At 33.6% G+C, this 57671-nt stretch carries 55 protein-coding genes and 1 riboswitch (2 of these 56 cut by a window edge); of the genes, 10 read left to right on the top strand and 45 right to left on the bottom strand.

What is annotated here, in order from left to right; genetic code table 11:
* The 6 genes from TTHE_RS07965 to amrA form a co-directional block, all read right to left on the bottom strand.
* A protein-coding gene (locus tag TTHE_RS07965; RefSeq protein ID WP_013298078.1) for an ABC transporter ATP-binding protein crosses the window boundary here: on the bottom strand, window positions 1-116 show its start. Its footprint begins 910 nt before the window's first position; 116 of the gene's 1026 nt are visible here — the first part of the coding sequence; its start codon is at window positions 114-116; its stop codon lies off the left edge, out of view.
* A gap of 5 nt (window positions 117-121) precedes the next feature.
* On the bottom strand, window positions 122-958 hold the full coding sequence (locus tag TTHE_RS07970) for an ABC transporter permease (RefSeq protein WP_013298079.1): 837 nt from the start codon (window positions 956-958) through the stop codon (window positions 122-124).
* A gap of 6 nt (window positions 959-964) precedes the next feature.
* The gene (locus TTHE_RS07975; protein WP_013298080.1) at window positions 965-1969 is read right to left on the bottom strand and encodes an ABC transporter permease; all 1005 of its coding nucleotides are present in this window, start codon (window positions 1967-1969) and stop codon (window positions 965-967) included.
* A 20-nt stretch (window positions 1970-1989) separates the two neighbouring features.
* Window positions 1990-3798 (bottom strand): ABC transporter substrate-binding protein, encoded by a 1809-nt coding sequence (locus TTHE_RS07980; protein WP_013298081.1) that lies wholly within the window; start codon window positions 3796-3798, stop codon window positions 1990-1992.
* 926 nt (window positions 3799-4724) lie between these two features.
* Complete coding sequence (gene amrS / locus TTHE_RS07985; protein WP_013298082.1) at window positions 4725-5705, bottom strand: AmmeMemoRadiSam system radical SAM enzyme; 981 nt, start codon at window positions 5703-5705, stop codon at window positions 4725-4727.
* Window positions 5702-7108 (bottom strand): AmmeMemoRadiSam system protein A, encoded by a 1407-nt coding sequence (gene amrA, locus TTHE_RS07990; protein WP_013298083.1) that lies wholly within the window; start codon window positions 7106-7108, stop codon window positions 5702-5704. Before amrA ends, amrS begins: the two co-directional genes overlap by 4 nt.
* 158 nt (window positions 7109-7266) lie before the next feature.
* On the opposite strand from amrA, the gene TTHE_RS07995 reads away from it, so the two are divergent.
* Entirely contained in the window at window positions 7267-7689 is a 423-nt protein-coding gene (locus tag TTHE_RS07995; RefSeq protein WP_013298084.1) for a MerR family transcriptional regulator, read from the top strand.
* Window positions 7686-9140: an MFS transporter gene (locus tag TTHE_RS08000; RefSeq protein WP_013298085.1), complete on the top strand. Its 1455-nt coding sequence runs from the start codon at window positions 7686-7688 to the stop codon at window positions 9138-9140. Before TTHE_RS07995 ends, TTHE_RS08000 begins: the two co-directional genes overlap by 4 nt.
* A gap of 31 nt (window positions 9141-9171) precedes the next feature.
* Here the strand turns inward: TTHE_RS08000 and TTHE_RS08005 are convergent, their stop codons facing one another.
* Complete coding sequence (locus TTHE_RS08005) at window positions 9172-12939, bottom strand: phosphoribosylformylglycinamidine synthase (RefSeq protein ID WP_013298086.1); 3768 nt, start codon at window positions 12937-12939, stop codon at window positions 9172-9174.
* 345 nt (window positions 12940-13284) lie between these two features.
* On the opposite strand from TTHE_RS08005, the gene TTHE_RS08010 reads away from it, so the two are divergent.
* Window positions 13285-14772 carry an aminotransferase class I/II-fold pyridoxal phosphate-dependent enzyme gene (locus TTHE_RS08010; protein ID WP_013298087.1) on the top strand — a complete coding sequence of 496 codons (1488 nt, stop codon included), beginning with the start codon at window positions 13285-13287 and terminating at the stop codon, window positions 14770-14772.
* 39 nt (window positions 14773-14811) lie between these two features.
* Here TTHE_RS08010 and TTHE_RS08015 read toward each other — a convergent pair whose 3' ends face one another.
* The 8 genes from TTHE_RS08015 to TTHE_RS08050 form a co-directional block, all read right to left on the bottom strand.
* Window positions 14812-15054 carry an SHOCT domain-containing protein gene (locus tag TTHE_RS08015; protein WP_013298088.1) on the bottom strand — a complete coding sequence of 81 codons (243 nt, stop codon included), beginning with the start codon at window positions 15052-15054 and terminating at the stop codon, window positions 14812-14814.
* Window positions 15055-15102: 48 nt separating this feature from the next.
* A complete protein-coding gene (locus tag TTHE_RS08020; RefSeq protein ID WP_231292628.1) occupies window positions 15103-16461 on the bottom strand; it encodes a HAMP domain-containing sensor histidine kinase in 1359 nt (452 codons plus the stop codon).
* Window positions 16454-17143, bottom strand: coding sequence for a response regulator transcription factor (locus TTHE_RS08025; protein WP_013298090.1), 690 nt, complete (start codon window positions 17141-17143; stop codon window positions 16454-16456). The genes TTHE_RS08020 and TTHE_RS08025 overlap by 8 nt, the downstream gene beginning before the upstream one ends.
* A gap of 93 nt (window positions 17144-17236) precedes the next feature.
* On the bottom strand, window positions 17237-17569 hold the full coding sequence (gene trxA, locus TTHE_RS08030) for a thioredoxin (RefSeq protein WP_013298091.1): 333 nt from the start codon (window positions 17567-17569) through the stop codon (window positions 17237-17239).
* Window positions 17570-17653: 84 nt separating this feature from the next.
* Window positions 17654-18271, bottom strand: coding sequence for a TlpA family protein disulfide reductase (locus TTHE_RS08035; protein ID WP_013298092.1), 618 nt, complete (start codon window positions 18269-18271; stop codon window positions 17654-17656).
* 6 nt (window positions 18272-18277) lie between these two features.
* A complete protein-coding gene (locus tag TTHE_RS08040) occupies window positions 18278-18940 on the bottom strand; it encodes a cytochrome c biogenesis CcdA family protein (RefSeq protein WP_013298093.1) in 663 nt (220 codons plus the stop codon).
* A gap of 93 nt (window positions 18941-19033) precedes the next feature.
* Window positions 19034-19804, bottom strand: coding sequence for a glucosamine-6-phosphate deaminase (nagB, locus tag TTHE_RS08045; protein ID WP_013298094.1), 771 nt, complete (start codon window positions 19802-19804; stop codon window positions 19034-19036).
* Window positions 19805-19822: 18 nt separating this feature from the next.
* Window positions 19823-20971 carry an ROK family transcriptional regulator gene (locus tag TTHE_RS08050; RefSeq protein WP_013298095.1) on the bottom strand — a complete coding sequence of 383 codons (1149 nt, stop codon included), beginning with the start codon at window positions 20969-20971 and terminating at the stop codon, window positions 19823-19825.
* Between the two features lie 230 nt (window positions 20972-21201).
* Here TTHE_RS08050 and TTHE_RS08055 point away from each other — a divergent pair, with 230 nt between their 5' ends.
* The 4 genes from TTHE_RS08055 to TTHE_RS08075 all read left to right on the top strand — a co-directional run bounded on the left by TTHE_RS08055 (window position 21202) and on the right by TTHE_RS08075 (window position 23720).
* Window positions 21202-21582: a hypothetical protein gene (locus tag TTHE_RS08055; protein ID WP_013298096.1), complete on the top strand. Its 381-nt coding sequence runs from the start codon at window positions 21202-21204 to the stop codon at window positions 21580-21582.
* 257 nt (window positions 21583-21839) lie between these two features.
* Window positions 21840-22265, top strand: a complete 426-nt coding sequence (locus TTHE_RS08060; RefSeq protein WP_143598642.1) for a hypothetical protein — start codon at window positions 21840-21842, stop codon at window positions 22263-22265.
* A 332-nt stretch (window positions 22266-22597) separates the two neighbouring features.
* Window positions 22598-22930, top strand: coding sequence for a hypothetical protein (locus TTHE_RS08070; RefSeq protein ID WP_013298099.1), 333 nt, complete (start codon window positions 22598-22600; stop codon window positions 22928-22930).
* Between the two features lie 226 nt (window positions 22931-23156).
* A complete protein-coding gene (locus TTHE_RS08075; protein ID WP_013298100.1) occupies window positions 23157-23720 on the top strand; it encodes a TMEM165/GDT1 family protein in 564 nt (187 codons plus the stop codon).
* Between the two features lie 64 nt (window positions 23721-23784).
* Here the strand turns inward: TTHE_RS08075 and TTHE_RS08080 are convergent, their stop codons facing one another.
* The 18 genes from TTHE_RS08080 to TTHE_RS08160 all read right to left on the bottom strand — a co-directional run bounded on the left by TTHE_RS08080 (window position 23785) and on the right by TTHE_RS08160 (window position 42047).
* Window positions 23785-24603: a cell wall hydrolase gene (locus tag TTHE_RS08080; protein WP_013298101.1), complete on the bottom strand. Its 819-nt coding sequence runs from the start codon at window positions 24601-24603 to the stop codon at window positions 23785-23787.
* Window positions 24603-24730, bottom strand: a riboswitch (cyclic di-AMP (ydaO/yuaA leader). Its footprint overlaps the gene before it by 1 nt.
* 57 nt (window positions 24731-24787) lie before the next feature.
* Window positions 24788-24934 carry a hypothetical protein gene (locus TTHE_RS14390; protein WP_013298102.1) on the bottom strand — a complete coding sequence of 49 codons (147 nt, stop codon included), beginning with the start codon at window positions 24932-24934 and terminating at the stop codon, window positions 24788-24790.
* Window positions 24935-25032: 98 nt separating this feature from the next.
* Window positions 25033-26406: a sensor histidine kinase gene (locus TTHE_RS08085; protein WP_013298103.1), complete on the bottom strand. Its 1374-nt coding sequence runs from the start codon at window positions 26404-26406 to the stop codon at window positions 25033-25035.
* Window positions 26396-27082, bottom strand: coding sequence for a response regulator transcription factor (locus TTHE_RS08090; RefSeq protein ID WP_013298104.1), 687 nt, complete (start codon window positions 27080-27082; stop codon window positions 26396-26398). The genes TTHE_RS08085 and TTHE_RS08090 overlap by 11 nt, the downstream gene beginning before the upstream one ends.
* Before the next feature lie 18 nt (window positions 27083-27100).
* Window positions 27101-28372: a 3-phosphoshikimate 1-carboxyvinyltransferase gene (gene aroA / locus TTHE_RS08095; protein ID WP_013298105.1), complete on the bottom strand. Its 1272-nt coding sequence runs from the start codon at window positions 28370-28372 to the stop codon at window positions 27101-27103.
* Between the two features lie 28 nt (window positions 28373-28400).
* Window positions 28401-29246, bottom strand: a complete 846-nt coding sequence (locus TTHE_RS08100; protein ID WP_013298106.1) for a prephenate dehydrogenase — start codon at window positions 29244-29246, stop codon at window positions 28401-28403.
* Window positions 29243-30259, bottom strand: a complete 1017-nt coding sequence (gene aroF, locus TTHE_RS08105) for a 3-deoxy-7-phosphoheptulonate synthase (protein ID WP_013298107.1) — start codon at window positions 30257-30259, stop codon at window positions 29243-29245. Before aroF ends, TTHE_RS08100 begins: the two co-directional genes overlap by 4 nt.
* A gap of 24 nt (window positions 30260-30283) precedes the next feature.
* On the bottom strand, window positions 30284-31108 hold the full coding sequence (gene pheA, locus TTHE_RS08110) for a prephenate dehydratase (protein WP_013298108.1): 825 nt from the start codon (window positions 31106-31108) through the stop codon (window positions 30284-30286).
* A gap of 52 nt (window positions 31109-31160) precedes the next feature.
* A complete protein-coding gene (locus TTHE_RS08115) occupies window positions 31161-32852 on the bottom strand; it encodes an AMP-binding protein (RefSeq protein ID WP_013298109.1) in 1692 nt (563 codons plus the stop codon).
* Between the two features lie 110 nt (window positions 32853-32962).
* Window positions 32963-34033, bottom strand: coding sequence for a 3-dehydroquinate synthase (aroB, locus tag TTHE_RS08120; protein WP_013298110.1), 1071 nt, complete (start codon window positions 34031-34033; stop codon window positions 32963-32965).
* A 166-nt stretch (window positions 34034-34199) separates the two neighbouring features.
* Window positions 34200-35078, bottom strand: a complete 879-nt coding sequence (gene sdaAA, locus TTHE_RS08125) for an L-serine ammonia-lyase, iron-sulfur-dependent, subunit alpha (RefSeq protein WP_013298111.1) — start codon at window positions 35076-35078, stop codon at window positions 34200-34202.
* 10 nt (window positions 35079-35088) lie between these two features.
* Window positions 35089-35769, bottom strand: a complete 681-nt coding sequence (sdaAB, locus tag TTHE_RS08130; RefSeq protein WP_041587453.1) for an L-serine ammonia-lyase, iron-sulfur-dependent subunit beta — start codon at window positions 35767-35769, stop codon at window positions 35089-35091.
* A gap of 5 nt (window positions 35770-35774) precedes the next feature.
* Window positions 35775-37574, bottom strand: a complete 1800-nt coding sequence (gene pepF, locus TTHE_RS08135) for an oligoendopeptidase F (RefSeq protein WP_013298113.1) — start codon at window positions 37572-37574, stop codon at window positions 35775-35777.
* Window positions 37575-37588: 14 nt separating this feature from the next.
* Entirely contained in the window at window positions 37589-37816 is a 228-nt protein-coding gene (locus TTHE_RS08140; protein ID WP_013298114.1) for a hypothetical protein, read from the bottom strand.
* Window positions 37813-38442, bottom strand: coding sequence for a cyclase family protein (locus TTHE_RS08145; RefSeq protein WP_013298115.1), 630 nt, complete (start codon window positions 38440-38442; stop codon window positions 37813-37815). Before TTHE_RS08145 ends, TTHE_RS08140 begins: the two co-directional genes overlap by 4 nt.
* On the bottom strand, window positions 38429-39925 hold the full coding sequence (gene zwf, locus TTHE_RS08150; RefSeq protein WP_423250152.1) for a glucose-6-phosphate dehydrogenase: 1497 nt from the start codon (window positions 39923-39925) through the stop codon (window positions 38429-38431). The genes TTHE_RS08145 and zwf overlap by 14 nt, the downstream gene beginning before the upstream one ends.
* 293 nt (window positions 39926-40218) lie before the next feature.
* On the bottom strand, window positions 40219-40530 hold the full coding sequence (locus tag TTHE_RS08155; protein WP_013298117.1) for a hypothetical protein: 312 nt from the start codon (window positions 40528-40530) through the stop codon (window positions 40219-40221).
* 338 nt (window positions 40531-40868) lie between these two features.
* Window positions 40869-42047 (bottom strand): FprA family A-type flavoprotein, encoded by a 1179-nt coding sequence (locus TTHE_RS08160; RefSeq protein ID WP_013298118.1) that lies wholly within the window; start codon window positions 42045-42047, stop codon window positions 40869-40871.
* Window positions 42048-42182: 135 nt separating this feature from the next.
* Between TTHE_RS08160 and TTHE_RS08165 the strand changes: the two genes are divergently transcribed.
* A complete protein-coding gene (locus tag TTHE_RS08165; RefSeq protein WP_013298119.1) occupies window positions 42183-43535 on the top strand; it encodes a hypothetical protein in 1353 nt (450 codons plus the stop codon).
* A 25-nt stretch (window positions 43536-43560) separates the two neighbouring features.
* Here the strand turns inward: TTHE_RS08165 and sspI are convergent, their stop codons facing one another.
* Window positions 43561-43761, bottom strand: coding sequence for a small acid-soluble spore protein SspI (gene sspI, locus TTHE_RS08170; RefSeq protein WP_013298120.1), 201 nt, complete (start codon window positions 43759-43761; stop codon window positions 43561-43563).
* Between the two features lie 83 nt (window positions 43762-43844).
* Window positions 43845-44117: a pro-sigmaK processing inhibitor BofA family protein gene (locus tag TTHE_RS08175; protein WP_013298121.1), complete on the bottom strand. Its 273-nt coding sequence runs from the start codon at window positions 44115-44117 to the stop codon at window positions 43845-43847.
* A 142-nt stretch (window positions 44118-44259) separates the two neighbouring features.
* Here TTHE_RS08175 and TTHE_RS08180 point away from each other — a divergent pair, with 142 nt between their 5' ends.
* Entirely contained in the window at window positions 44260-45066 is an 807-nt protein-coding gene (locus TTHE_RS08180) for an undecaprenyl-diphosphate phosphatase (RefSeq protein WP_013298122.1), read from the top strand.
* 50 nt (window positions 45067-45116) lie between these two features.
* On the opposite strand, the gene TTHE_RS08185 is transcribed toward TTHE_RS08180, so the two are convergent.
* From TTHE_RS08185 to TTHE_RS08200, 4 genes are all read right to left on the bottom strand, one after another.
* Window positions 45117-45638 carry an O-acetyl-ADP-ribose deacetylase gene (locus TTHE_RS08185; protein WP_013298123.1) on the bottom strand — a complete coding sequence of 174 codons (522 nt, stop codon included), beginning with the start codon at window positions 45636-45638 and terminating at the stop codon, window positions 45117-45119.
* 67 nt (window positions 45639-45705) lie between these two features.
* Window positions 45706-46356 (bottom strand): hypothetical protein, encoded by a 651-nt coding sequence (locus tag TTHE_RS08190; protein ID WP_013298124.1) that lies wholly within the window; start codon window positions 46354-46356, stop codon window positions 45706-45708.
* A gap of 24 nt (window positions 46357-46380) precedes the next feature.
* Complete coding sequence (locus tag TTHE_RS08195) at window positions 46381-47115, bottom strand: glycerophosphodiester phosphodiesterase (RefSeq protein ID WP_013298125.1); 735 nt, start codon at window positions 47113-47115, stop codon at window positions 46381-46383.
* A gap of 13 nt (window positions 47116-47128) precedes the next feature.
* The gene (locus TTHE_RS08200; protein ID WP_013298126.1) at window positions 47129-48808 is read right to left on the bottom strand and encodes a B12-binding domain-containing radical SAM protein; all 1680 of its coding nucleotides are present in this window, start codon (window positions 48806-48808) and stop codon (window positions 47129-47131) included.
* A gap of 135 nt (window positions 48809-48943) precedes the next feature.
* On the opposite strand from TTHE_RS08200, the gene TTHE_RS08205 reads away from it, so the two are divergent.
* A complete protein-coding gene (locus tag TTHE_RS08205; protein ID WP_013298127.1) occupies window positions 48944-50170 on the top strand; it encodes a M48 family metallopeptidase in 1227 nt (408 codons plus the stop codon).
* Between the two features lie 46 nt (window positions 50171-50216).
* On the opposite strand, the gene TTHE_RS08210 is transcribed toward TTHE_RS08205, so the two are convergent.
* The 6 genes from TTHE_RS08210 to TTHE_RS08235 form a co-directional block, all read right to left on the bottom strand.
* Window positions 50217-51107 (bottom strand): DUF1002 domain-containing protein, encoded by an 891-nt coding sequence (locus TTHE_RS08210; protein WP_013298128.1) that lies wholly within the window; start codon window positions 51105-51107, stop codon window positions 50217-50219.
* Window positions 51108-51189: 82 nt separating this feature from the next.
* On the bottom strand, window positions 51190-52566 hold the full coding sequence (locus TTHE_RS08215; RefSeq protein ID WP_013298129.1) for a glycosyl hydrolase family 18 protein: 1377 nt from the start codon (window positions 52564-52566) through the stop codon (window positions 51190-51192).
* Window positions 52567-52861: 295 nt separating this feature from the next.
* Complete coding sequence (locus TTHE_RS08220; protein WP_013298130.1) at window positions 52862-53521, bottom strand: redox-sensing transcriptional repressor Rex; 660 nt, start codon at window positions 53519-53521, stop codon at window positions 52862-52864.
* 539 nt (window positions 53522-54060) lie between these two features.
* Window positions 54061-55557 (bottom strand): acetyl-CoA hydrolase/transferase family protein, encoded by a 1497-nt coding sequence (locus TTHE_RS08225; RefSeq protein WP_013298131.1) that lies wholly within the window; start codon window positions 55555-55557, stop codon window positions 54061-54063.
* A 98-nt stretch (window positions 55558-55655) separates the two neighbouring features.
* The gene (locus tag TTHE_RS08230) at window positions 55656-56834 is read right to left on the bottom strand and encodes an acetyl-CoA C-acetyltransferase (protein WP_013298132.1); all 1179 of its coding nucleotides are present in this window, start codon (window positions 56832-56834) and stop codon (window positions 55656-55658) included.
* 21 nt (window positions 56835-56855) lie between these two features.
* On the bottom strand, window positions 56856-57671 hold the 3' portion of the coding sequence (locus TTHE_RS08235) for a 3-hydroxybutyryl-CoA dehydrogenase (RefSeq protein WP_013298133.1). 30 nt of this gene lie beyond the right edge of the window; the window shows 816 of its 846 coding nt (coding positions 31-846); its start codon lies beyond the right edge, outside the window — the gene reads right to left on this strand; it ends in the stop codon at window positions 56856-56858.

Below are 57671 nucleotides of genomic sequence, written 5' to 3' on the forward strand. Positions count from 1 at the left end.
AAGCACTTGCCATCTTCTAAATCAAATGATACATCATCAACTGCAGTAATATTTTCATTAAATCTTGTCTTATAGACGCTTTTTAAATTTTTAACTTCTAATAATTTTTCAGCCATAATTATTAACTCCTTATTTGTGGATTAAAAATTTGATCAAGTCCTGTGTTCATCAAATTTAGCGAAAAAGTAATCAACGCAATCATTAGAACAGGCGGTAGAAAAGCCCACCAAGCACCACTCATTTGTGCTTCATACATTGTAGCCCAGTTTAACATTAGCCCCAGTGTTACCGTGTTCTGCGGTCCAAGTCCTAGCATCGATATGGTGGCTTCAGAAAGAATTCCGGATGCCACTTGAAGAATAAATGCCATGCCAACGTATGACGCTATATATGGCAATATTTCAGTTGCAACAATCTTTGGTATACTATAGCCTGAAACTTTTGCAAGGTTTACATGATCCCGATTTCTTAATGATATCGTTTGTGCTCTCACAGCTCTTGCAGTCCAAGGCCAGCTAGTAAATCCAATTACTAGTGCAGTAGTTAAATACGATCTGGAACTAATACTGACAGATATTAATACTAATATAATAAAGGATGGTATGACGAGAAATATATTTGTAATTGATGACAGTATATCATCAACTAAACCACCTATATATCCACCAAAAAGCCCTAAAATGAGCCCTACTCCTGTGGCGATTCCGCCAGCTAAAATCCCAATAATAAGCGACGTCTTCCCCCCTGCAATTAATTCTACAAATTCATTTCTCCCGAAATTATCAGCTCCTAATGGTAAATTAGGACCCGGCTTTTGAAACATTGTATAATTCATTTTTAAAGGATCTTCCTTATTCACAATTGGAAAAATAATCACACTCAATAACAATAAAGCAAAAATTATAAATCCTAGCCTAAACTTACTTGACTTGAAAATAATACTGAAATTATTTTTCATATCTCATCACTCCTGTTGGGCAACTTTAATTCTAGGATCTATCAAACCATAAATAATATCTATCACGAAATTAGCTATCAAAACACCTGTAGTGATTAAAAGAGTACATCCTGATATAAGAGGAAAATCCTGTGCAGCAATGGCGTTAAAAAGCACTGAGCCTAAACCAGGATAGCTAAAGACGATCTCTGTAATAAGTGCACCTCCAACCATTGTACCTAGCGAAAGTGCTAATCCGGTTATTTGCGGAAGAACAGCATTCCTAAACACGTATCTTACAATTTTTGAATCCTCAAGGCCCAATAATCGGCAATATTTGACATAATCAGCATTTAATTCGTAAATAGACATCTCCCGCATACCTAGAGACTGTCCACCAATTCCCACCAGAACTATTGACCAAAAAGGCAGTTGATAATGTTGTACTACTGAAAGAAAAAAGGAAATTGTAGGACTCGGTATCATGTCGAAAGCATACCCGCCGCTGGCTGGAGCAATCTTTAATACGACAGCAAATAGCCACACTAATACAATAGCAAATCCAAAAGACGGTATGCAGCTTATAAATAGAAAAACTGGAAATAAGACCTTGTCAAAGCCCTTCTTTATGTAAGCTGCTAAAACACCCAAAACATTGCCAAGAATCCAGCTTACAATAATTGCAGGCAGTTGAAGTCCTATTGTCCACATGATTGAACTTGCCAATATGTCTGTTACTTTTCGTGGATACTGTCCAAAAGAAGTACCCATATCTCCATGAAAAAGATTAGAAACATATATGAAAAATTGTTCCCAAATAGGCTTGTTTAATCCAAATTCTTTCTCAAATGTCTCATAAACTCGCTTAATTGAATTTGTATCTGCCATTCCGCTGGTGATTTTTGAAACAATTGTTGATACCGGGTTACCCGGTATCAACCTTGGTAAAAGAAAATTCAAAAACAGAGCTACTACAAAAGTTAGGATGTACCACACCATTTTACTTGTCATATATCTTCTATAGCTTTTCACTTTAAACTCTCCTCTATTTTTTATTTAGAAGAATGAATCTTATATAAAGCTGCTATTCCATAGCCGTCCATACATATATTTGGAGGAATATTCGTTCCGTCGCCATCAACAGGGAAACCGCTCCAAACAGAAGTATTAACAGTGTAGAAGTCAGCAGGCCTGTACATCAAGCCAATCATTGGAACCTCTTTTAAATAAATCTCATTAAGCTTTGTCCAGGCGTCTTTTAACTGTGTTTCATCAGTGATGTTAGGTATCTGATTCAACAAAGTATCTACTTCAGAGTTTTTATAGCGGCCATAGTTGAAATAAGCTGTCTGGCCTATAGGAGCATACCCATTTGAGCTCATTCCCTGATATGCACGTGCCCAAGGAGAAGATATTCCTATACCTTGATATGAGTACATGCCCATATCAAAATTACCTGTCTGCATATCATTGTTCCAAACAGACTGTTGTGGGAAATATGTTTGAACGTTTATACCTATTTCTTTGCAAGACGAGGCTACAATTTCAAGTGCTGCGTTCCAGTCAGACCATCCAGTTGGACACTCAACTTTAAACGACAATTTCTGCCCGTTTAACACCCTTATTCCGTCTGGTCCTTTCTTAGCACCAATGGAATCAAGCAATGCATTGGCACCATCAATATCATGAGATTTCCATTGAAGCGGTGCTAATTGACTTTGGTCTACAAGTTTTTGCTCTGAATCAAGAGGCAGCATCAATGATGGAGACATTTTCCCAGAATATCCGCTCATGGCATTTTTTGCGATCTTATCGTAATCTATAGCCATTGCTATTGCACGACGTACGTTTGCATTGTCAAGCCCTGGCTTTGTAACATTTATAACCAGCCAAGGTATCACACCAGGCATATAGTATGGAGGTTTTGATAGATAAGTCTTTATATTTGATCCAAATGTCTGAATATTTGGTGTAAATTGCTGCGAAACATCCACTTGATTCTGCCTTAAAGCAGTATCACCAGCAGCATTGTCTTTAAATATATTGTGAACTATATATTTTGGTGCCGGCAATTTGCCCCACATTGAAGGTGCCTTGCCCCAATAGTTGTCGTCTCTTATCAAGACAACTTTCGCATTATCATAATAGAAAACTTTGTATGGACCTGATGCCACAGGATTTGCATTTACTTCACTTGAAATTTTGCTAAAATCATTATTGTCTTTTTCTTCTATCTTTATCCAAACGTGTTTTGGCAAAATGTATACTGATTCAAGTGCTTCTTCAACCATTAAAGGATTCTTATTGTCGCTCTTTAATTTAAATTCTACAGTAGTATCGTCCTTTGCAGTAACACTGTCAAGGTAATTCCAGTTGCTGGACCATGAAACAGGGTATTTTTTACCTAACTCAAAAGTATACACAACATCATCTGCCGTAACTTTTTCACCATCGTTCCACTTTGCATCGGGATTTAATGTCACTGTACATACAGTACTATCAGATGAAAATGCGTATGATTTGCCTAAAAGTGGATACATCTTTCCATCAAGTTGATTGTACATAAACAATGTTTCAAATGTAAGTTCTCTGGCTATACTTGTAGCTGACAATGGAAGTGAAGTCTGGCTCGGGCTTAAAGGATTAAACGTTGTTGGAGGTCCCCATTGTAATCCGCTTATATACAGTGTCTCACTTCTAGGCGTAGCCTCACCAGGTTTTACAGTATTTTCTGTTGTCGTTGTCGTCTTTGTCCCATTGCTGGATGACTTATTTGCATTCGAATTACTGCCACAGCCGACGATAAGCAGTGATACCATTAAAAACACAAGTATAATGCTTACTAGCTTTTTAAACTTCATAAAAAACCCCTCTCCCTTTTTTATTTTAACTTGTACACGTCATCTCCTCATCCAAGAAAACTTTTAGTCAGGTATACAAGTCAAAGAATTTTAAGTCATACAATATAAGCACCTCCCCTTTGATAACATTTTTAAGAATTGATTTGTATGCTATTTTAATTTTGGGATATACTTTATGTAATCTCCCAAAAGTTGATTCAATAAAAAGCGATATAACGTCATTATCTTTTATTTGTTTTTGCATAAGTTTAAAATTAATCCTTTTCATGTCCTAATAAATAAAACTTATATACCTTAATACAAACTATTCACTTTCATTGAAAAAGTTCGTACACCATTGCATTTTTATCTGTTATTTCTTACTAATATTAACTAATTTTCTATATATTTCAAAGCTTTGGTTAATTTAATTAATTCTCAAAAAAGCAACACCGTATGCACCATTTAAATTCTGTAAATTAAAAGTCAAAACACTAGCGATCTAAAACAATAGAAGTAAATAAAATAACTAAAAAACAATCTTTAAGGAAAAATTTATAATTAAGATATGTTGTTAAAACATTTGCTAGTTGTGTTTTGATATGTATTTTATAAATTTTGTACTTGATTTGCTATGTTATATTCTACATTTAATTAACCTTAATAAATTATAAAACAAACACTAACATCATTTGTGTTTCAAAAATTAACCTGTGCTTTAACCATAATTAGTAACCTTTACAACTATTACATACTTATTATATTTTAAACAAAATGCAATGTCAATATTTATGCATAATTTTTTTATTTAAATTTTGTTAACTAATTTAGTTTAATTTGTAAATTAAAAATAAGTTACAATAAGTTATATTATGCAACTAATAACTTATTATAACTTATTTTAAGCATCTCAATTGCTGAAATCTTTTAAAATAATACAATCAGCTTTATGTATATCCATAAAATTTTTTCCCACATTTACCGCATTTATTATTTTCTATTCCTACAACATGTACATAGCCACTTCTCTTAATCAAAAGATATCCACAATCAGGGCAATAAGTATTGTTGTCGAATCCGGATACATTTCCTAAATATACATAATTTAGATACTTTTTTGCAATGACATAAATATCTTCAAGCACTTTTATTGGTGTTTCTGGATTTTTCATTTTATATCGAGGAAAATACTTAGAAAAATGTATAGGGATATCTTTGTTTATGTTCGATACCCATTTGCAGAGTTCTTCAATTTCACTATAATCGTCATTTTCTCCTGTCACCACCAATGTGGTTATTTCTACATGACAGTTTAACACAGCTTCTTCAACAACTTTCAAAACGCTTTCCAGATTTCCATGACATATTTTTTTATAATATTCATTAGAAAAAGCTTTTACGTCTATATTTACTGCATCAATATATTGCAAGAGCTCTTTTAAAGGATCGATATTTATATATCCATTTGTTACTAGTACATTCTTAAGACTTTCCTTATGTGAAATTTTTGCAGAATCTAACACATATTCATACCAGATCGATGGTTCATTATAGGTATATGCAATTCCTACATTTCCTTGCTGTTTTTTTGCGATTTCTACCAATTTACTTGGCGATAGGTATTCCCCTTCCAACCTTTGTTGAGATATCTCCCAATTTTGACAAAACAGACATCTAAGGTTACAGCCATATGTACCTGCAGATAGTATATGACTGCCGGGCATGAAATGATATAGAGGTTTCTTTTCTATCGGATCCACAGCAAGAGATGTGATTTTGCCATAATTTTCAGTATATAACTTGCCACCTTCATTTTTTCTAGCACGGCAAAAGCCATATTTCCCATCACTTATTATACAATTTTGCGGACATAATAAGCAGTGTACACTGTCGTTGTCTATCTTTTCATAATAGAGTGCTTCTTTCATTTATGCCTCACAACCTCAAATCTTTCAATAGTATACTTTTCATCTGGTGCAATGCCAGCTTTTCTAAGTGCAATAGATATCTGCTGATCTACTGTATCGACACCATCAAGGTCTGGCAATAAAAGCCCGCTTTTATAACCGCTTCTCACGATTACGCCGTACTTTTTTGCATCCAGATCATCTTTTGATTTTACAGGCTCAGGTTTTGTCAAAACATCAACTGAATACACTATGTCGTCTAGTTCATCTATCTCAACAGGATAAAACCTTGGATCTTCTGTACCAGCGCTTACTGCATTTCTTATGATTTCCTCTGCTATATTATTCTTTAAAGGGTATACAGTACCTATGCAACCCCTTAATTCACCATCTTTATGAAGCGATACAAATACACCTGCTTTCTTTTCTTTCATTTCATCTGGCAGATTATCCGGTACATCCATTATACTGTTGTTTTTCAAATAATACTCAAGGCTTTCTCTTGCTAGCTTTACATAAACATCCTCTGATTTCCTTATATTATCTATCCTTTCCCTTTTCAGCCTATACAGTTCATCTAATAAGCCTATACCTGTATAACTTTCGGGAATGAATTCAGCTACGCCGTATCCAACACCAAAAGGACCTTCATGTGATAAAATATTTGCCTTGACTTTGTAACCGTCCAGCACGCCCAACATGACGCAAACAGATCTAAATCCACATTCCGCAGCATCTTCTATCAATGTTTTATCCATATTGATTATTTCTTTTACTTTCATGTCTCTTAGCAAATTTAATAGTGTTTCATCAAAAACCTTTCCATTCGGTGTATACCCATTAGGGCTATTTGGCGTTAATTTGTGTGATAAATCACCACTTGCAATAAATACGACATTTCTATCGCTTTCTCTGATGGACTTCCCTATTTGAACGCCAAAATTATATAAATCTTCAAATGACAAAAATCCATATGACATTCTTATAAGTTCAAAATTTTCGCAATGTTTTTTTACAAAATACAATGGAACGATGCATCCGTGGTCAAGTTTTTTTGAAAGCTTAAATTTACTTATCATTTTGTCATCTATCTTTGCTATAGGTATTTTTTCAATTTCTGTATTTTTAACTATGACATTGGCTAATGATAAATCAGTCTTAAACTCCATCTTTACGTTGTAAGCACCAAATTGCCCTAAATCGCCTTCTACTGTTTCTCTCAAATCAATTGAAACAGCATCACTGAAGACATATGCATGTGGCGAGATAATAATTATTGTATCTGGTTTTTGGTCTTTTATATTTCTTGCCGCTATACCAAAGGAATCTATCGTCTTTTGAATTTTGTGTTCTTCTCCTTTCCCCACTTCATGAACAATTATAGGTGGGTGCGGCATTAAATACGCTGACATTAATTTACCCATAATCCTACCTCCATATTGGTTATAATTACCTTTCAGTATATATTATACCGCAAATAATATATTTTAAAGTTTTTTCTTATGAAAATTATCAAATTATTTTACATTAACCTTGACGTTAATGTTAACTAGTAGTAAAATTATTTGCTGGAGGTTTTATGATGGAAAAAAAATATTACAAAATCGAAGATGTTTCAATAAAAACAGGGTTGACAAAAAGAGCGATACGATATTATGAAGACTTAAAGCTTATTGCACCCAAAAGAACCGATTCTGGTTATAGGTTATATACCGATGAAGATATTGATAAAATCCAAAAGATCATTTCATTAAAAGAATCCCTTGGTTTCAGTCTCGCTGAAATAAAAGCAGCACTTGAGCTTGATAAAAATGTCAAAAATATATTATCTGGTGAACCTGCTGATATAACAACAATTGATAACTACATCGGTATGATAAAAGAGCAAATTAAATTGATTGATGAAAAAAGTAATAAACTATTAACGGCAAAACAAAAATTTGAAGAACTTTTGCTAAAATTAAACAAGTTAAAAGACCAATTTAAGGAGGCAGACACAATATGAAAAATATCAGTTACAAATGGATAGCTTTATCTTGCACTACACTTGGAGCTCTTTTCTCCGTCTTAAACGGCAGTATGCTTTTAATATCTTTGCCTGACATTATGAAGGGATTAAATACAAGTATGGGTATAATTATGTGGATTGTAATGGGCTATATGCTTTCATTGACAATATTAGTGCCAGCAATCGGCAGAATAGCCGATATGTTTGGCAGAAAAAAATTGTACGTGTCAGGATTTGCAATATTTACACTAGGTTCACTGTTGTGCGGACTCTCAAATACAGGATTGCAACTTTTGATATATCGAATAGTACAATCTGTAGGTGGCTCATTAATGGTAGCCAATAGCACTGCAATCGTCGCAGATGCTTTCCCAAAAAACGAGCTAGGCAAAGCTCTTGGCATTAACAGCATGGTTGTCAGCATAGCATCCGTAATCGGACCTATCTTAGGAGGGTTTTTAGCAAGTCTAGGTTGGAGGTATATATTCTATATTAATGTACCATTTGGAATTATAGGTACTCTATGGGCATTGATACAGTTAAAAGAGCTTGATAAAATACCACAGGATCAAAAATTTGATCTGAAAGGCACTTTGCTATTTACCGTTGGTTTACTGCTGTTTCTAATTGCTTTGTCTTTCGGAGGCTTTGTAGGCTGGAATAATAAATCAATTATAATGCTATTCATAATATCTATAATCATGATGTTTGCCTTTATTTATGTTGAAAATAACGTAGATCAACCTATGCTGGATTTGAGATTATTTAAGACTAGGATACTAGCATTTGCATATGGCAGTACACTGCTTAATGGTATTGCGAGAGGTGCAGTAACTTTTCTGCTTATATTTTATCTACAAGGCATAAAGGCTATGGACCCATTGAAAGCTGGAATATTTTTAGCACCGTTTGCATTGTCAATGATGTTCGTTTCTCCTATAAGTGGATTTTTGTCTGATAAATACGGTGCAAGAGGTTTAAGTTCTCTCGGTCTTCTTATATCAGCTTTTGGCTTGCTTGGATTTGTAAGGATATCACCAAAAACTTCTCTTACCGAGCTAATTATTTGGATGCTAATTATGGGATTCGGATCAGGCATGTTCTTCTCACCTAACACTAGTGAAATAATGGGCTCTGTTCCGTCAGATAGAAGAGGTATTGCTGCTGGCACAAGAACAATGATGAATAATGCTGGACAGGTAATAAGTATAGCTTTATCAATGGCAATAGTATCATCAAGCATAACTCCACAAGCTATGCAGGCTCTTTTTGTCGGAACACAAGTTGGCTCAAAAGGCATCGCCATAGCTCAGTTTATATCAGGACTAAGAGAAGCATTTTTAATATCTATGATATTTAGCTTAATAGCATCATTTATATCATACTTAAGAGGTCCAAAACCAAATTGGAGTGAAAAAACGCATAAAATTAAAACAGAAGAAACGTAAAAAAGGTTACATAATGTAACCTTTTTATGTCTCATTTATAATATTCAACGCCTGCTTCAAATATCTTTTGATCCTTATTTCCTTCAATATTTTTAGCTACATTTGTGCCAATCCTTTCAGAATGGCCCATTTTCCCCAGTATCCTGCCATCAGGACTAGTAATACCTTCAATAGCCCAGTAAGAACCATTGGGATTGTACGGCATTTCCATTGTTGGATTTCCGTTTATATCAACGTATTGTGTCGCAATCTGTCCATTTCGCTTTAATGTATTTAAAACATCCTCATTTGCGATAAACCTTCCTTCACCATGTGATACCGCAACCAAATGAATATCACCACATTTAACATTATTAAACCATGGTGAAAGAACTGACATAATTTTCGTCCTGACATAACAGGATACGTGCCTTCCAATTGTATTAAATGTCAGTGTCGGATCATTTTCATTAATATCACGTATTTCTCCATAAGGAAGCAACCCGAGCTTTATCAGTGCCTGAAAGCCGTTGCATATTCCTAACATTAAACCGTCACGGTTTTTCAAAAAATCCATAACTGCATCTTTTATCTTAGGATTTCTGAAGACAGTAGCTATAAACTTTCCAGAACCATCAGGCTCATCTCCGGCACTAAACCCACCGGGAAGCATAATAATCTGCGAATTTTTTATGGCTATTGTAAGTTCATCAATAGATTCTTTAATATCGTCTGCTGTTAGATTCTTAAATACATATGTTTCAACAGACGCCCCTGCTTTTTCAAAAGCTTTTTTGCTATCATATTCACAATTTGTACCCGGAAAAACCGGTATGAGAACTCTTGGCTTCGCAAATTTTGCAGACGGTTTGTATAAAATTTTTTTATCATATTTTATCTCCAATAAATTTTTTCTGCTGTCTTTTATAACGGAAGGAAATATATTTTTAAGTGGTCTTTCCCAATGTTCCATTGCCTCATTTAAGCTGATTTCAAAATCATCAATGTATATCACTGGATCAACCACAGTCTCTCCCAAAATTTTATACTCGATACCTTTTAAATATTTACTTACATCAAAATCACCATCAACTTCTATTACAATTGAACCGTAATCAGATGTAAACAGTTCTTCCGCGTTTGTTTTTTCTTGAAATTTAAATCCAATTTTATTGCCAAAAGCCATTTTAGTTATACACTCTGCAAGCCCACCGTATTTAATAGAAGATGATGCATAGACTAGACTTTTATCAATTAATTCTTTAATTTTTTCAAAATTTTTCTTTAACGAATCAAAATCCGGCAAATCGTACTCATCTCTCTTTGCTTTGATGAGTATTATTTTATCACCGCTCTTTTTAAATTCTGAAGATATTACTTTGTTGGCATCGGCTACGGCCACAGCAAATGCAACAAGCGTTGGAGGAACATTCATATCCATAAATGTTCCTGACATGCTATCTTTTCCACCTATAGCAGGTATATTTAAGGCTTTCTGAGCATACAAGGCACCCAATAGCGAGCTAAATGGTTTGCCCCATTTTCTAGAATCCTTGCCCAACTTTTCAAAATATTCCTGTAGTGTAAGTCTAATTTTTTTATAATCGCCGCCCATTGCAACTATTTTAGAAACTGCCTCAATAATCGCATATACTGCACCATGAAATGGGCTCCATCTTGATAATTTAGGATTATACCCAAATGTCATCATTGTGGATGTGCTGGTATCACCTTCTAAGACAGGTATTTTAGCCACCATGCCTTCTTCAGGTGTCATCTGATATGCACCGCCAAACGGCATTAAAACTGTAGATGAACCAATTGTTGAATCAAACCTTTCTGCAAGTCCTTTTTGACTGCAAACATTCAAATCCTCAAGATTTTGAAGCCATAATTCTTTTATATTTTTCCCTGGCAATCTCTTGTATATATTATCAAAATAACTTTCATCGTCTATCCTATTTACTAATACGTCTGTTACTTGTGTAACTCCGTTTGTATTTAGAAAATCTCTGCTAATGTCGACGATCGTTTTTCCTTTCCATATCATCTTGATTCTCCTGTTACTTGTTACAGTAGCAACTTTTGTAGCCTCTAAATTTTCTGTCCTTGCAAGTTCAATAAATCTGTCAGCATCTTTAGGATCGACTAGTACTGCCATTCTTTCTTGTGATTCTGAAATGGCAAGTTCTGTCCCGTCTAAGCCCTCGTACTTTTTAGGAATTGCATCAAGGTCTATTTTAAGCCCATCGCTTAACTCGCCTATTGCAACAGAAACACCGCCAGCTCCAAAATCATTGCATTTCTTTATCATCTTTATGACTTGCGGATTCCTAAAAAGCCTCTGTATTTTTCTCTCAGTGATAGGATTGCCTTTTTGGACTTCTGCACCGCATGTAAATATAGATTCTCTCGTATGCTCTTTTGATGACCCTGTAGCTCCTCCGCAACCGTCTCTGCCAGTTTTTCCACCTAAAAGAATCACCACATCTCCACAAGAAGGTTTATCTCTATAAACATGCTTTTGAGGCACAGCACCTATTACAGCACCGATTTCCATCCTTTTTGCAACATATCCTTCATCATATATTTCAGTAACTTGGCCTGTGGAAAGTCCTATTTGATTTCCGTATGAACTGTATCCATGTGCTGCTTCTACAGTAATTTTTCTCTGTGGCAGTTTTCCTTTTAAAGTTTCTTCAATTGGCGTTCTAGGATCTCCCGAACCTGTCACTCGCATCGCCTGATATACATAAGCCCTTCCCGAAAGTGGGTCTCTTATTGCGCCTCCAAGACAAGTTGCAGCACCTCCATACGGCTCTATTTCTGTAGGATGATTGTGTGTCTCGTTTTTAAACATTATAAGCCATTTTTCTTTTTTACCATTTACATCTGCATCAACGACAATACTACATGCATTGTTTTCATCAGATTCGTCCAAATCATTTAGAAGTCCTTTTTTCTTTAGCTCTTTCATGCCGATCGTCGCAATATCCATAAGGCACAACGATTTTTTGTTTTCACCGTACACAAAATCTCTTGATTTTTTGTATTCTTCGTACGCTTTTAAGATAGGCTTATTGTATTTTCCATCAGAAATTTTGACATCATTGATTTTCGTATGAAATGTAGTATGGCGACAGTGATCAGACCAATAGGTATCAATAACTCTTATCTCCGTTATCGTTGGGTTTCTCTTCTCTACATCTTTAAAATATGAATGGCAGAATTTAAAGTCTTCTAAGCTCATGGCAAGTCCGAGCTTATCATAGGTATTTTTCAACTTTACGTCATCAAATTCAATGAAACCTTCCAGTATCTCAACTTCTTCTGGATATTCAATCTCTATGTCGAGATTTTCTGGTTTCAAAAGTGAAGCTTCCCGTGAATCAACTGTATTTATACAGTAATTCTTTATTTTTATAAACTCCTCTTCCGTTATATCACCACTTAATACTATCACCTTTGCAGTCGATACAGTTGGTTTCAAACCATTTGTAAGTATTTGGATGCATTGCTCAGCAGAGTCAGCTCTCTGATCGTACTGACCAGGCAAATATTCAACAGCAAATACCTTGTCATTTTTGTCAAAAACAATATCTTCAATATAGATGTCATCAAGATTGGGCTCTGAAAAGACAGTCTTTATTGACTTTAAAAAAACTTCTTCAGACAAGCCAGAAACATCATATCTGTTTATTACTCTTACATTTTTAAGGCCCTTAATATTGAGGTTATTCTTAAGATCATAAAATAGTGTCTGTGCTTCAATGTTAAATGATGGCTTCTTTTCAACAAAAATTCTCCTCACTATACTCATGTCAGACAATCTCCCCCGATTCATTAAAATTACGAACTTTGTATTATTATAATATATAATAACCCCTAAATCAACAGCATTTTTAATATCAAAAAACGAACTTTTTATTTGATATTCTAAAATTTGTTTCTATATCAAGCGATATATCCTATTTCACCGCTATTGCATATTATATTATCGAAATCGAAAAAAATAAATTTTGTATTGAAATCCAAAAAAATATATCTTATAATAAATTGAAAACATAATAAAGTATATTTCGCTCTGCATAGGCCCGAACCAATTGCAACGAGGTTCAGGCTTTTATTCTGGGAGCCAAACTTATGAAAGAGGGTGTTTATCAAGTTGGAAAAGTTAAATCATTTTGAGACTCCATTATTTGATGCATTAATGGAGTACGTCAACAACAACACCATACCGTTTCATGTCCCAGGTCATAAAAAAGGGAATGGAATGGCTAAAAAGTTTTTTGATTTTGTAGGTAAAAATGTTTTATCAATGGATGTTACTGTGTTTGAACAAGTTGACAGCCTTCACAAGCCTACCGGTCCCATAAAGAAAGCTCAGGAATTAGCTGCCGATGCATTTGGCGCTGATGCCACATTTTTCTGTATCCATGGGACATCGGGAGCTATTCAGGCTATGATCTTAAGCGTTATGGGAGAAAATGAAAAAATTATAGTTCCAAGAAATATTCATAAATCTGTTACATCAGGTATAATTTTAAGTGGTGCTATTCCAGTTTATATGCAACCTGAAGTTGATAAAAATGTAGGCGTTGCTCTTAATGTGACTCCTGAAACTGTAGAGGAAGCATTAAGAAACAATCCTGATGCAAAGGCTGTTTTAATTATAAATCCGACTTACTACGGTGTATCAGCTGACATTGTAAAAATCGCTGAAATAGTTCATGATTACGGAGCTATATTGATGGTAGATGAGGCACATGGCCCTCACCTCAAATTTAATGAAAAATTGCCTATATCCGCCATGGAAGCAGGTGCTGATATTTGTGCCCAAAGTACACATAAGATTATAGGCTCCATGACTCAAAGCTCAATGCTGCACGTTAAGTCTAAAAGAATTGATATAAATAGAGTTAAACAGGTTATGAGCCTATTACAGACTACAAGTCCCTCATATATTTTGTTAGCATCACTTGATGTTGCAAGAATGCAAATGGTAACAGAAGGAAAGCAATTGCTGGATAAGACAATTGAGCTTGCTGAATATGCTCGTAAAGAGATAAACAACATCAATGGTTTATATTGCTTTGGAAATGAAATTGTAGGGCGTGATGGAGCATATGATTTCGATCCTACAAAGATTACTATTACAGCCAAAGGACTTGGAATAACAGGTCACGAGCTAGAAAATATATTGGCAAAAAAATATTATATTCAGCCTGAATTAGCTGATATGTACAATGCATTGTGTGTATTCTCCATAGGAGATACAAAAGAAAATGTTGACTATCTCATTAGAGCATTAAGAGAAATTAGCGAAACACTATACAAAGATAATGTAGAAATGTCAAAGGCTTTAGACATTCCTGAGATACCTGAGATGGTATTATCCCCAAGATATGCTTTTGAATGCTCTAACGTGGCTTTGCCTCTGGAAGAAAGCATAGGGCAAATTAGCTCTGAATTTTTAATGGCATATCCTCCCGGTATTCCGATATTGTGCCCTGGTGAGAGAATAACAAGGGAAATCATAGAATATGTAATTGAAATGAAAAATGCAAAATTAAGCATCCAAGGAACAGAAGATCCAAATGTAGAATATATAAAAGTAGTTAATGATTTACAGATATTGAATATAACAGCATAAAGAGCCCTACAATCGTAGAGCTCTTTTTTGTATTACAGCTTATTTTTCTTCGAGATTTCTCTTGCGTTCTTTATATTCTTCTTCGCTAATCTCTCCTCTAGCATACCTCTCTCTAAGAATTTCTAGTGCATCATTACTTCTGTGACCACCCTTTTTATTTTGAAAAAGTGATACAATGAAATATATAGCACCAACTACAATAGCTACTTGTATTATCATCCATATGAGACCAAAAACTATGCCTCCTCCGTAGCCCCAACCATTCATCAATCCCCACATCATATTTACCATCCTCCTTTAAATTTATTATATTATAAAATTGTGAAGAATTCATGAAGTTTGCTGATAGAGAGGCAATTTTACAGTGAATTTTGTTCCTTCATTTAAAATACTTTCGGCATTTATCATACCATTGTGAGCTTTAATTATGGCTTTTGTAATTGAAAGTCCTAAACCGCTGCCGCCATACTCCCTGTTTCTCGACTTTTCACTCCTGTAAAACCTCTCATATATAAATGGCAAGTCTTCTTTTGGTATTCCAATTCCATCATCTGACACGGAAAGCACAGCATATTTTCCTTCTTTATAAAGCTTAACTTTTATATTTCCACCTTCACCGGTATATTTGTTTGCATTTGCAAGCAAATTAATCACTACCTCAGATATTTTATCCTTATCAGCAAATATAGATATACCATCTTCAATATTTTTCTCTAAATGCTGATTTTTATTGATAAAAATACTTTCATAGTTTATTAATAAACTTTTAATCAAATCCGATAAATTGAATCTTACTTTATTAATTTTTAAATTATCAATCTCTATCTTGTTCAACAATTCAATATCATTTATAAGATTCGATAATCTTACGACTTCTTCGTAAAGGCTAACCATCCTTTCTTTAGATGGCTCCCACACCCCGTCAATTATAGCTTCTAAATGGCTTTTAAGAGTCGATAAAGGCGTTCTCAATTCATGTGCAATATTTTGCGTCATCTGAGCCCTTAACATACCTTGATTTTTTAATGATGCACCAAGGTGATTTATAGCAGCGGTTAAGGTAAGTAATTCTTCTTCTCTTGGTATTTCCTTCACCCTCACGTCATAATTTCCATTCTCTAGCTTACTTGCCACGTGTGCAATGTTTAAAATAGGCTTTGTTAAATATTTAGATATATATATACTTATTATAAGCACTATTATTATTGTTACTATTGTTATTATAGCGATATATTTATTCATATCATACAAAAATTTATAATCCAATTTGTTCATAGGCATTGTACCGCTATATGTTATGTCAACGTAAGCAGCTTTTCTCCCATTTACCATTATCGGAAGTGTTTTTGTAGTTGTTTTCCCGCTGTTTTCGATCCCCATCATCGTAAACATTGATGAAATTTTAATGACCGTATTCCCTTTTAAATCTCTTACTTTAATTCCATAGCCGCTCATCATAAGATTATGTGCAATTCTATTACCTGTTTCATTCCAATCTCCTGTCTCCTTATACACTTCTGCAATGGATGAAGCAATGTTGTTAAATTCATTATCTGAGGATTGCTTAAGATAAATACCAAAATTATTTATTATTAAAATATTTACAGTGATGCTGAATACCACTATTGATAATAAAGCAATAGAAATAAATGATATAGCTGTTTTAGTTCTAATATTATTTCTAAGCATTTTCTTCACCAAATTTATAACCTGCACCATACACAGTTTTTATATATACAGGATTTTTGGGGTCATCCTCTATTTTTTGGCGAAGGTTTTTTATATGCGCATCGATTGTCCTATCAAAGCCTTCAAAGTCATACCCCATAACTTTTTCTATAAGCTCTCCTCGCGTGAATACTCTATTGGGGTTTTGCGCCATCACCGTAAGCAACTTGTATTCATTGGGAGTCAAGTTGACAATCTCTCCACTTTTCTTAACCTCGTAAGATCTTGTATCAATTACGAGATCACCATCATTAAATGAAAATATATCATTTAAAGCCATATCATCCTTTGTGCGCCTCAATATGGCTTTAACTCTCATTGTCAGCTCTCTTGGGCTAAATGGTTTTGTAAGATAATCATCCGCACCAATTGAAAATCCATATACCTTATCATCTTCCTCTACCTTAGCTGTCAGCATGAGAATTGGTACTTTTGATATAGCTCTTATCTTACTGCATATCTCTTCACCTGACAATCCTGGAAGCATTAAATCCAATATCACTAAATCAGGTTTCAGACTTTTAAATGTATTTATGGCATTTGCTCCGTTTGTCTCAGTAAATACAGAGTACCCTTCCCGCTCAAGATATGCTTTTATAACATCTAAAATCTTTTCTTCGTCATCTATTGCTAGTATTTTCATATAAATACACCTCATAAATATTATAACTTATAATTATGAAGAATATATGAAAATAAGGATACCATATTTAAAATATGATATCCTTCAATAGTTTTACACTTGAGCATCTATATATTTTGCCAATCTGTACTCAAGCTGTTCTTTTGGCATAAATCCGATAACTTTATCAACTAATTGTCCGTTTTGGAAAACGCCTAGTGTAGGTATACTCATTATCCTATATTGTGATGCAATCAAAGGATTTTCATCCACATTCAGTTTTACAACTTTTATTTTATCAGAATAATCCTCTGCAAATTCTTCCAATACAGGTGCCATCATTCTGCATGGCCCACACCAAGCCGCCCAAAAGTCCACCAAAACCGGCTTATCGGAATTATATACTTCACTATCAAAGTTCATATCTGTTACATCTATAGGTTTCATATATCTCTCCTCCTTATACACTACCCCTGGTATATGGGTTATTGCTAAATTAAATATACCACCATTTTAGCAGTTTGTCAATAATCATTGAGAGATCGTCTGATAGTATTCCTCTATCTCATCATACGTCATTGCACCATTGCTTATAGATCTTATTATTCCCTTTTCATCAATGAAAAATGACATAGGTATAAATTGAACTTTATAGTTTATAGCAGTTTTGGCATCACTGTCTAGAAGTATCGTAAAACCATACCCTTTGCCTTCAAGATAATTTTCAACTGTAGATTTTTCTTCTCCTATATCTATTGCTAATAGCACGACATCTTTCTTATGGTTTTGATAAAACTTATTCAATTCCGGCATTTCAATTTTGCAGTATGGACATGTTGTAGCCCAGAAATTTAATATAACTTTTTTGCCTCTTAGCTTTGACAAAGTCATTGTATTGCCATTTATATCTTTTAATGAAAAATCTGGTGCTAGATCTCCTTTCTCAGTGCCGACTTGTATTTTTTCATCAGCGGTATTCACGCCGGAAACATTTTGGCTATTGCTTTTTGATTGGTTTGACATTACATAGCTATTTAAAAAGTAAATTGATATTCCTAATATTAAAATTATTGCTATCGATGCAACTAATTTAATATTTTTTCTCTTTTTACCTGATATTTTAATATCCTTAAACCTATTGTTTTTCATGTTAGATCACCCCAAAATATTGATATAACTTTCTAGTCTTATTATTAAATTAAAATACAAAAGAATTCCAAAAATTATCAAAATCAAACCGCCGATTTTTTCTATGTATGGCATAATAGAATTAATTTTTTTGTAAAATGATTTAAATCTGTCAATAAGTATTGCAGCTACTATAAATGGAAGCCCAACCCCTAATGAATATGCAAAAAGCAAAATAACACCTACTGACACCGTACTTGTAGTACCTGCATATAAAAGAATAGTCGCGAGAATGGGCCCTACACAAGGTGTCCAGCCAGCAGCAAACGTTATACCAAAAATAAAGCTGCTTAAATACCCTTCTTTCATGCCAGAAACATTTAGCTTAGCCTCTTTATTAAGAAAGATCGGCCTTATAGCTCCCATCATATAAAGCCCAAACAATAATATTATTATGCCGCTTGCCTTTCTAAAAAGAACTTTATATGAAACAAAAATCTTCCCCAATTGGCTGGCTGTCGCACCCATAAGAATAAAGACAATGCTAAAGCCTAATATAAACAGAAACAGATTAAAAAAATTTTTCTTTTTACCACCAAAAATGTAGGTCACATAAACAGGTATTAGAGGCAGTATACAAGGTGAAAAAAAGGAAAGAATACCGCCCATAAATGCAGCAAATATCGACAACTAAATCCTCCTCATCCCCCTGTGGAGGGGTTATTTATTTTAATTATACTACATTATATTCATAAAAACAAATAAAAAGCTATAAACGTTTGTTTATAGCTTTAAAACAACATCATCATTTTCTTTTACTTTCTCTACATCAATTAATGATGCGGCATCTTTATCAATAATAATCGTAGCATCAGGATGTAATGATAAAACAGTTGAGGGAACATCTGTCGTCAGATAGCCGTTTAAAGTCTCTTTTATAGCTTTTGCTTTGTTTTTGCCAGATGCTAATAACAAAATTTTCTTAGATTTCATTATCGTACCCAGCCCCATTGTTACTGCTTTTCTCGGAACTTCGTCAATACTTTTGAAAAATCTCTTATTTGCATTTATTGTTTCTTCTGCCAAATCCACTATATGTGTCTTTGTATTTATATAGTCATCAGGCTCATTAAAACCAATGTGCCCATTGACACCTAAACCTAACAATTGAAGATCAATTTCTCCAAACTTTTCTATCTCCTCATCGTACAACCTGCAGTCTCTATCAAAATCATCTGAAATTCCCTTTGGAATATGAATATTTTCCTTTTTTATATTTATATGATTAAACAAATTTTCATACATGAAGTAGTGATAACTTTGAGGATGGTCATCAGGTAAGCCTACATATTCATCAAGGTTAAATGTTATGACGTAGGAAAAATCCACCTCCCCATTCTTGTACATCTTAATTAACTCTCTATAAGTTCCAAGTGGAGTAGAACCAGTAGCAAGACCTAGTACAGAATTCGCTTTTCTGTTTACCTGTTCTTTTATGATTTCTGCTGCGGTTTTGCTCATCTCATCGTAGTCATTTGTTATTATTAATCTCATAAAAATCATCCTTTCATTTTATATTAATATTAAGTAATTTGTCTTTAGAAGAACATCTGCAGATGCGCCTATTGCGGCGGCATCTTCGTTTAACTTTGTATATATGATCTTTACATCAAACGGGATCATTTTATCAATTAGCCTTTTCAGGTTTTCTACTATGTTGATGCCTAAGTTTATCACATCGCCTGCTATTACTATAAGCTCTGGATTTAATATGCTGATGATATTAGTAAAACCCATGCTCAAATTTTCTATAAATTCGTTAAAAGCCCTAATGCAAATTTCATCTTTTGCCAAATATCCATTAATAAAGTCTTCCATCGTATTAAATTTTCCATTTGACAAATTTTTTAGCGACGAGACAAGACCTAAAAGCGATGCTTTGCTTTCAAAGTACCCATAATCTTCGTAGAAATACTTTTTGTTTAAAATATCTCTACCTATAGCCATATAACCAACTTCTCCTGCTGAGTATTTATGACCCCTTACTAATTTCCCGTTAATGTATATTCCAGAACCAATGCCGTTTCCTATTGTTACGAGTACAAAATTGTTAACATCTTTGCATGAACCGATCCATCTTTCACCCAATGCTGCGTAATTAACGCTGTTGTCGATAAATATGTCATAGTCAAACACTTCTTTTAACTTAGGAAGGAGATTAAAGTCAACCCATGAAAGCCCCGGCGCGTACACTGTTCCTTTTTCTATATTTGTTATGCCAGGAGCTCCAACTCCTATGCCTGTTATTTCTTTTTGACAATCTAATAGTTCTCTAATTATGTCAACGGCGTTATCAAAAGCTTCATCTTTCACACCAGTCGGCCTTTTTATCTTTTTTATTATTTTTCCTTCCAAATTTGTAAGCACTCCAATTGTATTTGTCGATTCTATATCGATACCTATGGAAAACTTCGCATTAGGATTAAAAGTAAGCTCTATAGGCTTTCGACCCGCTGATGTCGTCTTGCCATACCCTTCTTCACTTACAAGCCCCTCCTTGATTAATTCATCTACTATTCCAGATACAGTAGACTTGCTCATATTAAGGACTTTAGAAATTTTAATGCGGGAGATAGGCTGCATTTTTTTAATGACATCCAAAACATTTGCCGTATTTATATTTTTGATAAGATAATTAGTACCCTTTCTATACTGCGTCAATTTATCACCTCCCAAATTAGTTCATTGTCCGAACCAAATATCCTTAAAAAATTAGTTCGAGCCTCGAACTTTTATCTAATAATATTATACCACCAAAAACATCCTTTTGTAAATAATTTTTATCCAAACATGAAGATTGAAGAGGAATTCCTAAATTTTTGTAGAATATATGATATAATGATACCAGAAAATTAGACAGACAAAAAGCAAAAGTAGGTTAGAATATAATTATGAATAAGAGAAGAAAGTTTATAGCAAAAATTGTATTAATGGCAATATTAATATTTACTTTGACTTTTACAGCAGGTTGCTCAAAAAATAACTCAAATTATCATGAAGAAAAAAGCTGGGCATTTTCTAAAATTATCATTTTAAATGGTGAGACTTATGTTGGCACATCTGATGATGTTACTTCTATTGACAAAAAAATTGGTACTATTAAATACTTTTCAACTCGCGAAACAAATATAAATAATACAATTTTCTCCAATTATTATGAAGTTGGCACTAATTTATACTCTATTCCAAATGTTAGTACAAAAGATGCAATTGCAGTAGAAATATCCAAAAATCAATATATTAAAGCAATTAACAAGCGTTTAATCCATTAAAAAAGATAAGCATCCTCTTAAACCGCTGTACGTGTCATTCGGCATACAGCGGTTTATTAAGATTTAATGTGCCTTAGATATTTTAACAAATTCTTATATCATATGTTTTTAAAGTATTTACTTGCCACGAATTTTACATTTGTTTATAGCAATTGAAATAAAAAATTTTTTTGAAAGGAGATTAAAAAAAATTGCATGTTCGTAAGCTATATATCGTTATTAGTGCATTTATAATGTTATGTATTTTAATTTTTTTAGTGATATCTGACGTGACTTCTGAAACAAATATGGTTATATCAAAAGTAAAATCTGGACTTAATGCTGGATTGAATGACTTTTTGCTTAATGCACCTCGTACCAAGGTAAATGCTAATGGAAGTTATGGTAATAATGATATACAAAATGAAAATAGCCAATCGTTTTATTATGTGCCAAATGGAAATAACCAATCACTATGGATAATAGTATATAAAGATCTTTTGATAAACTTAAATCAAGATGAAAGTTTTCCTTTATGCAAGGTTACCAGTGTAGTTTTAGATTCAGATTTAGATACTGTTTTAGATGCTACAGCAACTGTTAATTTTCAAATTCTATTGGGATTTTCTAAAACTATTTATGTTCACCAAGAAATCAGACCTCTACCTCATTTTAAGCATATAACTGGTATGGATAAATATTAAAATAAATTTTTGACTAAATGGTCTGGAAAGGAGTATTTATGACAATCAAACATAAAAATTTATGGAATTTGATATTCATTGGCTTAAATGCATTATTACTGGTTTCGTCCGTTTCTAATCTTTTATTATATCTGAAATTGGTAAATATAAACAATTACCTTTCAAGGAAAGTTTTTGAAGATACCTCTGATTTTGCATCATCAGTCTTAAAAACTGATCAAATATTAAATGATTCATTGGTCCCCCGGCTTCATATTGAATTCATAATTTAAAGTTGTATAATAATTCTAAAGTTAGAATATTTCAATACATTCCATTAAGAGGTGTTATTTATGAAAGACAATAAGTCGAATAAAAAAAATGAATTTGAGAAGGAATTAGATAACCTAAAAGAGTGGGAAGAAAACCAGTACAACCCTGGCTATTATATTGGAACAGGACGGATTCCTGAACCCATAAAAGGAGTTGGCAAATATCCTTTTATACAAATAATTATTGGCTTGATAATACTGATTCCCATGATAATTGCCGTAATCGATGAGACAGATGTGCTAAATATAATATCATTTATAATACCAGCTATAATTGGTCTTTCCCTCATTTACGGAGGCATAATAAAATTAATAAATATGAAAAAATTTAGAAAAGGAAACAAAATGCATTGACATAATTTTTTGACTTATTATATAATGGAGTAGATGTCTTCTAAAAATATTATATAATCTATCTATGTAAAGGGGAGTAGTTCACATATATAAATATGTGGCAAAGTCAACATGCTGGTTCTAACCTGGCTTTGCCTTAAAGAATGAGACCTTTACGTAATATGGTGCACATATTATGTAATAGGTTTTATTTTTTTGGCATACTAATTACAAGGAGGCAGATTTGATGAATGCTTTAATATCGTCTTTTATTCTTGTTTTTGCATCTGAAATGGGCGACAAGTCACAGTTTATGGCTATGGCATTTGCCACATTTATAAAAGCCAGAACTGTTTTAATAAGCATATTGATCGCTGCCCTTTTAAATATGGGTATTGCAGTTTTGTTTGGCTCATTTATTACAGAGTACATACCGATAAAATACGTCAAGCTGTTGGCTGCCATATCATTTTTAATTTTTGGCTTAATCACATTAAAAAATGGCCATGAAGGACATGAAAAAATCAGAAAATCCAAATACGGCCCAGTTTTCACGATTATAAGTACATATTTTATTTCGGAATTTGGAGATAAAACGCAGCTTTCGACACTGGCGCTTACTGCCACATACAAAAGTCCCATATTTGTTTTATTAGGTGCTACTGCAGGAATTTTCATAGCTGATGTCATTGGAATCGTATTGGGAGTTTATTTAGGCAAGAAATTACCAACAAAGATTTTGCATTACATATCAGCGTTCATTTTTATAATATTTGGTTTTATCACTTTGTACGAAGCAAAAACTCTATAGCAAGTAAAATGGATACCTTTCGGTATCCATTTTACTCCTCTTAGCCTCTCATTAGCAATCATTTTTATCTTGCATAAGAAAATACCATATTGCCTACTCTTAATGCGACTGGCAATGACCAAAGCCACTGATTAGTATTACTGTTGTCAAAGTAATAAAGTGCACCATTTGTAGGTTCTACACCGTTTAAGGCATCCCTTGCAGCACTTATTGAGTCTGGTGTAGCAGGTACATTTATCAAGCCATTTTCAACAGGCGTAAATTGATAATAGCCATTGCTATCGACTTGGTATATTACACCTTTTATGGAGTTAGGAAATATACCGCTTTTTACCCTATTTACTATCACGGCACCGACAGCAACTTTAGCCTGATATGGTTCACCACCAGCTTCCGCATTTATAAGCCTTGCCAGAAGGTCCAAATCATCATTTGTGTATGAAATCACACCTCTTTGTACAGAACCTCTGTTTACACTTACATCACTTCTTATACTTGAAGAAGTTGATGGTGTACCAGATGATGGAATCACAAAAACTTGCCCTGGATATATCATATCTCCTGCTAAACCATTTACGGATTTTAAAGCATCGACAGTAGTACCATACTTCATGGCAATTAAGTATAAGCTGTCGCCTTTTTGAACCGTATATGTGTTGTCACTGCCAGGTACAACTAATACTTGTCCCGGATAGATGACTGTATCATATAAATTGTTCAGCTTCATTATTTGATTGTATGTTGTCCCATAATTTAAGCCTATTTTATATAGGCTATCACCAGGCTTGACAGTATATGTTGCCGCAAATGCAGTCTGAGAAAATAAAAGAGCCGCTGCTAACGATGCAATGAGAGGCTTTACCTTAATACATTTTTTAAACATAAATATCCCCCTTTTGCCTCCGAGGTTAGTTGACGGGTTCGGGCAAAGGGCTGCCCTACCACAAAATGGATTCACCCCAAAAAAAGATCCCCCGTACCCCTTTTCGGGGATTCGGCATATTTTACTTTAATTATAAGGGGAATACTTCCATGTGTCCATATTAAACTGATGGGAATATAGGCAATTAGTGGCATTCACTGTAACCGCAAAAAGGGCAGTAAATACATCCACTCTCAGGAACTAGCTGTGCTCCACAGTCAGGACATGTGTATTTTTTTGATGAGCTTTTTACATCGATCTCTTTATCTGGCATTGTTTCTTTTTTCAACATTTTATACCCTCCAATATATAGTTTATTATGTACATTTATTATACCATATATTGTGGTATATGTCACTATTAAATATTAAGACAAAAAACAATCCCCAATCATTGATAATTAGGGATTGTAATTTTAAATTCTGATCCTTTATTTAACTGGCTATTCACATCTATCTTTCCACCATGCAACTCAACAATAAGTTTCGCAATAGATAGCCCAAGTCCCATTCCGCCAGTTTCTTTGCTTCTAGCCTTGTCAACCCTGTAAAACCTGTCGAATATATAAGGAATATCCTCTTGAGGTATACCAATACCATCATCTTTTATCATTATGGCTACATTTTTATCTACTTCTTCCACAAAAATTTTTATATTGCCATCAAAATCTGTATATTTTAATGCATTGTCAAGAATTATTCTTACAAGCTCTTTTATAAGGTTCCTGTCTGCATTTACTTCTAAATTTCTTTTGCAAAATACTTCTATGTTTTTCTCACCGTACACTATTCTTGCATCTTTAACCAATTCTTCTATTAATTCATATATATTGATTTTTTTTTTGTTAACCTCCAGCGCTTTATTATCCCCTCTTGCCAACATTAAAAGCCTTTCGATCAATATTTCCATATCCTGCTCTTCTTTTTTTAGAGCGCTTATAGATTCTTCTAAAACATCTTTATTGTCCTTTCCCCATCTATCTATAAGCTCTATATAGCCTTTTAAAACAGACAATGGCGTTCTAAGTTCATGGGATACATTAGATATAAATGCATTTTGTCTTTTAAAATAGTCTTCCAATCTGTCTAGCATATTATTAAATGTCATAGCAAGCTTTGATAGCTCGTCGTTGTTTCCATTAACATTCAATCTCTTGTTAAGCTTCTTTTCATCGATAGTGTGAACTTCCCTGACCATGTAATCTACAGGTTTTAGTGCCCTACCCGTTATAAAATACCCGGCAAAAAAAGACACCAAAACTCCGATGGCATCTGATATAGCCATCAGCAAAAATAACAGTTTCAAAAAAAAGTACTGGCTCTTTAAATTTTCAGCCACTTGAACATATAGCACACTGCCACCTTCAACGTATTTTCTATTAAGATATACAATGTGCGTTTCATCTCTTTCTATTTTCGTAAGGCTATTTAAATTTTTATCATATGGAATATCAATCATATGTGATGACGATCTGTACACAATATTCCCATGCATATCCGTAATTTTAAAATACATGTTTTCACCAGTCGATGATGCAAATAACAAATCTTTATCAATATTTCCTACAACCCCATCAATCTCTTTTAATTTTTCCATTATCACATCCGATTGATTCTGTATATCGCTAAATGCCTGATATATAAGGTAGTATTTAAGACCGTATAAAACAGACGCATTTAACACTATCAATATAAAAGAAAATATAATCGCATAAAGCAATGCGATTCTCAATTTTATCGATAATCTAAAATTTCTAATTCTCATTTTTTTCTTTCCTTAGAGAGTATCCCACACCTCTGATTGTTTGTATTAACTTATTGCTAAACGGCTCGTCTATTTTACTTCGCAAATATCTTATGTATACATCTACGATGTTTGTCTCACCAATATAATTGTATCCCCATACATTTTCTAATATATTTTCACGCGTTAATACTATTTCAGCATTTATAATAAGATATTTAAGAAGATCAAACTCTTTTTTGGTAAGTTCTATTTTTTGTCCATCTCTTAAAACTTCATATGTAGACAAATCCATCGTTATTCCATCATAGCTTATTTTTTTAGTATTTGCTTTGATATTTTTTCTAAGAGCATTTCTGATCCTTGCCATCAGCTCTTCAATCGAGAACGGCTTCGTCAGATAGTCATCCGCACCTATGTCAAGCCCCATTACCTTGTCTTTTATTTCATCTTTAGCGCTTAAAATTATGACAGGAATCGATGATTTCTTTCGTATTTCCTTTAAAACTGAGAAGCCGTCCATACCAGGGAGCATCAAATCTAAAATAATCAAATCGTAATTCTCATCTAAAGCTCTTCTTAAGCCCTCATTGCCGCTGTATTCTATTGCAACATTATAACCTTCATGTTCAAGCTCTATTTGCAAAAATCTCGCAATTTTTTTCTCATCTTCAATTATAAGTATGTTTTCTCCCATTAAAATCACCAATTGTTATTATAACACATTAAGCACACTATAAAAATCAGGAAATGAAATATTCACACATTCTGCATTTCTTATTTTTGTAATGCCTTCAGCTTTTAGCGCAGCAATGCTTAATGACATAGCAACCCTATGATCATTGTAGCTATCAACTAGTGCGCCATTTAAAGTTTCTTTCCCGTGAATTATCATGCCGTCATTCGTAGCTTCGATATCAGCACCCATCTTTTTTAATTCGCTTACCATCGTATCTATTCGATTGCTTTCTTTCACTTTAAGTTCTTCAGCATCTTTAATAACTGTTTCTCCTTCAGCGTAAGACGCTGCTACCGCTATAATAGGTATCTCATCAATTAGCCTTGGTATAATTTCACCGCCAATCTCAATCCCTTTAAGGCAAGAAGACTTTACTATTATTTCTGCAACAGGTTCATTATTTAAAACCCTTTCATCTTTTATCTCAATATTTCCACCCATTTTCTTTATAACATCTATTATTCCTGTTCTCGTATGATTTACATTGACATTCTTTATCAAAATCTCTGACTGAGGCAAAATACTTGCAGCTACTATAAAATAAGCAGCAGAGGATATGTCGCCGGGAACACAAATTTTACAGCCATGCAATCTTTCAACAGGATGGCACACAATCTTGTTTTCATAAGATTCAAAATTGCCGCCAAAATAATTAAGCATAAGCTCACTGTGATTCCGAGATAAAAGAGGCTCTTCTATTATTGTCTCATCATCAGCATATAAGCTGGCAAGCATTATACACGATTTTACTTGTGCACTTGCCACTTCTGTCTTATAACAGATTCCCTTAAGGACATTACCTTTTATAGTTAACGGCGCATAATTGTCGTCAATCGCAGATATCTCTGCCCCCATCATATTCAATGGTTTTATTATTCGAGCCATAGGCCTCTTTCTTAAAGACTCATCACCTGTTAAAACGGTTGTAAATTTCTGACCAGCTAAAATACCTGATAAAAGTCGCATCGTTGTACCGGAATTGCCAGCATCTAAAATATCATGGCTATCATGGAGGTACATACCATTACCTTTAACATAGACTTCATCTTTTACTATATTAATATTTACACCAAGTTTTCTCATACAGTTTATTGTTGAAAAACAATCATCGCTCCTTAAAAAGCCCTTTACAATGGTTTCTCCTTCAGCAATAGAACCGAACATTATAGCCCTATGAGATATGGACTTATCGCCAGGAACATTTACAACCCCTTTTACATTCCTCTTTTTAGTAATTTCTATATCCATAGAAAAATATTCATTCCTTTCACAGAAATCAAAAAGCAATGCTTTTTCGAATTTCTCTAGCTGAATCTAAAAATTTGCACAACGATTGTATATCATCGTGTTCTAAGTAAAACAAAAATTCATTTAATAGATTCTCATAGTCTAAAAGCAAATTTTTTATCACTTCTTTGTTATTTAAAATTATATCTTTCCACATTTCTGTTTGAGACATGGATATCCTTGTGGTATCTTTAAAGCCACCAGCAGCAAACTTTATAGAATCAGCATCTTCCTTGTAGACAAAATTAGTCAAGGTAGCCGACAGTATGTGTGGAACATGGCTCACAATGCCAACTATCTTATCATGGGAATCGCTGTCTATTAATATGGGTTTAGCTCCTAATTTTTTGACGATCTCTTTTATAAATACATCGACAATTTCTACCGGTGTATTTTCACCTGGAACGATAAAATAATTATTTCCATTAAAAAGTTCAGAATTGCTTGCAAAAAAGCCGAACTTTTCAGAACCTGTCATTGGATGTCCGCCGATAAAAAACATGTTTTCAGGTATTATCTCATTTATGGCATTCATTATTGTTCTTTTTGTACTTCCAACATCAGTTATTATGCAGCCATCTTTTAAATACGGCAGTATTTCTTCAATGCAACTTATAACCGCTCCGACAGGTGTACATATAAATACAACATCAGCATCTAATGGTGCCTCGATCTTTTTAAAGCTTTCATCAATTATGCCTCTGCCTTGTGCTTCGTTTATATAATCATCTCTTACATCGACACCTATTATTCTTAAGTCTGTGTATTTTTTTATAGCTTTTGCCAAAGAACCGCCAATAAGTCCCAGACCTACAACTGCTACCTTTTCAATCATATAAAATCACGCCCTACAGCATTTGCTACTTTTGATATTTCTTTCGTTAAGGCCTCAAATTCCTTTGGAGTCAAAGACTGAGCACCATCAGACAATGCATTTTTAGGATCTGGATGAACTTCAATGATAAGGCCGTCAGCACCAGCAGCTATTGCAGCTTTTGCCATTGGGCTGACTAAAAATGATTTGCCAGTTCCATGACTTGGATCTACTATTATGGGTAGATGACTTAATTTTTTAATGACAGGCACTGCGCTTAAATCTAAAGTATTTCTCGTATATTGCTCAAAAGTCCTTATGCCTCTTTCACAAAGTATCACATTTTTGTTGCCTTCACTTAAAATGTATTCAGCCGCGTTAAGCCACTCTTCTATTGTTGCGGCAATGCCTCTTTTTAAAAGAACAGGCATGTTGGACCTTCCAATTTCTTTAAGCAGTGAAAAATTTTGCATGTTCCTTGCTCCAATCTGCAATACATCTGCATATTTAGAAACAATTTCTATCGAATGGATATCCATTACCTCTGTCACAATTTTAAGTCCAGTGTATTTTTTTGCTTCATAAAGCATTTCTAGTCCTTCTTTTTCAAGACCTTGAAAGGAATATGGAGACGTGCGAGGTTTATATGCACCACCGCGTAAAAATTTAGCACCGAATTTCTTAACTGCTTCAGCGCTTTCAAAAAGCTGTTCTTTGCTCTCTACAGCACATGGACCAGCCATAATAACTATATTTTTACCACCTATTGATACACCATTGACATCCACAATTGTTGACACAGGATTAAATGTCCGACTTGCAAGTTTATATGATTCTACTATAGGTATAACTTTTTCTACGCCTTCCATTAGCTCAACATTTTTTTCTTTAAGCTTTTTCTTGTCTCCAATTACACCTATTACAACCCGCTCTTCTCCTCTTGATATATGTGGTTTTAAATCGAGGGACAATAAAAGATTTGATACATCAGAAATTTGTTTTTGTGTAGCATTTGGCTTCATTACAATTACCATACAATAATCCTCCGTTCTACCGTTTTACTTGTATTTAGGATATGACCCTAAAACCTTTAAAAATTCCGTTTTACCTTTCAAAACTTCTAATGCTTTAATAATACGATTATCGCATCTATGACCTTCAATGTCAACCCAAAACACATATTCACCTATTTTTTTTCTTGAAGGTCTTGACTCGATTTTAGTCATGTTTATATTTTCATCGGCAAAAACTCCAAGTATATTATAAAGACTGCCTGGCTCATTGGGAACAGAAAATACTAAAGTTGTCTTATCACAGCCAGTATATTGAGAATCTTCATGAGCAAGCACGATAAATCTCGTAAAATTATTTTTTACATCCTGTATGTCTCTATCGATTATCTTTGCATCATATATTTCTGCTGCCCTTGCATTACCTATGGCTGCAGCATCATCTCTATTTTTTATTTCTTCGACCGCTTTTGCTGTGCTATCAGCGTTTACAACTGTAGCATTTGGCAAATTTTTTCTTATATATTCTCTGCATTGTGCCAATGCTTGCGGATGAGAAATAATTGTTTTTATATCCTCAAAATCAATTATCTCATCTGCAATAAGACAATGAGAAATTGGTATGACTATTTCTTCCTTTATTTTGAGCCCTTCCGCATCGTTTATCATCATATCTAGTGTTACATTCACAGTGCCTTCTATGGAGTTTTCTACAGGAACTAATCCTTCATCGCCTTTGTTTGCTCTCAACCTTGTAACAATGTCGGGTATTGTCTTTAATTCTTCTACACAATATCCATCCTTTTGTTTAAGATAATTAAGAAGAGCTTGCTCAGAAAAAGTGCCTCTAGGGCCTAGATAGTATATGTTCATATGGCACCCCCTAAAGCTTTTTCTGATATTTTAATACTTTGTTTTAGTAAAGTCAAGAAAAATTTAGCTCAGCCATAGCCATTTCTCTTAAGCGGTATTTTTGAATCTTGCCGCTTGCTGTTTTTGGAAACTCGTCGATTATCTTGACGTACTTAGGCACCTTAAATCTAGCCAGCTTCTTTCTAGCATATTCCCTGATATCTTCAGCTTCAATGCAATACCCTTCTTTTGGTATTATATAAGCCATGATTTCTTCTCCATATTTTTCATCAGGAACTCCAACAATTTGAACATCTTTTACACCTGGATGATGATATAAACATTCCTCTATTTCTGTAGGTGAAATATTTTCACCGCCTCTTATTATCATGTCTTTTAATCTGCCTGTAATTTTTAAATACCCCCTGTCATCAAGCTTACCGATATCTCCCGTATGAAGCCATCCGTCTTTTTCTATGGCTTTTTCTGTTTCTTCTTTCATCTTGTAATACCCTTTCATTACATTATAGCCTCTAGCCATTATTTCTCCTTCTGAGCCTATTGGAACTTCTTTTAATGTCTTAGGATCTACAATTTTTATATCTACTCCAGGAAAGACATATCCAACAGTTGAAACCCTATCTTCTAAAGAATCATCAACACTAGTCTGCGTAATACCAGGAGATGCCTCGGTAAGTCCATAGACACTTGTTATCTCTCTCATATTCATTTTATCGACTACTGCTTCCATCACTTTCTTAGGACATACTGAACCTGCCATTATGCCTGTCCTTAAAGTAGAAAAATCAAATTTATCAAAGTCTTGATGATTAAGCATGGTTATAAACATAGTAGGAACACCATTAAATGCAGTACATTTTTCTTTATCAATAGCCTCCATAACTTTAACAGGATTAAAGTGATCTACTAATACCATTGTAGCACCTTTAGATAAACATGCCATAACTGAAAGCGTATATCCGAAGCAGTGAAAAAGCGGTACCGTAATGCAAAGTTTATCATTTTCTGTAAATTTCATTCGAGTCGCTATGGCATCGCCATTGTTTAAAAGCCCATAGTGTGTAAGCATGGCACCTTTTGGAAAGTCTGTTGTTCCTGATGTATATTGAATATCAATTACCTCATCTGGTTTTAAAGAATTTTGTATTTCGTATACCATATCATCATCATATTGTTCACCCATCATTAATATTTCATTAAAACTGTACATTCCTGGATTGCATTTTTCTCCTATATTAATAACATATTTAAGATTTGGAAACTCATTTGAATGTAAGTTTTCTTTATCAGTTTTTTGCAAACTTGGAATGAGATTGTATATTGTTCTAACATAGTCTAAATCTTTATACCCGTCAATCAATATTAAAGCTTTTGCGTCGGACTGCTTTATAACATACTGCAATTCATTTTCTCTGTATTCTGTATTCATTGGAACAATAGGACAACCAATCTTTGCAGTAGCAAAAAGCGTTATTACCCATTCTGGAACATTAGAAGCCCATATAGCTATGTGATCTCCTTTTTTAATACCTATGTTTAATAAACCTTTTGCCAATTTATTAGCCATAAATTTTAAATCTTTGTAGGTATATCTCACTTTACCTGATATAATAAGAGCGTCATGGTTTGGATATTTTTCTGAAATATAGTCAAGATATTGACCAATAGTCATTTCAATCACAATATCATCTCCATTTAAATAATTAGTAGCTGGTACTAATAATATATTATAGCACTTTATCATAAAATAATTAAAGTCTAAAATTTTTAATTTTTATTAAATAATTTTAAAGAAAAAACAGATGATATTTAAAACTTTTTGAAGACAAAAAATGAAGAGATGTAAAAATCTCTTCATTTTAAAACCCTCAATATTTCTTCTTCTGATACATCGAAAATATCTGCATCTCCATGACCGACCGGTAATACAAATTTTATTTTACCTTCCCGATTCTTTTTGTCGTGCTTTATGCCTTCTAATATTTCATATTTGTCCAGATTTTCATAATCCACAGGAAGCTCTGATGCAACTAAAAGTGATCTGATTCGAGATAAATAATCTATATCAATGTACTTTCTATTTAGTGCAATTTTTGCAGCGTAATACATTCCAATTGCAACGGCTTCACCATGTATGTATTTTTTATACTTCGTAAGCGATTCTATAGCGTGTCCTATCGTATGTCCATAATTTAAAACAGCTCTTATACTGCTTTCTTTTTCATCTTTTGATACAACATCGCTTTTTATTTCACACGACCTTTTAATAAGATGTCTTACTTTCTCATCGTCTAGATCTAATATTTCTTTTATATTGCTTTCAATAAAATTAAATAAAGATGCATCTTTAATTATTCCATATTTGATTATCTCAGATATGCCACCTCTGATTTCCCTTTTATCTAAACTTTTCAATACATCTGTATCTACAAAAACAGCCTTTGGCTGATAAAAAGCACCAGCCATATTTTTCCCTTCTTTTAAATTTACTCCAACTTTACCACCAACGCTGCTGTCCACCTGTGCCAGCAATGTAGTTGGAACTTGTATAAAATCTATTCCTCTCATAAACAATGCTGATACAAGTCCTGCTATATCCCCTACTACTCCACCACCTAATGCTACAATTGCGCTGTCTCTCAATAAACCAAATTTAAAACATTCTTCTAATAGATGTTTTACTGTATCCAAGTTTTTGCTTTCTTCTCCAGCTTTTATAATAGAATGATGTACCATAAAGCCATTATTCAACAAAGAATTTTCAAGCCGAATAAGATACAACTCAGAAACATTTGAATCAGTTATAATCAATACCCTATTGCTTCTCAAATGTTTTTTTAAATATAGTCCAGTATCTTTTAGAATCCCATTTGATATGTATATGGGATATGAATAATCCTTTAAATCAACATTTACAATTTCCATTTTTTCATCTCCTTTGGTTTGTATCAATATCATAATATATGAATATATTATAATAGAAAATTAAATAAATTTAAACAGTTTCAACCTCTTTTCGAGGTAATTACCGGTTAAATAATCGGTCTTTATGGAAAAAGGCTTTACGGTCTTCACCGTAAAGCCCTATAAATTAATCTCCTGAAAAATTCATTTTAAATTTTATGCCTGTTGTTGTCTTAGCAAGTCCGCCTTCTGCCGTCTCTTTCAATGCGCAAGGCATCATTTTCCCAACATTATCCATAGCGCTTATCACATCATCAAATGGAATAATACTTTTTATACCGGATAATGCTAAATCAGCACATATCAGCGCATTAGCGGTACCAACAGCATTTCGCGTCACACACGGAACTTCAACCAAACCTGCGACAGGATCACATACTAGTCCCAAAAGATTCATAATTGCAAAAGATGCTGCATAAAGTGACTGTTCAGGAGAACCACCAATTAATTCAACTAAAGCAGCTGCTGCCATTGCAGATGCCGAACCAACCTCTGCTTGGCAACCGCCTTCTGCACCTGACAATGTTGAATTCTTGGCAATTATTATTCCAATGCCTGATGATGTAAATAACGCTCGTATCAATTCATCATTACTTTTCCCGAATTTTCTGGCGATTGTTATAAGCGATCCCGGTATTACGCCACTTGAGCCAGCAGTAGGTGCAGCTACTATTTTGCCCATTGATGCATTTACTTCAGAAACTGCAATTGCAGATGCAACAGCCTTTGAAACTGTCTCGCCGCTTATTGTAAAATTATTGATAATCTTATCATAAAGTTTCTTTGCATCACCGCCGATAAATCCACCTACTGACTTGATATCATCTTTTAAACCTTTTTCGATTGATTTTCTCATGACATCTAAATTTGCTGCCATTTTATTAATAATTAGCTCTCTGTCATCGCCTGTCATCTCATGTTCATAGTTTATCACAATCTCAGATATAGGCATATCGTATTTTTTTGTAAGCTCAAGCAATTCAAATCCACTATTAAATTGGTACAAGTTCTTCACCTCAGTATGTATTTTTTATACTGTTTATAACAATGGCTCTTTCAATGCCATTTATGTTCTCTATGCTAATACGTACATCCTCAGGTATGACTTGATCAGATTCTATTACCATAATGGCATTGTCACCCTTTAATTGTCTATATACTCTCATAAAAGCAATATTTATCTTATATTCTGCAAGAACTTTTGTTACCATTGCAATAATTCCTGGCTTATCAATATGCTTTGTAATCAGAGTCTCATATTCTCCTGTAAATTCAACATTCATCCCGTTGATTTCCTTTAATACGACATTGCCACCACCTATTGATGAACCTAAAATATCAGTTACATCACCAGATTTATCCTTTATAATTATTCTAACTGTATTAGGATGCTGTGCATCTTTATCGCTTTTTATAAATAAGACAGATATATTCTGCTCTTTTGCAAGTTCAAAAGAATGAGGCAGTCTCTCGTCATCTGGATCAAGGCCTAAAATACCTGCAACAAGCGCTTTATCTGTACCGTGCCCCTTGTAAGTACTTGCAAAGGAATCGTAAAGTATAAACTGGACATCTTTTATATCGTCTCCAGCTATTTGCCTGGCGATCTTCGCTATGCGAGCAGCACCTGCCGTATGAGAACTGCTTGGTCCTATCATTATAGGCCCCATAATATCAAACACGCTGTATTCTCTCAAATTCATCACCTGTCTAATAAGCCATCTATTTCATCCAGTATTGATTCAAATACATCCAAAGCATCTAAGATAGGCTTCTTTGTCGTAAGGTCGACGCCAGCTTTTTTTAGAATATTGAGGGGGTAATCAGAACCACCGCTTTTCAAAAATTCCTTATACCTTTCTACTGCTACATCGCCTTCATTTAAAATCATCTGCGATAAAGCAGTTGCTGCAGAAAATCCAGTTGCGTACTTGTACACATAAAAACTTGTGTAAAAATGTGGTATCCTTTCCCACTCGTAATCAATCTCATCATCTATTACTATGTCATTGCCGTAATAAAATTTATTAAGTTCATGATATTTCTTGCACAATTTTTCAGGTGTCAATGATTCCCCTTTTTCTACTTCTTCATGTGTAAATTTTTCAAATTCTGCAAACATAACTTGTCTGTAGATTGTTCCTTTAAATTGCTCTAAGTAGTGATTTAATAAATAGAGTTTTTCATTCTTATCTTTTGCATTTTTTATCAAATAGTCTATCAAGATCGCTTCATTGCATGTTGAGGCCACTTCCGCAACAAATATCTTATACTGAGAGTTAATGTATTTCTGAGCTTTGTCAGAATAATAAGTATGCAATGAATGTCCCATCTCATGCGCAATAGTGAAAACATCATCCAACTTTCCTTGAAAATTGAGTAGCACGTACGGATGCACACCATATGTCCCCCATGAATATGCTCCAGATGTCTTGCCTCTGTTTTCATAAACATCTATCCAATGATTATTAAAACCTTCTTTTAATATATCAATGTACTCATCACCCAATGGCTCCAAACCTTTAAGGACAATATTCTTGGCTTCTTCATAATCGTACTCCTTATCATAATTCTCAACAAGTGGCACATACAGATCGTACATGTGTAGCTCATCAAGATTCAACATTCTTTTTCTAAGAGAAACATATCTGTGAAGTAAATCAATTCTTTCATGAATCGCATCTATCAAATTATTATATACATCAATAGGCACATTGTCATCAAAAAGCGAAGCTTCCAAAGAAGTCTTATAATTTCTCATTTTCGAATAAAAAATATCCTTTTTTACATTTGAATCTGTCGTTGATGCATATGTATTAACGAAACTTTTATATACACCGTACAGTGATTGAAACGCCCTTTTCCTTACGTTTCTGTCACTGCTGCTCATAAACTTTATAAAATTACCATGAGTTAGCTCCACGTAATCGCCATCTTCATTTTCTATCGCAGGAAATCTTATATCAGCATTATCCAACATTTTAAATATATTTCCCGGAGCCTGTGCCATAACAGCACTTTCCGCCAAAATCATCTCTTCTCTTTCTGTAAGGGTATGTGGCTTATACCTTAAAAGATCTTCAAGGAAGTGCCGGTAATCCTCAAAGTCCTTATTGTTTTCTATACAGCCTCTAATAATCCCCTCATCCATTGATAAAATCTCAGGCAAAATGAATGAAGCAGCACTGGAGGATTCTATATTGAGCCTCATGGCTTTGTCAGCTAATGCCTGATATTTACCGTTACTGTTATCCTCATCCCTCTTCATTCTTGCGAAAACAAACAGCCTCTCGGTTATCATGCTGAGTTTCTCATTTAACTTAAGCACATCTAAAAGTGATTTTTCGTCTTTTATCTTTCCTCTAAAATTTGACAGCTCGCCTATTAATCTTCTTGCTTTATCAAAATCTTCGTTCCACTCTTTATCGCTTTCATATATATCTTCAAGTCTCCACTTATATCTATCATTTATATCTTTTCTATCTTTCAACTTCTTACCCATGATTAACCTCCAGATTAAAATATTTTCTTAACTTTCAATTTTGTGATCATATTTTTATTGGATAAAGCATTTTTAAAAGCATCTGAAAGATTTTGACCGTTTTCATGGTTTTTTATAAATTCTATCATCGTGTCTTCTCCGTACTTTTCAATCAATAAGCTTAATATTTCATGTACATCATCTATATCGACTTCAGAATTGCCAATTATGCAATTTCCTACATTGTACATGTTTAGCTTCATTTTTTATCTTCCTCAAGCAACAATGCTCTGGCAGGAGCAGCTTCCGCACCATCTATTTTTAATGGCGCAGCTATCAATGTATATTCACCTTCATCAACATCTTTTAATCTTAATCCTTCAATTATAGTTATCCCATTTGCTAGCAATGTCTTATGGGTCTCATGGTTGGGCTGTGCTCTTTCTATACCAAGCCCATCTGTTCCCACTCCTATTACATTCTTTTCTTTCAAATACTCTGCACCGCTTGAATCGAGAAAGACAAAGTTAAAATTAAAACTGTCATCGTATGAATTTTTTGTTTTTAAAAGGACGAATTCACCACTTTCTATATCTTTATTTTTTAAATCTTCTGCGGTTATCTTATCATCTACGTTGGTAAGATCAAGAACTTTACATTTTGAAACAGCTTTTGTTAAGTCAAAATGGTCAATCGTATCTCCCCCTTGTATCATGTGAAGAGGTGCATCAAAATGCGTACCTGTATGCATATCCATGCTTATCCTTGACTCATGAACACTGTCATTTGGAAAATCACTTGTCACAGTTAATTCAGGTTTTTTCTCTGGCTTGTTCTTATAAACCGGCATACCTTTATTAACATTCATTGATATATCATAAATTTTCATCGTAAAAACCTCCTATACTCCACCATTTAAAATTATCTTTTAACAATAAATTGTCAGCATCCGTAGGGCCCCAAGTCCCTGGTTTGTAGTTAGGAAAGTCTGGTTTTTCATTTCTCCAAACCTCCGCTATCTTATCAACATACTTCCATGAATATTCAACTTCATCCCATCTAGTAAAAAGTGTTGAATCACCTCTTAGGGCATCGTAAATAAGTCTCTCATATGCCTCAGGTGAATTCATGCCTACTTGACAGTTTTGACAAAAGTCCATCTTCACAGGTATTAACTTATTCAATGTTCCTGGTTTTTTTGCATTAAACTGCAAAAATACTCCTTCTTCCGGCTGTATCTTTATTACTAATAAATTTGGCATAAGCTCCCCATATTCTTTAAAATACAATATACCAGGTAAAGGCTTAAATTGTATTATTATCTCTGTTGATTTTACCGGAAGTTTTTTGCCTGTTCTAATATAAAAAGGAACACCAGCCCATCTAAAGTTATCGACAAACACTTTTAAGGCTGCAAATGTCTCCGTATCAGAATCAGGTGATACTCTATCTTCGTATCTGTACCCTTCGTATTGACCTCTTACAGCATTTTTTAAAACAAGCTCCGGCGTTAATTCTTGTAATGATTTTAATACCTTTACTTTTTCATCATGAATTGAATCAGTAGTAAGATCAACAGGCGGCTCCATAGCAGTCAGCGTCAGAAGCTGTAACATGTGGTTCTGTATCATATCCCTCAGTGCACCGGCCTTTTCATAATAACCGCCTCTATTTTCAACACCAACCGTTTCACTTGACGATATCTGAACATTGTCTATGTATTTGTTGTTCCAAACTGGTTCAAAAAAAACATTGGCAAATCTAATCACCATTATATTTTGGAGCATTTCTTTGCCAAGATAATGGTCTATGCGATATGTATTTTTCTCACTAAATACATCAGTTATCTTCTTATTTAAGTATACTGCAGAATTAAGATCCCTTCCAAACGGCTTCTCTATCATCACCCTTTGCCATGACTTATTATTTTCTACCATCCCATGTTCATTCAGTTTTTCAACAATAAGCTCAAAATACTCCGGAGCAACTGCTAAGTAAAATATTCTATTTCCATCTGTATTATAATTTTCATCAAGCTCATTTAAAAATCCCTTTAATCTCGCATACCCATCGTCATCGTGAAAATCAAACTTTTGATAGTATATCTTGTTTCTCAGGATTTTCCAAAGTTCTTCATCCAGCTTTATTCTCGAATACTTTTTTATTGATTCATAAACTTCGTTTCGATACAAATCATCAGTCTTGTCACGGCGGCCAACTGAGACTATGCAAAAATTCTCAGGAAGGTTCTTTTCATAAAGCAAATTATAAAGAGCAGGCATCAACTTCCTATGTGTTAGATCGCCTGTGCCACCAAATATAACCATTATGCTGGATACATCCATAACTACCATAGTACCACCTTCTTCCATTCCATGTCTTAAGCATAAACTATTTCTATACACTATAATAACTCATAAACAAAAATTTTTAAAATATATTTCTCAACAGAAATATGTTTTTTGCAAAACCTTTTTTAATAATCACTTTCTATTGATATATCTTTTCTTGATTATTATTATACTACTTTTAGCATGTGATTTAAACAAAATAAAAAAATCACAATTTGTAAAAGCAAGAAGTAAGCTTCATGATAATAGATTCTCCAAAATTTTATTAAAAAAACAAAAACCCATTTAAAAAAAGAGGAGCCTTGCTAAGCTCCCTACCTGATATTTAAATATACTTTTAAATGATCTTTTATTTCATCGCAAATATCATCGCCAGCGTTTATAATTATATTGTTGCCATCTACTTTATATTTAAAATCAGAAAATCCTTTGTTTAAAAGATAATCTTTTACTGCATTTAATCCGCCGTCTCCCTGCGCAATAAGCACTTTGTCTCCAATGAAATCTCCATTGACATAAACATTCATTGTGTCCTGTGATTTCTTCAATGCTGTATCTCCTTCATAAGTTGCAAACGCACTTATGATCCCCGGAGCTATAGTATTTTGTCCGTTTAAATTAATCATGAAATCACCTCACAGGATATTCTATACATCTTTAAATAAAGATATTCCCTAAAAAGTTTATCATTTGATAAATTTTTTACCATCTGTAAAAAATAAATTCTAATTAAAGAATATATTGAATAATACATGTTCAAGGTATACCCTTAACAGCATCTCTCAATAAAACAATGACTTGAAATACTACAATGGCTGCAATCATAAAAAAGTTTTTAAAAGACTTTCTATCAGATTTCAAGTTGACCATTCTTCGTTAATATCTTTTCTGATTTTTATTGTCAAATCGTAAAATTCTCTTTTCAAAGATTATTTCTAAACATTAAATAAGAGCAGTAACGCTCTTATTTAATGTTTGTTTCTTTATGCTTTTCAACTATAGTATCTGCTAATTCGTCTAGCAGTTTAAAATCTGCCTCTTTAGGTAGGCCTTTTATAAATACTGGAGGTATCACTTCAACTTTTAAATTTGTGATCATGCTGGACAGTTGATCGACAGCTTTTCCTCCCCAACTGTAGGACCCAATAATTGATAAAAATTTGGTTTTTGGCTTCAAGGCGTTTGCAAGGTATGTCGCATAAATGACTTGTGGATGTGCTCCAGCTAAAACCGTTGGCGTCCCTACAACGATCGTTGCAGCGTCAACTAAAGACATAGCAAGTTCTCCTAAATCTGTAACTGTTAAATCAAACGGCTTTACTACTACACCTTTTTGTGAAAGCACAGCAGTCAAATAATCTACCATGGCTTTTACTGAGCCATGCATTGTAATATACGGTATAACGACTATATTCTTCGGATCGTCGTATACCCAGCTGTTGTAGGCATCAAATATAAATTGAGGCTTATTGTAAACCGGTCCGTGAGAAGGTGCTATGTAATCTATTTTTAAATTCTTGATCTTGTCAAGATTCTTTTCTATGAAATTCCTAAACGGCATCATTATTTCTGCATAATATCTTTTTGCAGAATTATAAACAAGACATTCATCTTCCGCAAAAAGCTCTGATGTTGCTAGATGTGAACCCAGAAAATCACATGTAAAAATTATACTATCTTCCTCAAGGTATGTAAACATCGTCTCAGGCCAATGTACCCAAGGTGCATGAATAAACCTAAGGGTTTTGCCTCCCAGTGATATTCTCTCATTGTCCTCAACTGTATTTATCTTGTCTTCAGGAATATGTAAAAGATCCATCAAAAATGTCTTCGCTTTTGGCGTACATATAACTTTAGCCTCAGGATATTTTTCAAGGACAAATGGAATACTTCCCGAGTGGTCTTGCTCAGAGTGATTTGATACCACATAGTCAATCTTAGGAACGTCATTTAGCTGCTCCATTAATACATCTAATTTCATTGGATCAACAGTATCTATCAATGCTACCTTTTCACTGCCTTCAACAAGATATGCATTATAGCTTGTCCCTGCAGGCAGTGGAATAAGTGAATCGAATAATCTCCTTTCAAAATGCACAGCTCCAAGTTTTACTACTCCATCCTTAATTTTCATTGGTTTCATTTTGATTACCTCCTCGTTAATTATTATTTTAACACATCTATAATAATTTTTCCAAGTAATATGCAAAATATGTAAAAAAATAAAAGTATAAAGACATCACAATCTGCAAAATCTAATTAAAAATGAGGTGTTACAATGGTGGGGATAACTAGCACGCATATTGTGTACTTAATTTCAATTATTGTTATTTTTATATTTATGCTTTTGCGCAAAGATATCATATTTCTGTGCATACTGGGCATTTTAGCTGTAGCAATGTCACAGACAAAAAATATATTAAAATCGGTAGAAATACTATATACAGCTATATTTGTATCAGGCAAAGAATTATGGCAAGTAATACTAATAATATCTCTAATAATAGCAATGTCCAGGGCTCTTGATGATATCGGAGCTGATGTAGTTATAACAAAGCCATTTTTGCGTTTTCTGAACACGCCAAGTAAATCGTTTTGGATCATTGGTTTAATGATGATGCTTTTATCTTTTTTCTTATGGCCGTCACCTGCCGTAGGATTAATTGGCGCTGTCTTGATCGGTCCTGTATTAAAGTCCGGTTTTGATGAACTAAGTTTTGCATCACTAGTAACTATATTCGGCTTTGGCTCTGCCTTATCAGGAGACTTTTTCATACAAGGCGTTCCGTCTGTAACAGCTAAAACGCTGGGTATTCCCACGTCAAAGTTGATTTTAAGCAGTCTACCTGTTTGGGGTGTAACATCTTTGGCTACAATAATTATTTTTTACTTTGTCACGATGAAAAAGCTTAAAAATAAAAAAAATAACGATAAAGCTGACAATAATGTAGGTAAAAAGAAAATATATAAAGAAAGTTACATTATATCTATTGTCAGTGTTATATTTTTTGCTGTCGATACTTTTTTAATGTACGTTCTAAAAATAAGAGGAAACGCAGCAACAGCACTTATTGGCGGCTCTGCAGTAATTATACTTTTAGCATCATCGATAGTGCAGAAAGATTTTTTGAATAAGGTAAGAGAATATTTAAAAAGCGGTTTTTTATCTGGCATCAGGACTTTCGCTCCAATAATACTTATAAGTGCTTTCTTTTTTCTTGGAGAATTAACAACTGCCAAGCAAGTAATTGGTCCCGAAGCCAAAGGATATTTAATGGACCTTGGATTATATCTTTCAAAGCACATTCCTTTAAATAAATATACTGTAGCTTTAATGCAACTCTTAGTCGGAGTATTGACAGGATTATCAGGTTCAGGATTTTCAGGGCTGCCATTGGTAGGTGCACTGTCTAAAACTTTTGCACACACACTTAATATCAATTCATCATTGCTTGCATCATTGGGTGAAATCACTTGTATATGGGTCGGTGGTGGTACAATAATCCCATGGAGCGTAGTACCAGTGACAGCAATCATAAAAGTTGACCCCGACTCAATTGTAAAGAGAAATCTATTTCCTGTAATCATCGGATTAATTTGCGGATATATTGTTACAGTTTTGCTATTATAAATAAAGGGTATCTTAAGATACCCTTTTATGATATTCCTCTCATGACATAATCCATCATATTGTTTTTCTCCGCATCGTTCATTTTTTCCCAAGCCGCTTCAAATATTATGCCTAAACCGGGAATTGCATTTTCTTCCTTAGTATCTACAGCATCCTGTATAAAGCCTTTTATTTCATCCTTTGAACGATTTTTTAAATTATCAAGCACTATTCTTCTTATGTCCATATTTAATACCTCCATTCATATTTACTATTATTATTCCATATTAAAACAACAATATTAGACATAAAAAATAAACCCAATAGGGTTTATATGACGATTTTAAATATATACTTTAAAACAAGTAAAACAATTATACCTGGTATTCCAAAGACGCCTGCTATAAAAGCATTTATAAGATTAATCTGCAATGTTAACCCAAAAATAGAACCAAAAAAATTGAAAATTAAGAGAAAAACATAACCTATTATTGAATTTAGTACAAACTTAAATAATATTTTAACTGATTTTCCAAAAAGCCAGACTATAAATGCAATTATTATGATGCCAATTACAAATGAAAGAAATCCCGGCAAAAGCACAAAACCACCTCACAAATATTTATACACCTATTATATCACATTAAAATAAGATTAGAACATACAACAATGTGTTGAATTATAATTGATAATAATATAAAATTAAATAGTGTTTAACATATTAATGGTAAGGAGTCGGTATTTTATGATTCTTTTGGTTAAAGCATTTATACTTGGTATTGTAGAAGGTTTAACTGAATTTTTGCCTGTTTCATCGACAGGACACCTCATAATAGTAGGTGACTTATTAAATTTTAAAGGTGCATATGCCACAATGTTTGAAGTAGTCATACAGCTTGGCGCTATTCTGGCTATCGTCTATTATTACAGAGAAAAGATTTGGGATTCTCTTAAAAATCTAGCTCCAAACAAATGGGGATTTAGATTATGGTTTAAGATTGTCGTCGCTTTTATACCATCCGCAATCTTAGGGTTGCTGCTGAATGACTATATTGACAAACACTTATTCTCATCATTTACCGTATCAATAGCACTGATCATAGGTGCAATAATGATGTTGATTGTTGAAAATGCCTTTTCTAATTATAAAATTGATGACATGGACAAAGTAAGCACCAAAAAATCTTTTTGGATTGGTGTTGCACAGTGCATGTCGCTTTTCCCAGGTATGTCTAGATCTGCCTCCACAATAATGGGAGGGATGATGGTCGGTCTATCTGTAAAAGCAGCCGCTGAATTTTCTTTCTTCCTGGCAATACCAACTATGCTTGGTGCAACAGTCGTCTCCCTTCATAAAGGAATAGCTTCAATGACTGCGTTAGAGTGGGAAGCATTGGCAGTAGGTTTTATAATGTCATTTATAGTCGCACTGATAGTCGTTGATAAGTTTCTTTCTTATCTTAAAAGCCATCCATTAAGACCTTTTGCTTATTACAGATTGATTGTTGGAATAATAATGATAGGGCTTGTCCTAACGAAAATAGTTAAATAATAAAAATTTATTTATCAGCAGGCCAATATTTGGTCTGCTTTTTACTTTATCTATAATTCATCATACGCCTTTGAATAAACATCATAATCGTAGTCACTAAATAATACAAATCTCACTTCTTTTATGTCACTTTTATCAAGATAATTTGATACAGCCCTTAGTGCTATTTTTGCAGCTCTATCAACTGGAAAACCATAAGCTCCAGTGCTAATAGACGGAAATGCTATCGTCTTTAAATTATGCTTGTCTGCTATCTTCAAACTCTCTATGTATGCACTTGCTAATAAGTTGTCTTCGTCACTATTTCCATCTTTCCATATAGGACCAACCGCATGTATTACGTAGCTTGCTTTTAGATTACCGCCATGCGTTATTACTGCTTTTCCTGTAGGACATCCTCCTTCTCTATTTCTGATTTCTTTACACTCTTCCTCTATTACTTTTCCACCTGCTCTATGTATAGCGCCATCAACCCCACCACCACCTAGAAGTCCAGAATTTGCGGCATTTACAATTGCATCAACTTCTTGCTCTGTTATATCTCCCTTTAGAAGCTTTATTTTTTCTTTCACATTATCACCTCGTCAAAATTCACCATAAGCAAGTTTTGAAAATCACAATCATAGTATACATGAAAAACTACTTCATATCAAGAATCCATTTAAGGAATTTAATTGATAAATCCTTATTCTGTGAATTAGACACAATCGCTATAACTTTGTCGTGGTAATCATATCCTATCTCGTCAAGATACTTGTTTTTCTTATTTAAATCAATTCCGTACGTACCTGCTTTAACATCCTTTGAAGAAGGCAACCTTTCTGTTTTAAAATCGCTTAAATCAAGTTCTTTTATAGAATCAAGATTCATAAATGCACCCTGTTTTGCTAATGCATTAAAATTGTCTTTGTCAAGGGCTATGATATTTACTTCTTGTGCAGATATTTTTACCATAAGTTTCTGTACAGATGTTGGATCAAGTTTATATTTTCCATCACTACCCTTTGTTAACATATAAAATTCAACCAATGCTTGTTTCTTGCCTTTATCTGTACCTAGCAACTCCCTAGTAACAGTACTTTGGAAACTCATCTCTTTATCAAAGTTTATTGACGTGCCTATTAATGAAAAATCAAATACATAATCTTTGTTATTTATAATTGAATTGACAAATGATGCTATTATCGCAATTACAACAACACCAACAATTATGTGTATCTTATAATAATCCCATATGTATTCTACTTTTTCTTTAAATGTCATATCTTTCATCCACTTGTTGGGCTTCATTTAGTATCCTCCTGTCATGAAAAACTAATTTATCTTTTTCTTTAAGTTTAGAAGCTGTTGTGGATCATTTGTAATGATTCCATCAACACCAAATCTTAACATTTTCTCCATTGACTCTACACTATCAACTGTCCAAGGAAATAGTTTAACATTATTTGATTTGCAACCCTTCACAACCTCAGGTATTATATTAAAGTAAAAAGGATGAAGTGAATAAGCATGCATTCTATTTGCTATATGCCATGGCTCCACAAGACCGCATTCATATAAAAGACCAATGTTTAACCTCGGCTCAATCTCTTTCACAATCTTTACACTGTAATGATTAAATGATGATATAAGCACCCTATCCTCAAAATCGTAATCAAATATACAATTCACTAATTTTTCTTCAATTCCCGGGTATAAGATCATTCCACTTTTTATCTCTATATTTAATAAGACATCTTTATTTTTTAAAAGTTCTAAAACCTCTGGTAAAGTAAGAATTTTTTCACCAGCAAATCTTTTGCTGAACTTTATACCCGCACTTAACCTTTTTAGTTCACTTAATGTATAATCTTTGACATATCCTATTCCATCAGTAGTTCTGTCAACTCTCTCATCATGTATAACAACCAAATGACCATCTTTGCTAAGCTGAACATCAAGCTCAATGCCATCCGAACCGATTTCAACAGCTCTTTTGAATGACGATAGTGTATTTTCCGGTGCATTCTTGGAATCTCCCCGATGTGCTATAACTAGCGTTTCAGGCATAATATCAATCTCCTTAATCATAAATTTTTGCACAATAGGTCTTGTCTTTGCAATGCAAAAAAGCAATATATACGCCTTTGTCATTTTCTCCTAAAATATCATGTTTAAAAAATCCTATTGAGATATTTTTGCCTTTCTCTGCGCTGGACATATTTTTTGCCAAAGGCAAATTATGCTGCAACCATTCATCATTGTGTAATAGCGATTTTACATTGTCAGGTATTTTCTGATGCAAATCTTTTAAACAGTTAGGATAAGCTTTGTTGTTTGTTGAGAACATGTAATCATACCTTAGATAATCTTTTATCAACATAGAATCTATTCTTTTAGAAACAGCAAACTTATACATTATGTCAAATAAATCATTTAAAGAATGTCTTCTATTAAATAAATTGTTACTCTCCCAATAATCGTACATCGATTTATATAAGTCAAAAGGTTCATCATAAAAGCTTAATAAGAAATTCAATGTTTTATTAAACCTTCCAGAGTTGTAATACTTATCTACCAAAAAAGCTATACTTTTTAATTCATGAAGTTCATAATACGACATTGTACTTGTCTTTAAAACCTCATATGGTGCATCACATCTAAATTCTATAAAGTATTTATCTGCATTTTTTCTTAAATCCGTTCCTTTTAAAAGCTTTAAAAATCCTAACTGAATCTCATCTGGATTTAATTTGTAAACATCATTAAATGAATTCGCAACTGATTTAAAGCTATCGCCCGGCAGTCCCGCAATCAAATCCACATGTACCTTTATACCGGCGTCCACAATAAGCTTTATACCATTCAGCGCACTCTCCACGTCTGGATTTCTAGATACTTTTATAAGCGTGCTTTTGTTTGTCGTTTGAATGCCGACTTCAAATTGAATTCTATCTTCTATGCCTTTTAAGCTGTCTATAAACTCTTTATTGATTAATTCAGGATTAACTTCACAGTGAAATACTGTATCGCCTTTCAATTCTCTTATTATGTTCAGTATCTCTATCGCCCTCTTTATATTGCTGTCAAAAGATCTGTCAATAAGCTTTACAATCTTTGCACCCATTTTTGATAGTGTTCTTAAATCAGCTTTTACTTTTTCAATGGTTGCATATCTTAGCCTATTGTCTAACGATGACAGGCAATACGAACATCTAAAAGGGCATCCCCTTGACGTCTCATAGTATACAAGCCTATCTGAAATTTCTTCATCTATGTAAGGGAATGGAATATCATCCAAATTAACATAATCAGTTTTTATCTTAACTATTATTTCTTCATTCTTCCTATAAGCTATGCCATCCAAATCATCCATACTTCTACTATTATAAATTCTTTCTAAAAGCTTTTTAAAAGCCAATTCGCCCTCGCCTAAGACAACAAAATCTATGTAGTTAGCTTTCAGTAAGTTCTCTGCATCGTATGATACTTCCGGTCCTCCAAGAACTACGATTATTTCTTCTCTTACTTTTTTTATATATTCACATAGCTTTAAAACCTTTTCTATATTCCATATATAGCATGAAAAGCCAACCACATCAGGCATCTTCTTTAATATTTCATATAATACATAATCAGTGTCATCATTTATTGTCATTTCTAATATATCTATCTCCATTGGCTGGCAGTACCACTTGATATTTCTTATGGCCAAATTTGTATGATAGTATTTAGCATTTAGTCCAACCAATAATGTCTTCATTTCTACACCTCTAAAAATAATCTAATATAATTATAGCATAGGAAAATCAAAATAAAGCAATAAATAATTTAATTTCCCATAAAGCATATAATATAATATAATCACAGTAATCTTTGAAGAAGGGATGTGATAATATTGAGCGTAAAGTTTAATAAAATATGGTTTTTGCTAACTTTTATAGCATTGTTATTTTCTTCATTATACCTATATTACACATTATCACCAAACACTGTTTCACCTGATGTTTACAAGTTTTTTTCTCATTACACAGTAGAAAAATCTATACCATATCACAAAGAAAGTAGGATAATAAATATCACTTCGTTTCTAGTCCAATTGATATTTCTATTATGGTTCGTCTTTGGAGGATTTGCTTTGCGACTTTCAAAAACGTGTGAAAGACTTAGTGGGGGAAATTACTATGTAGGTATCTTCATGTTCTTCATTGTACTGTGGGCAATCTTAAAAGTTTTATCATTGCCTTTCAGTTTGTATTCATTTAAGCTGCAGGTGAAATGGGGGTTCTCAGTACAAACGCTTCAATCTTGGTGGATGGATTATATAAAAAGCTCAGCCATCGATACTATACTATCTGGAATTGGAATAATTTTATTATTCTTTGCTATAAACAAATGGCATAGAACTTGGTGGATATTAGCATCTATTTTTCTTACAGCCATGCTATTTTTGCAAAATTTTATATGGCCATCATTTATCGCTCCTATGTTTAATAAATTTACACCTGTTACTGACCCTACTATTTTAAATATGGTAAATGATATATCAAAAAACGCAGGAATAAAAATTGACAGAGTTGAAGAAATGGATGCCAGCAGGAGAACTACGCTTGCAAATGCATATTTCTATGGTTTTGGCAGTACAAGCAGGATCGTTCTTTATGACACATTATTAAAAAAATACCCTCAAGATGAGATAAAAGCCGTAATAGCCCACGAAGCCGCTCACTGGAAAGAAAATCACGTTTTAAAAAGCATTTTAATAGGTTCGTTAGGAATTTTCATAATGCTTTTTATATTTGACATTTTATTAAAAACTAGTGTAACACAAACACGCAGCAGCAAGTTCGGACATTTTGTCATATCCTTACTTTATCTATTCGTACTTTTGATTAACTTTGATACAAATCCAATTCAAAATTATATCTCTCGGCAAATGGAAAGGCAAGCCGATCTTCTGTCGGTACAGTATCTAAACGATAAAGATATCGTCATTAAGCTTCAAGTTGACCTTGCAGAAAAAAGCCTATCAGACATTGAACCACCAAAATTTATAGAATGGTTTTCTTATACGCATCCCAGCACTATAAATAGAATAAGAGCCATCGAAAAGTCAAAGCTATAAAGTAAAATAAGGATGGACATCATCCTTATTTTACTTTAATCAAAATTTACAGCATGCTTAAAAGTTTATTAATGATATTTTGAAAAAACTGAAGAATTACCTTTATTATGGATTTTGATTCAGGATTTTTATTTACAAAGTCTTTAAATGATGTAGTAAGATTGTCAAGCCCGCTTTTGACTTTATCCCAATTTATATTGGCATTTTGTAATTTTCGAAGCAGTGAAACAAGGCTACTTATTTCGTCTTGCGTTAAAGTTATTCCTAGACTATTTGCAGTATTTTGTATTAAGCTTTTAAGCTCTGCATCAGAAAGTTTCCCTGTCTGCTTAGACATCTCTTCTTTAAGCCTTTTTAAAAGCTCAACTGCCTTTTCTTTATCACCAATCTTATCGCCAATCTGCCCAGTAGTTACCATCTCTTCATTTGCAATCTTTTTGATATCATCGCTTATGGGTTTTCCAGTTGCATCTTCAAATGCCTTTATTATACCAGTGAGTGCCGCCGTTCCAGACACGGGATACGGTGCAGAAACTTCAATGTCTGCATCTTCTACACCTGCTGTTATCAAAGCGTTTTTAAACATATCATCAGTAACCCATGTTATATTATGTGTAGTTACACTTAAACCAGAACCTTTTGCTTTAAATGTAATTAATGATGATGAAATAGCCTTAGACCCTATTACATTTGCAGGCAAGCTATCGCCTAAGTATTTGTGTTCCTCCTGATTTGTGACTTCTACTACATGTGTGTTGTTAATATTGCTAACATTAAAATCTTTAAGAATCTGATCTCTTTGGTCCTTGGTAAGATCATGGCCGAAAGTAACGTACTGCGTACCTGGACTTGTATCTGCAAATGCAACAGTAAAAATAGTTGCAAAAACTAGTAATATCGTTACTGTGATCTTAAGGTGATTCATAAATTTAAACATCGGCTAGCATCTCCTCCTAAATTTTATTTCCCTAAAATTATAATCATTTTATTTATTTTTTTCAAATGACAGATATATTAATTTATTGAATCTTTGTTATATCTTTATTTATAACATTCCATATATCAAAACCTTGAAGTTGACTTTCTGTAATTGTGCCGATCCTCCAGAAAGCCACACCTTTAAGTCTATACATTCTTGCAAGTTTTAGTTTCAAATCTATGCTGTCGCTGTTTTCAAACCATATTGTATGTTCTACACCATTTTTATTGTATATATAATTTGGCGACAAGCTACCTTCATCAAATCTGTAAGGTTGACCGCCAAGCTTATTTATTACCTCGTCTAATGTAAGCGATTGAGCTTCTGTATTACCAATCCAATCATACCCATAAAAATCAATTCCCAGCAAAGCTTTATCCGCCGGTATACCATTATTTAATGCATAATTTATTACTTCATCTACCCACCAATAAGGCGCAATAGGACCGGCGTCTGTTGATGAATTGCGGTAGTCATACGTCATAAGTATGACACTGTCAGATATGCTTCCAATAGCTTTAAAATCATATCCTTGATACCACGTTGTGTACGTCGTCATCGGAGGTACTGAGACCAATAATTTTAAATTATTTTTATCTGTCATTGCTTTCAATTCTTCTAAAAATAATGTAAAATTATCTCTATCAGAACCTTCTAATCCCTCAAAGTCTATATTTACCCCATCATAATTATAATTTAATGCAGTTTCGATAATGTTGTTTTCAAGATTGACACGCTTTGCATTATCACTTAATATAGAACTTACTATAGCTCTGTCACCCATTATCATAGCTGAAAGTTTTGTTCCGCTTTTATCAGCAATTTTTCTCACTTCTTCATACCCATCTGGCAATGATAGCTTTATACTCCCATCTTGATTTACATCAAACCAATATGTTGATGCTTCATTAAAATCATCGGCTCTCCTTTCAAATTGTGGATATGACCTAACCGCATAAAAGCCAACTATGTAGCACTTATATGGAGCTGTAGAAATATTTACAGTATAAGTACTTTCATCCCAATTGACATCCGCACCAAGTGCTTCGGATATAAACCTTAATGGTACCATTGTCCTTCCATTGACTATAAATGGTGCTTCATTAAGACTCTTTTTGATTCCATTTATGTATGCATTAGTATCACCTATAGTAAGCTTGACACTTTCCTTGCCTCTTGTACCTGTTACAATCTGTTTACTTACATCATAGTCAACTCTGGCACCAAGTTTTTCGAATATGTCCCTATATGGCACCATTGTACTGCCATTTTTAATAACAGCATTCTGTGTAAAGTTCATTTTTTGTCCATCGATATAAACTTTTATATTTGGCTGTGCATATATATTGGTTGATTTAAAGATTAGCAATGTTATACAAAGAAATGACAGTAGGACAAAATTTTTTAAGTATTTCACACTTACCTCTCCTTTAAAATTTTTAGATTGTAAATAATCGTACATTTTCTTCATCAATATTGTAAACCATAATTATATATCGTTTATAAATAATTTATTAAATTTAATATCTATACTATAGATGAAAAATTCACTTGTACAAATTACCATAATAAATTTGTATGCAAAAAACATTATAAAAAATAGAGACAAATGTTCACTTCTCATTATCAACCATAGAAGTGGAGCAAATGTCTAATAATAGAAGAATAACAGAAAATTCAACAATAATTCAGCACTTGCTGAAATTAAAATATTATTTTTCTTTCTTAATCCTTTTAAATAAATCATCTTCATTTAAGCGATATGATAATGTAAATAAGCTATCACTTAGCTGGACATTTTCAAGTATTACATCATCTGGTACTTTTAAATCAATAGGTGAAAAATTCCATATAGCTTTGATTCCGCATTTTGTCAGACGATCTGCTATAACCTGAGCATTGTCTCTTGGAATGCAAAGTATAGCTATATCTATTTTATTTGTAGCTAAAAAATCCTCTAGTATATTAATATCCATAATCTTTGCATCTCTTATTTTTATTTTAAAAAGTCTTGGATTTATGTCAAATATACCTTTTAAATTAAAACCAATTTCTTCAAAATCCGTATAGTTAGCAATAGCTTGTCCTAAGTTGCCTGCCCCAATTATAATTGTATTGTATGTTTTATCAAGACCTAGTATTCTTTTTAATGCATTGTAAAGTTTTATAACATCGTAACCATAACCTTGCTTTCCGAAGTTTCCATAATTATATAAATCCTGCCTAATTTGTGATTCACTAACACCAATCTTCTCACTTAATTCACTTGAAGATATCTTATTTACACTATTTTTTTGTAATTCTTTTAAACATCTATAATATGATGGCAATCTTCTGATTACATGCATTGATACAATTGCCGCTTTACTCATAAAATCCCCCCTTCATTGCTATTGGTAGCAATACTGACTACACTCTGTCACAAGTGGTGGGGTTTATTTTTAATATTCATAAAGCAGAAAATAAGTGAACCTACTCCATCCTCTATAGGATGGAGCTTCCTACTTCATAGACCGTTGCCTACTGTTATTCACAGCAGGTCTTACACAATCTCCATAGGCGTAACTTCGGGAGGAACCTTCCCTACAAAAATATAGAAATTCATCTCCCACCTATGGAGGATGGGAGACTTCTTTCAAGCCTTTTGTTAAAAATATTTATAAAGAAATCAAATATCTATCGTAGATAGTTCAGTAATTTTCTTATTCTAAGCTTCTTTATATTTTTTATCATTATTCAATTTTTTGTCACGACTTACATGGAAATCAACTTCATCCGTATTAAACTGGTTGACTCTCTCTTTTATGCTTTTACGATAAAAGTTTTTTAAAATCTTTTATAAAAATATAATTCACTTTAATTTAGAAATGAAGACTAACAACTATAATTTTCAGGTAATAATATAAATTTATCATATTTTCATACTACCTGTATTTGAATATCTTGTATGCCATAAAAATGCTTCATCGAGTAAATTCGGTGTTTGCACAGCGCCATGTTTTTTAATCGCTCTTTCATAATACTCCATTAAAACGTCTTTATAGTCGGGATGTGCACAATTTTTTATAATTGCTATAGCTCTTTCCTTCGGACTTAAACCTCTTAAATCAGCCAGTCCTTGCTCAGTTACTACCACCATGACATCATGCTCTGTATGATCTACATGTGATACCATCGGCACTATGCATGAAATATTATCATCTTTTGCTGTTGATGGTGTAGCAAAAATTGATATATAAGCATTTCTAGTAAAATCTGCTGAACCACCTATGCCGTTCATCATTTTTGTGCCTAATATATGTGTAGAATTTACATTACCGTATATATCCACTTCTATTGCTGTGTTAATTGATATAACTCCTAATCTTCTGATTATTTCAGGATTATTACTGATCTCTTGTGGACGCAATATTATTTTTTCTTTATATTTATTTATATTGGTATAAAATCTCTTAAGTCCTTCTTCTGAAAGGGTCAATGCAGTTCCTGATACTTTTTCTACCTTATCAGCATCTATCAAATCGAGAACAGCATCTTGTATTACTTCAGAATATAAATTCAAGTTGTTGTATTTTAATTCAATAAAACCGCCTAGTACAGCATTGGCTACATTTCCAATACCTGACTGCAATGGAAGAAATGTTTTAGGAAGTCTTCCGTGTTTTATTTCAGTTTGAAGAAAATCTATAAGATAATCTGAAATCTTTTTTGATGTTTCATTTATACTTGTAAGTTGTAACGTTGTATCTTTCATATCTGAAAATACAACTGCAGCTATTTTATCTGGATTGCATGGAATATACGGAACACCTATCCTATCACTAACTTTCGATATTGGTATCGGCTCTCTATATGGTGGATCTTTTGGCTCGTATATATCGTGCATTCCTTCAAGTTCAATAGGCTGTGATGTATTTATTTCTACTATGACTTTATCGGCCATATTTACAAATGTCGGTGAATTACCGACAGACATGGTAGGAATAATGCCTCCATCTTCTGTTATAGCAGTTGCTTCAATAATGGCGATATCAATTTTTCCTAAAAAACCATATCTTATTTGCTGTGGCATATGACTTAGATGCATATCAATAAATTTAACTGAACCATTATTTATAGCATTTCTCATGTCTTTATTTGTTTGATACGGAATTCTTTTATTGACTAAACCTTCCCGTGCGAAAGCACCATCTAATTCATCACCTACTATAGCACCTGTATAAAGATTTAACTTTATCTTTTCATTTTTATATCTTTCAGCAATTGCCAATGGTACAGCTTTAGGACCACCTGTTACAAAACCACTTGTACCTATTGTCATACCATCTTTTATCAATAAAGCTGCTTCTTCTGCCGACATTACTTTATTTTTAATTATATTGCATCTAATTCTTTCTTCAAAATTCATTGATAAGCCTCCCAAGAATCGTATTTTTAAATAGTAAATATACAATGTTAAAACCACATATGTAACATATGCTACATATGTGGTAAAGATATATTGTGCTATCTTTCGACAACCATTGCTATTCCCATTCCTCCGCCGATGCACAATGTTGCAAGTCCAGTATGCGAATTCCTCTTCTGCATCTCATATAAAAGCGTCACTAGAATTCTACATCCGCTGGCGCCGATTGGATGACCTATCGCAATTGCGCCACCATTTACATTCACTCTGTCCATATTAAATTTTAATTCTTTTGCAACAGCCAGTGATTGTGCTGCAAATGCTTCATTTGCTTCAATTAAATCTAAATCATCTACAGTTAGATTAGCTTTTTCTAATGCCTTTCTCGTAGCATATACTGGACCAATTCCCATGATGCTGGGGTCAACACCTGCATAACCAAATGATTTAATCGTTGCTAATGGCTTTATTCCAAGTTCATCAGCCTTTTCTTTTGACATCACAACTACTGCTGCAGCTGCATCGTTAATTCCTGATGCATTTCCAGCAGTTACAGTTCCATCTTTTTTGAATGCTGGTTTTAATTTTGCAAGTGCTTCAATTGTCGTATTAGGTCTCACATGTTCATCAACTTTAAATTCTATCGGTTCACCTTTTTTCTGCGGCACAATCACAGGAACTATCTCATCCTCAAATCTTCCTGATGATATCGCTTCTGACGCTAATTTTTGGCTTCTATATGCAAATTCATCCTGCTCTTCTCTTGATATGCCGTATTTTTCAGCAAGATTTTCGGCAGTGATTCCCATGTGATATTGGTTAAAAACATCTGTTAAACCATCATATACCATTTCATCTACAAGCTGGCCATTGTTCATCCTGTACCCAAAGCGAGCATCATTTAATATATATGGTGCTCTTGACATATTTTCCATTCCACCGGCTACAACAATGTCAGCATCACCAAGCATAACTGCCTGAGCAGCAAGTGTCACAGCTCTAAGACCTGATCCACATACCATGTTTACAGTCATAGCCGGAACTTCTACTGGTATGCCCGCTTTTATTTCAGCTTGTCTTGCGGGGTTCTGCCCAAGACCTGCCTGCAATACATTTCCCATTATCACTTCACTAACATCTTCAGGTTTCACATTGGCTCTTTTTAATGCTTCTTTTATTACTACAGCACCTAAATCTACTGCAGGTACATTTAGAAGCGTTCCACCAAATTTCCCGACAGCAGTCCTTACACCACTTGCAATAACTACTTCTTTCATGATATTCTCCTCCTTAAAAGATTATTTGTATTCAAAGAAACCTTTGCCAGTTTTTCTACCCAGCAATCCGCCTCTTACCATCTTTTTTAGAAGTGGATGTGGTCTGTATTTCGAATCGCCGTACTCTTCATAAAGCACATTCATTATAGCAAGAACGACGTCATTGCCTATCAAATCAGACAATGCCAAAGGTCCTATTGGATGATTTGCACCAAGTTTCATAGCTTCATCTATGTCTTCTGCAGTTGCAACACCATCGGCAAGTATTCCAATTGCTTCATTAATCATTGGGATTAAAATCCTATTTACAACAAATCCAGGTGCTTCTTTGACCTCTATAGGTGTTTTGTCTACTTTTAAAGCCAATTCTCTGACGACATTAAATGTTTGCTCTGATGTCTTTAATCCTTTTATGACTTCAACAAGTTTCATTACTGGAACTGGGTTGAAGAAATGCATTCCTATGACTTTCTCAGGTCTTTTTGTCGCACTTGCTATTTCTGTTATGGATAGTGATGATGTATTTGACGCAAGGATTGTTTCCATTTTGCATATTTCATCTAGCTCTTTGAATATTTGTTTCTTGAGATCCATATTTTCTATAGCCGCTTCAACTACAAAATCTGCTTCTTTTGCGTCTTCCAAATTTGTTGTACCTCTGATTCTGCTTAAAATTTCGTTTTTCTCATCTGCTGTAATTTTCCCTTTGTCAACATTTCTTTGTAAATTTTTTTCAATTGTGCCAAATCCTTTTTCTACGAACTTCATATCAATATCGCGTAAAATTACTTCAAAGCCATTTTGTGCAAATACTTGAGCGATGCCTGAGCCCATTGT

This window comes from Thermoanaerobacterium thermosaccharolyticum DSM 571 (genome assembly GCF_000145615.1).
GTDB classification, from domain to species: Bacteria; Bacillota; Thermoanaerobacteria; order Thermoanaerobacterales; family Thermoanaerobacteraceae; genus Thermoanaerobacterium; species Thermoanaerobacterium thermosaccharolyticum.

Excerpts from the sequence above, each read along its gene's own strand:
- TTHE_RS08195 (WP_013298125.1), bottom strand. The coding sequence starts at position 47,115 with ATGCCTGAAACGCTAGTTATAGCACATCGGGGAGATTCCAAGAATGCA.
- aroB (WP_013298110.1), bottom strand. The coding sequence starts at position 34,033 with ATGGAAATTGTAAATGTTGATTTAAAGGATTATTCATATCCCATATAC.
- TTHE_RS08190 (WP_013298124.1), bottom strand. The coding sequence starts at position 46,356 with ATGAAGCCCAACAAGTGGATGAAAGATATGACATTTAAAGAAAAAGTA.
- TTHE_RS08145 (WP_013298115.1), bottom strand. The coding sequence starts at position 38,442 with ATGAAAATTTATGATATATCAATGAATGTTAATAAAGGTATGCCGGTT.
- pheA (WP_013298108.1), bottom strand. The coding sequence starts at position 31,108 with ATGAACATATACTATCTAGGCCCTAGAGGCACTTTTTCTGAGCAAGCT.
- sspI (WP_013298120.1), bottom strand. The coding sequence starts at position 43,761 with ATGGACATAAGAAGAATAGTGCTTGATAATTTAAAAAATCGTTCAAAG.
- TTHE_RS08155 (WP_013298117.1), bottom strand. The coding sequence starts at position 40,530 with ATGATTAATTTAAACGGACAAAATACTATAGCTCCGGGGATCATAAGT.
- TTHE_RS08180 (WP_013298122.1), top strand. The coding sequence starts at position 44,260 with ATGATTCTTTTGGTTAAAGCATTTATACTTGGTATTGTAGAAGGTTTA.
- TTHE_RS08035 (WP_013298092.1), bottom strand. The coding sequence starts at position 18,271 with ATGAAAAACAATAGGTTTAAGGATATTAAAATATCAGGTAAAAAGAGA.
- TTHE_RS14390 (WP_013298102.1), bottom strand. The coding sequence starts at position 24,934 with ATGTTGAAAAAAGAAACAATGCCAGATAAAGAGATCGATGTAAAAAGC.
- TTHE_RS08115 (WP_013298109.1), bottom strand. The coding sequence starts at position 32,852 with ATGATAAAGTGCTATAATATATTATTAGTACCAGCTACTAATTATTTA.
- TTHE_RS08025 (WP_013298090.1), bottom strand. The coding sequence starts at position 17,143 with ATGAAAATACTAGCAATAGATGACGAAGAAAAGATTTTAGATGTTATA.
- TTHE_RS07980 (WP_013298081.1), bottom strand. The coding sequence starts at position 3,798 with ATGAAGTTTAAAAAGCTAGTAAGCATTATACTTGTGTTTTTAATGGTA.
- TTHE_RS07970 (WP_013298079.1), bottom strand. The coding sequence starts at position 958 with ATGAAAAATAATTTCAGTATTATTTTCAAGTCAAGTAAGTTTAGGCTA.
- TTHE_RS08090 (WP_013298104.1), bottom strand. The coding sequence starts at position 27,082 with ATGGGAGAAAACATACTTATAATTGAAGATGAGAAAAAAATTGCGAGA.
- aroA (WP_013298105.1), bottom strand. The coding sequence starts at position 28,372 with ATGGATATAGAAATTACTAAAAAGAGGAATGTAAAAGGGGTTGTAAAT.
- zwf (WP_423250152.1), bottom strand. The coding sequence starts at position 39,925 with ATGGAAGAAGGTGGTACTATGGTAGTTATGGATGTATCCAGCATAATG.
- pepF (WP_013298113.1), bottom strand. The coding sequence starts at position 37,574 with ATGGGTAAGAAGTTGAAAGATAGAAAAGATATAAATGATAGATATAAG.
- TTHE_RS08160 (WP_013298118.1), bottom strand. The coding sequence starts at position 42,047 with ATGAAACCAATGAAAATTAAGGATGGAGTAGTAAAACTTGGAGCTGTG.
- amrS (WP_013298082.1), bottom strand. The coding sequence starts at position 5,705 with ATGAAAGAAGCACTCTATTATGAAAAGATAGACAACGACAGTGTACAC.
- TTHE_RS08000 (WP_013298085.1), top strand. The coding sequence starts at position 7,686 with ATGAAAAATATCAGTTACAAATGGATAGCTTTATCTTGCACTACACTT.
- trxA (WP_013298091.1), bottom strand. The coding sequence starts at position 17,569 with ATGAAACCTATAGATGTAACAGATATGAACTTTGATAGTGAAGTATAT.
- aroF (WP_013298107.1), bottom strand. The coding sequence starts at position 30,259 with ATGGTAATTGTAATGAAGCCAAATGCTACACAAAAACAAATTTCTGAT.
- TTHE_RS08230 (WP_013298132.1), bottom strand. The coding sequence starts at position 56,834 with ATGAAAGAAGTAGTTATTGCAAGTGGTGTAAGGACTGCTGTCGGGAAA.
- TTHE_RS08085 (WP_013298103.1), bottom strand. The coding sequence starts at position 26,406 with ATGAGAATTAGAAATTTTAGATTATCGATAAAATTGAGAATCGCATTG.
- TTHE_RS08225 (WP_013298131.1), bottom strand. The coding sequence starts at position 55,557 with ATGAATTTTGAAGAAAGAATTAGATGCAATATAATTAAAAATAAAGTA.
- TTHE_RS08015 (WP_013298088.1), bottom strand. The coding sequence starts at position 15,054 with ATGATGTGGGGATTGATGAATGGTTGGGGCTACGGAGGAGGCATAGTT.
- TTHE_RS08200 (WP_013298126.1), bottom strand. The coding sequence starts at position 48,808 with ATGAAGACATTATTGGTTGGACTAAATGCTAAATACTATCATACAAAT.
- TTHE_RS08020 (WP_231292628.1), bottom strand. The coding sequence starts at position 16,461 with ATGCTTAGAAATAATATTAGAACTAAAACAGCTATATCATTTATTTCT.
- TTHE_RS08220 (WP_013298130.1), bottom strand. The coding sequence starts at position 53,521 with ATGAGTAAAGCGGCAATTGTATCAATGCATGTAATCAGAAGATTGCCA.
- TTHE_RS08210 (WP_013298128.1), bottom strand. The coding sequence starts at position 51,107 with ATGTTTAAATTTATGAATCACCTTAAGATCACAGTAACGATATTACTA.
- TTHE_RS08080 (WP_013298101.1), bottom strand. The coding sequence starts at position 24,603 with ATGTTTAAAAAATGTATTAAGGTAAAGCCTCTCATTGCATCGTTAGCA.
- TTHE_RS08005 (WP_013298086.1), bottom strand. The coding sequence starts at position 12,939 with ATGAGTATAGTGAGGAGAATTTTTGTTGAAAAGAAGCCATCATTTAAC.
- TTHE_RS08055 (WP_013298096.1), top strand. The coding sequence starts at position 21,202 with ATGAATAAGAGAAGAAAGTTTATAGCAAAAATTGTATTAATGGCAATA.
- TTHE_RS08165 (WP_013298119.1), top strand. The coding sequence starts at position 42,183 with ATGGTGGGGATAACTAGCACGCATATTGTGTACTTAATTTCAATTATT.
- TTHE_RS08070 (WP_013298099.1), top strand. The coding sequence starts at position 22,598 with ATGAAAGACAATAAGTCGAATAAAAAAAATGAATTTGAGAAGGAATTA.
- TTHE_RS08100 (WP_013298106.1), bottom strand. The coding sequence starts at position 29,246 with ATGATTGAAAAGGTAGCAGTTGTAGGTCTGGGACTTATTGGCGGTTCT.
- TTHE_RS08140 (WP_013298114.1), bottom strand. The coding sequence starts at position 37,816 with ATGAAGCTAAACATGTACAATGTAGGAAATTGCATAATTGGCAATTCT.
- TTHE_RS07995 (WP_013298084.1), top strand. The coding sequence starts at position 7,267 with ATGGAAAAAAAATATTACAAAATCGAAGATGTTTCAATAAAAACAGGG.
- amrA (WP_013298083.1), bottom strand. The coding sequence starts at position 7,108 with ATGGGTAAATTAATGTCAGCGTATTTAATGCCGCACCCACCTATAATT.
- nagB (WP_013298094.1), bottom strand. The coding sequence starts at position 19,804 with ATGAGATTAATAATAACAAATGACTACGATGAGATGAGCAAAACCGCA.
- TTHE_RS08075 (WP_013298100.1), top strand. The coding sequence starts at position 23,157 with ATGAATGCTTTAATATCGTCTTTTATTCTTGTTTTTGCATCTGAAATG.